The sequence below is a fragment of the Nocardia sp. NPDC051030 genome (assembly GCF_040683015.1).
Classification (GTDB): domain Bacteria; phylum Actinomycetota; class Actinomycetes; order Mycobacteriales; family Mycobacteriaceae; genus Nocardia.
This window is the reverse complement of the sequence record NZ_JBFBCD010000011.1, coordinates 331,120-371,716: the sequence shown is the minus strand read 5'-3', so window position 1 is coordinate 371,716 and position 40,597 is coordinate 331,120. Positions and strand designations below refer to the sequence as shown.

At 66.9% G+C, this 40,597-nt stretch carries 43 protein-coding genes (1 of these 43 cut by a window edge); 20 read left to right on the top strand and 23 right to left on the bottom strand.

All coding sequences use genetic code 11. The features are described 5' to 3' along the window. Positions 1–127: 127 nt before the first annotated feature. From AB0N05_RS34105 to AB0N05_RS34065, 9 genes are all read right to left on the bottom strand, one after another. Entirely contained in the window at positions 128–1,354 is a 1,227-nt protein-coding gene (locus AB0N05_RS34105; protein WP_364701662.1) for a Dyp-type peroxidase, read from the bottom strand. Then, positions 1,347–1,895 carry a copper chaperone PCu(A)C gene (locus AB0N05_RS34100; RefSeq protein ID WP_364701658.1) on the bottom strand — a complete coding sequence of 183 codons (549 nt, stop codon included), beginning with the start codon at positions 1,893–1,895 and terminating at the stop codon, positions 1,347–1,349. Before AB0N05_RS34100 ends, AB0N05_RS34105 begins: the two co-directional genes overlap by 8 nt. 231 nt (positions 1,896–2,126) lie before the next feature. Next, positions 2,127–2,678, bottom strand: coding sequence for a hypothetical protein (locus AB0N05_RS34095; RefSeq protein ID WP_364701655.1), 552 nt, complete (start codon positions 2,676–2,678; stop codon positions 2,127–2,129). Positions 2,679–2,742: 64 nt separating this feature from the next. Beyond that, the gene (gene xylA, locus AB0N05_RS34090; RefSeq protein WP_364701652.1) at positions 2,743–3,924 is read right to left on the bottom strand and encodes a xylose isomerase; all 1,182 of its coding nucleotides are present in this window, start codon (positions 3,922–3,924) and stop codon (positions 2,743–2,745) included. 59 nt (positions 3,925–3,983) lie between these two features. Continuing rightward, positions 3,984–4,679 carry an ABC transporter ATP-binding protein gene (locus AB0N05_RS34085; RefSeq protein ID WP_364701716.1) on the bottom strand — a complete coding sequence of 232 codons (696 nt, stop codon included), beginning with the start codon at positions 4,677–4,679 and terminating at the stop codon, positions 3,984–3,986. A 5-nt stretch (positions 4,680–4,684) separates the two neighbouring features. Then, positions 4,685–5,461: an ABC transporter ATP-binding protein gene (locus AB0N05_RS34080; RefSeq protein ID WP_364701649.1), complete on the bottom strand. Its 777-nt coding sequence runs from the start codon at positions 5,459–5,461 to the stop codon at positions 4,685–4,687. Next, complete coding sequence (locus AB0N05_RS34075) at positions 5,458–6,441, bottom strand: branched-chain amino acid ABC transporter permease (RefSeq protein WP_364701646.1); 984 nt, start codon at positions 6,439–6,441, stop codon at positions 5,458–5,460. Before AB0N05_RS34075 ends, AB0N05_RS34080 begins: the two co-directional genes overlap by 4 nt. A 26-nt stretch (positions 6,442–6,467) precedes the next feature. Further along, positions 6,468–7,352: a branched-chain amino acid ABC transporter permease gene (locus AB0N05_RS34070; protein ID WP_364701643.1), complete on the bottom strand. Its 885-nt coding sequence runs from the start codon at positions 7,350–7,352 to the stop codon at positions 6,468–6,470. A 2-nt stretch (positions 7,353–7,354) separates the two neighbouring features. Then, positions 7,355–8,617, bottom strand: coding sequence for an amino acid ABC transporter substrate-binding protein (locus tag AB0N05_RS34065; RefSeq protein ID WP_364701640.1), 1,263 nt, complete (start codon positions 8,615–8,617; stop codon positions 7,355–7,357). 259 nt (positions 8,618–8,876) lie between these two features. On the opposite strand from AB0N05_RS34065, the gene AB0N05_RS34060 reads away from it, so the two are divergent. Both AB0N05_RS34060 and AB0N05_RS34055 read left to right on the top strand, forming a co-directional pair. Next, positions 8,877–9,881: a saccharopine dehydrogenase NADP-binding domain-containing protein gene (locus AB0N05_RS34060; RefSeq protein ID WP_364701637.1), complete on the top strand. Its 1,005-nt coding sequence runs from the start codon at positions 8,877–8,879 to the stop codon at positions 9,879–9,881. A gap of 11 nt (positions 9,882–9,892) precedes the next feature. After that, positions 9,893–10,744: an NAD(P)H-binding protein gene (locus tag AB0N05_RS34055; protein WP_364701634.1), complete on the top strand. Its 852-nt coding sequence runs from the start codon at positions 9,893–9,895 to the stop codon at positions 10,742–10,744. Between the two features lie 16 nt (positions 10,745–10,760). Here AB0N05_RS34055 and AB0N05_RS34050 read toward each other — a convergent pair whose 3' ends face one another. The 5 genes from AB0N05_RS34050 to AB0N05_RS34030 all read right to left on the bottom strand — a co-directional run bounded on the left by AB0N05_RS34050 (position 10,761) and on the right by AB0N05_RS34030 (position 15,139). After that, positions 10,761–11,228, bottom strand: a complete 468-nt coding sequence (locus tag AB0N05_RS34050) for an RDD family protein (RefSeq protein ID WP_364701631.1) — start codon at positions 11,226–11,228, stop codon at positions 10,761–10,763. A gap of 113 nt (positions 11,229–11,341) precedes the next feature. Further along, positions 11,342–11,974: a nicotinamide riboside transporter PnuC gene (gene pnuC, locus AB0N05_RS34045; protein ID WP_364701628.1), complete on the bottom strand. Its 633-nt coding sequence runs from the start codon at positions 11,972–11,974 to the stop codon at positions 11,342–11,344. 43 nt (positions 11,975–12,017) lie between these two features. Beyond that, positions 12,018–13,241, bottom strand: coding sequence for an acyl-CoA dehydrogenase family protein (locus tag AB0N05_RS34040; RefSeq protein WP_364701625.1), 1,224 nt, complete (start codon positions 13,239–13,241; stop codon positions 12,018–12,020). Positions 13,242–13,243: 2 nt separating this feature from the next. Beyond that, the gene (locus AB0N05_RS34035; RefSeq protein WP_364701622.1) at positions 13,244–14,290 is read right to left on the bottom strand and encodes a phosphotransferase family protein; all 1,047 of its coding nucleotides are present in this window, start codon (positions 14,288–14,290) and stop codon (positions 13,244–13,246) included. 24 nt (positions 14,291–14,314) lie between these two features. After that, positions 14,315–15,139, bottom strand: coding sequence for an SDR family oxidoreductase (locus AB0N05_RS34030; protein ID WP_364701713.1), 825 nt, complete (start codon positions 15,137–15,139; stop codon positions 14,315–14,317). A gap of 143 nt (positions 15,140–15,282) precedes the next feature. Here AB0N05_RS34030 and AB0N05_RS34025 point away from each other — a divergent pair, with 143 nt between their 5' ends. Then, the gene (locus tag AB0N05_RS34025) at positions 15,283–15,474 is read left to right on the top strand and encodes a hypothetical protein (RefSeq protein WP_364701619.1); all 192 of its coding nucleotides are present in this window, start codon (positions 15,283–15,285) and stop codon (positions 15,472–15,474) included. On the opposite strand, the gene AB0N05_RS34020 is transcribed toward AB0N05_RS34025, so the two are convergent. Both AB0N05_RS34020 and AB0N05_RS34015 read right to left on the bottom strand, forming a co-directional pair. Continuing rightward, positions 15,446–16,066 carry an ElyC/SanA/YdcF family protein gene (locus AB0N05_RS34020; protein WP_364701616.1) on the bottom strand — a complete coding sequence of 207 codons (621 nt, stop codon included), beginning with the start codon at positions 16,064–16,066 and terminating at the stop codon, positions 15,446–15,448. The two genes, AB0N05_RS34025 and AB0N05_RS34020, sit on opposite strands and share 29 nt — an antisense overlap. A 72-nt stretch (positions 16,067–16,138) precedes the next feature. Continuing rightward, positions 16,139–17,437, bottom strand: a complete 1,299-nt coding sequence (locus AB0N05_RS34015; protein WP_364701613.1) for a family 1 glycosylhydrolase — start codon at positions 17,435–17,437, stop codon at positions 16,139–16,141. Positions 17,438–17,670: 233 nt separating this feature from the next. Between AB0N05_RS34015 and AB0N05_RS34010 the strand changes: the two genes are divergently transcribed. From AB0N05_RS34010 to AB0N05_RS34000, 3 genes are all read left to right on the top strand, one after another. Beyond that, positions 17,671–18,360 (top strand): response regulator transcription factor, encoded by a 690-nt coding sequence (locus AB0N05_RS34010; RefSeq protein WP_364701610.1) that lies wholly within the window; start codon positions 17,671–17,673, stop codon positions 18,358–18,360. A gap of 143 nt (positions 18,361–18,503) precedes the next feature. Then, positions 18,504–19,523, top strand: coding sequence for a HAMP domain-containing sensor histidine kinase (locus AB0N05_RS34005; protein WP_364701710.1), 1,020 nt, complete (start codon positions 18,504–18,506; stop codon positions 19,521–19,523). 72 nt (positions 19,524–19,595) lie between these two features. Continuing rightward, positions 19,596–21,839: a DUF4153 domain-containing protein gene (locus tag AB0N05_RS34000; RefSeq protein WP_364701607.1), complete on the top strand. Its 2,244-nt coding sequence runs from the start codon at positions 19,596–19,598 to the stop codon at positions 21,837–21,839. A gap of 10 nt (positions 21,840–21,849) precedes the next feature. On the opposite strand, the gene AB0N05_RS33995 is transcribed toward AB0N05_RS34000, so the two are convergent. Then, positions 21,850–22,203 (bottom strand): DUF1801 domain-containing protein, encoded by a 354-nt coding sequence (locus AB0N05_RS33995; protein WP_364701604.1) that lies wholly within the window; start codon positions 22,201–22,203, stop codon positions 21,850–21,852. A 61-nt stretch (positions 22,204–22,264) separates the two neighbouring features. Beyond that, positions 22,265–23,158, bottom strand: coding sequence for a TIGR03619 family F420-dependent LLM class oxidoreductase (locus tag AB0N05_RS33990; RefSeq protein WP_364701601.1), 894 nt, complete (start codon positions 23,156–23,158; stop codon positions 22,265–22,267). Positions 23,159–23,268: 110 nt separating this feature from the next. Between AB0N05_RS33990 and AB0N05_RS33985 the strand changes: the two genes are divergently transcribed. The 3 genes from AB0N05_RS33985 to AB0N05_RS33975 all read left to right on the top strand — a co-directional run bounded on the left by AB0N05_RS33985 (position 23,269) and on the right by AB0N05_RS33975 (position 27,129). Then, positions 23,269–23,826 (top strand): sugar O-acetyltransferase, encoded by a 558-nt coding sequence (locus AB0N05_RS33985; protein WP_364701598.1) that lies wholly within the window; start codon positions 23,269–23,271, stop codon positions 23,824–23,826. A gap of 316 nt (positions 23,827–24,142) precedes the next feature. After that, a complete protein-coding gene (locus AB0N05_RS33980) occupies positions 24,143–25,855 on the top strand; it encodes a protein kinase (RefSeq protein ID WP_364701595.1) in 1,713 nt (570 codons plus the stop codon). 32 nt (positions 25,856–25,887) lie between these two features. Next, a complete protein-coding gene (locus AB0N05_RS33975) occupies positions 25,888–27,129 on the top strand; it encodes a hypothetical protein (protein WP_364701592.1) in 1,242 nt (413 codons plus the stop codon). A gap of 94 nt (positions 27,130–27,223) precedes the next feature. Here AB0N05_RS33975 and AB0N05_RS33970 read toward each other — a convergent pair whose 3' ends face one another. Beyond that, positions 27,224–28,060, bottom strand: a complete 837-nt coding sequence (locus tag AB0N05_RS33970; RefSeq protein ID WP_364701589.1) for an SDR family NAD(P)-dependent oxidoreductase — start codon at positions 28,058–28,060, stop codon at positions 27,224–27,226. A 234-nt stretch (positions 28,061–28,294) separates the two neighbouring features. Between AB0N05_RS33970 and AB0N05_RS33965 the strand changes: the two genes are divergently transcribed. The 6 genes from AB0N05_RS33965 (at position 28,295) to AB0N05_RS33940 (ending at position 32,775) form a co-directional block, all read left to right on the top strand. Next, positions 28,295–28,510 (top strand): hypothetical protein, encoded by a 216-nt coding sequence (locus AB0N05_RS33965; RefSeq protein ID WP_364701587.1) that lies wholly within the window; start codon positions 28,295–28,297, stop codon positions 28,508–28,510. Positions 28,511–28,661: 151 nt separating this feature from the next. Beyond that, the gene (locus tag AB0N05_RS33960; protein WP_364701585.1) at positions 28,662–29,528 is read left to right on the top strand and encodes an NAD(P)H-binding protein; all 867 of its coding nucleotides are present in this window, start codon (positions 28,662–28,664) and stop codon (positions 29,526–29,528) included. A gap of 65 nt (positions 29,529–29,593) precedes the next feature. After that, a complete protein-coding gene (locus tag AB0N05_RS33955) occupies positions 29,594–30,385 on the top strand; it encodes a helix-turn-helix transcriptional regulator (protein WP_364701582.1) in 792 nt (263 codons plus the stop codon). Positions 30,386–30,455: 70 nt separating this feature from the next. After that, entirely contained in the window at positions 30,456–31,199 is a 744-nt protein-coding gene (locus AB0N05_RS33950) for an AAA family ATPase (RefSeq protein WP_364701579.1), read from the top strand. Positions 31,200–31,235: 36 nt separating this feature from the next. Continuing rightward, on the top strand, positions 31,236–32,093 hold the full coding sequence (locus tag AB0N05_RS33945) for a fructosamine kinase family protein (RefSeq protein WP_364701577.1): 858 nt from the start codon (positions 31,236–31,238) through the stop codon (positions 32,091–32,093). Between the two features lie 295 nt (positions 32,094–32,388). Further along, positions 32,389–32,775 (top strand): VOC family protein, encoded by a 387-nt coding sequence (locus tag AB0N05_RS33940; RefSeq protein WP_364701575.1) that lies wholly within the window; start codon positions 32,389–32,391, stop codon positions 32,773–32,775. 170 nt (positions 32,776–32,945) lie between these two features. Here the strand turns inward: AB0N05_RS33940 and AB0N05_RS33935 are convergent, their stop codons facing one another. Next, positions 32,946–34,223 carry a cytochrome P450 gene (locus AB0N05_RS33935; RefSeq protein ID WP_364701573.1) on the bottom strand — a complete coding sequence of 426 codons (1,278 nt, stop codon included), beginning with the start codon at positions 34,221–34,223 and terminating at the stop codon, positions 32,946–32,948. 162 nt (positions 34,224–34,385) lie between these two features. Between AB0N05_RS33935 and AB0N05_RS33930 the strand changes: the two genes are divergently transcribed. Further along, complete coding sequence (locus AB0N05_RS33930) at positions 34,386–34,877, top strand: peptidylprolyl isomerase (protein ID WP_364701571.1); 492 nt, start codon at positions 34,386–34,388, stop codon at positions 34,875–34,877. 70 nt (positions 34,878–34,947) lie between these two features. Here the strand turns inward: AB0N05_RS33930 and AB0N05_RS33925 are convergent, their stop codons facing one another. Then, positions 34,948–35,442, bottom strand: coding sequence for a phosphoribosyltransferase (locus AB0N05_RS33925; RefSeq protein ID WP_364701569.1), 495 nt, complete (start codon positions 35,440–35,442; stop codon positions 34,948–34,950). Between the two features lie 66 nt (positions 35,443–35,508). Next, positions 35,509–36,219, bottom strand: coding sequence for a metal-dependent hydrolase (locus tag AB0N05_RS33920; RefSeq protein ID WP_364701567.1), 711 nt, complete (start codon positions 36,217–36,219; stop codon positions 35,509–35,511). A 237-nt stretch (positions 36,220–36,456) separates the two neighbouring features. Between AB0N05_RS33920 and AB0N05_RS33915 the strand changes: the two genes are divergently transcribed. Both AB0N05_RS33915 and AB0N05_RS33910 read left to right on the top strand, forming a co-directional pair. Continuing rightward, positions 36,457–37,203, top strand: coding sequence for a hypothetical protein (locus tag AB0N05_RS33915; RefSeq protein WP_364701565.1), 747 nt, complete (start codon positions 36,457–36,459; stop codon positions 37,201–37,203). Between the two features lie 79 nt (positions 37,204–37,282). After that, positions 37,283–37,912, top strand: coding sequence for a hypothetical protein (locus AB0N05_RS33910; protein WP_364701563.1), 630 nt, complete (start codon positions 37,283–37,285; stop codon positions 37,910–37,912). Positions 37,913–37,928: 16 nt separating this feature from the next. Here the strand turns inward: AB0N05_RS33910 and AB0N05_RS33905 are convergent, their stop codons facing one another. After that, positions 37,929–38,780 (bottom strand): alpha/beta hydrolase, encoded by an 852-nt coding sequence (locus AB0N05_RS33905; RefSeq protein WP_364701561.1) that lies wholly within the window; start codon positions 38,778–38,780, stop codon positions 37,929–37,931. A gap of 128 nt (positions 38,781–38,908) precedes the next feature. Here AB0N05_RS33905 and AB0N05_RS33900 point away from each other — a divergent pair, with 128 nt between their 5' ends. Together AB0N05_RS33900 and AB0N05_RS33895 are read left to right on the top strand one after the other, a co-directional pair. Next, positions 38,909–40,561: a hypothetical protein gene (locus tag AB0N05_RS33900; protein WP_364701559.1), complete on the top strand. Its 1,653-nt coding sequence runs from the start codon at positions 38,909–38,911 to the stop codon at positions 40,559–40,561. A gap of 23 nt (positions 40,562–40,584) precedes the next feature. Continuing rightward, positions 40,585–40,597 carry the start of an endonuclease/exonuclease/phosphatase family protein gene (locus AB0N05_RS33895; RefSeq protein WP_364701557.1) on the top strand. It continues 866 nt past the right edge of the window, so the window shows 13 of its 879 coding nt (coding positions 1–13); it begins with the start codon at positions 40,585–40,587; the stop codon falls past the right edge of the window.

Genomic DNA, 40,597 nt, shown 5'->3' with positions numbered 1-40,597 from the left:
GTGTGACGGCCACCCGCGCCGCCGTCCGGGCGACGATCCGCGCCGCCCGCGCGGCCCCGAGATGATCACCGACCCCGTCCGCGACACGGCCGGGCCGCCCCTCATTTGCGGTCCGGCCGAACTGGTTTCAGCCCTCGGTGTTCTTGCCGCCCTCGAAGAGGGATTGGCCGAGGTAGCCGCCGGGGGTGGGGACGCCGGGCGGGATGGCGAAGACGGCTGAACCGACCGGTGTGGTCCATTGGTTCAGGGCGTCGAATTCGGCCAATCTCTGTTGTACGGGCAGGAATTGGGCGTCGATATCGCGTTGGTAGGACGCGAACAGGAGGCCGGAGTTCGAGACGTAGCCGGGGGCGGGGGCGTCGTCGTAGTTGTAGCCGCGGCGTAGGAAGCGTTCGCCGTCGTGCTGGTGGTGGGCGCGGGCTATGTGGGAGGACGGGGGGATCAGGGTGATGCCGTACTGGTCCACGGCCTTGAAGTCCGGCTCGTCGAATTCCGAGGTGCCGGTCAGGGGTGCGCCGGTGGAATCGTGGCGGCCCAGGGTGATCGCGCGGCCGTCGGCGTCGAGTTCGTCCCAGGTGTCGAGCTTCATGGCAATGCGGCGCAGCACCATGGAGGTGCCGCCCGCCAGCCAGCCCTGCGCCGACCCGTCGTCCCAGATGAGCCGATCGAAATCGACTGTGCCCGGGGCGATATTGACCGTCCCGTCCACCTGCCCCATGAGATTGCGCATGGTCTGGCCCTTGGACGCATTGCGGAATCCGCGCTGCACCCATCGCACCCGCACCAGCGATTTCACATGCTTGGACAGCACGCGCACCGCATGCGACACCGTGGTCGCCTCCTCCGCGCACACCTGCAACAGCAGATCTGCGCCGGTGTAGGCGGGATCCAGCCTGTCGATGTCGAACGCGGGCAAGGGTTTCAGCCAGGACGGCCGCAGCTCGGTGAGCCCGGCCGCGGTGAACAGCTCCGGGCCGAATCCGACCGTGACCGTCAGGCGGGACGGCCGCGCCGCCAGTTCCGGCTCGGTGTCGGCCAGCGCGGGCTTGCCCTGGGTGATGCGCGCGGCATCATCGGTCCAGATCTTGAGCAGCCCGATAATGTCGTCGCGATCCGCACCCGGCAGCAGGTCGAAGCCGACGAACGCCACCTGCCCCTGCGGGTCGGTGTCGATGCCCGCCTGATGCCGTCCATGGAAGGGCACCGTGTCGAACGCCGGATCCCGGTCATGTTCGCGATGCGTGAGAGTGGCCGCACCCCAGCCGATTCCGGCGGCACCCGCCGCGCCCGCCACGGCGGCACCGCCGCCGAGTAGTCGCCGCCGGTTGAGCCGGGGTTGCGCGCGATCAGCCACCGTGGGCGGGGTTCTCGGTCGCGGGGCCGTAGTTCTCCTTGCCGCCCGCGAAATCGCGCACCTGCGCGGTGATCGTGGTGGTGGAGCCGTCGGCGAAGGTCAGCGTGATGGGTGTTTCCGCGCCGGTGCGCAAGGGCTGCTTCAACCCCATGAACATGAGGTGCTCGGCGCCCGGCTTGAGCGTGGCCTTGCCGTGCGCGGGAATGGTGAGGCCACCCGCCTTGGGACGCATGGTCTTGTCACCGGAGGCATCGGCGACCACCTCGTGAATCTCGACGGTGTTCGAGGCCGGGCTGGTGGCGGCGACCAGCTGCACCGGCTCGTCACCGGAATTCTCCAGGGTGCCGAAGGCGGCGGACATGCCGCTGTCGGCGGCCTTGATCCACTGATCGGTCATGGTGACCGTGTCCGCGCCCTTCTTCGCGGCGGAGGCCGCGCTGGAATCGGTGGAACACGCGACCGGGAAGACGGTGAGAGCGGCAATGGCGGCGGCCGCGCCGAAACGGCGCACAGCACAACGGCCGAGGACAGAAGTAGACACGAAGACTCCGAATCATCGGGGAGGTAGAGGGAAACCCCGGACCGGTGCAGCTGTCGGACATGGCGGATTGCGTACACGGTCAGGCGAATTCCAGCGACAACAGTGCTGTCGCGGGGCGCACGACAGCGCTATGCGCGTCGAATGCTGTGCCTGGCCGGATTCCGTATCGGCCGAATGCCGTGCTCGTCGAATGCTGTGTCAGTTGAACAAGATGACAGCCGAATGATCGAGCTACGCCGGAGCGAGGTGAAGAAGCGGACGCGCTTGCCGAGGTGGCCCGCGGCGGCCGATGCCGGGACTCACCAGCAGTCGCCGCGCCCTCGCTCGATCATCGGCGGAGACGGTGGCTGCGGGAGCGTGCGGCGGAACCGGTGCGAGGCCCAGCGCCAGGATGAACCGCCGCACGCTGGTGACGGCCCGCCGCATTCCGGCCTCGGCGGCCCGGATGAGCATCGCGCCCACCGGTATGGCCACCAGGTGCGCGAGCAGCATGACCGAGGTCGTGGCCGGGTGATGATGCCCCGGCGACATGGACAGCGCGATGTGCCCGATGCTCTGCCCGGCGGCCAGCATGCCCATGGTCCAGAAAAGGCCCGAGCGCGACCGCGCGGAAGCGACCAGCACGCCGGTCAATCCGCAGGCCGCGAACAGCAGCGCCAAGGCGGTCCCATCGGGAAATGCGGTCCCGCCCCCGAGCGCATGCGCGAACACCGCGACCGCGCCCGAGGCCGTGCCGACGGCAGCACCGCGCAGGGACGCGGTGTGATCCGTCGGTGAGCGCACCGAAACATGCTACGACGCTGCGTCGCAGGTCCAGCGCCCAGGTGGTATGACCGGCGTCTCTCGCTCAGCGCGCGCCCAGCAGATGCTCGACCGCGAGCTGATGCAGGCGAACGAACCCGTATCCGCGCTCACCGGCCTTGTCGGCGTCGAACGCGGCCAGGTCCGGATCGGCCAGCAGCTGCTCGTAGCCCTCACCGTGCTCGAGCGTCGGCCTGCGCAGGTCGTCCACACCCGATGCCGAGAGCGCCTGCTGGACTTCGGGATCGGCGCGGAAGGCGCGGGCGCGTTCCTTCAAGAGCAGGTAGGTGCGCATATTGGCGGCGGCCGCCGCCCAGACGCCCTCGATATCCTCGGTGCGGGAGGGTTTGAAGTCGAAGTGCCGCGGCCCGTCGTAGGCGGGTCCACCGTCCGGTCCGCCGCTTTCCAGCAGATCCACCAGGCTGAAGGCATTGAGCAGATCGCCGTGCCCGAAGACGAGGTCCTGGTCGAATTTGATGCCGCGCTGGCCATTGAGGTCGATGTGGAACAGCTTGCCGTGCCACAGCGCCTGCGCGATGCCGTGCGTGACGTTCAACCCCGCCATCTGCTCATGCCCCACCTCCGGATTCACGCCTACGAGGTCCGGATGCGCGAGGGTTCCGATGAAAGCCAGCGCGTGGCCCACGGTCGGGAGCAGGATGTCCCCGCGCGGCTCATTGGGCTTGGGCTCGAGGGCGAATCGCAGATCGTAGCCGCGGTCGCGCACGAATTCGGTGAGCAGATCCAGACTTTCGCGGTAGCGGTCCAGGGCCGCCCGCACATCCTTGGCGCTGTCGTATTCCGAACCCTCGCGCCCGCCCCACAGCACGAAGGTGCGGGCGCCGAGCTCGGCCGCCAATTCCACATTGCGCAGCACCTTGCGCAGCGCGAAGCGGCGGACCGTGCGGTCGTTGCTGGTGAAGCCGCCGTCCTTGAATACGGGATGGGTGAACAGGTTGGTGGTCACCATGGGCACCACCAGCCCGGTGTCGGCGAGTGCTTGCCGCAGCCGATCGATGCGTCGCTGCCGCTCGGCGGCGGACGCGTCGAAGGGAATCAGGTCGTCGTCATGAAAAGTCATGCCGTACGCACCGATTGCGGCCAGCTGGTGCACCGCCTCGACCGCGTCGAGCTCGGGCCGCGTGGCGTCGCCGAAGGGATCGCGGCCCCGCCAGCCGACCGTCCACAAGCCGAAGGAGAACTTGTCCGCAGGAGTCGGAGTGAGCATGGCGACCTCCATGTGGTTCGAAAAGTGAACTCACCATTGCAACATGGCCGCGAGGTCGCTCATGCGCCTTTTCGGAAGTACGCGTCCTGGACCCGCCGATCGGCGCGCAGATGGTCGGCGGTGCCCGAGAGCACCATTGCCCCGGTCTCCAGCACGTAGCCGCGATGCGAGATCGACAGTGCCGCATCGACATCCTGCTCGACCAGCAGCACCGCCGTTCCGGTGGCGGCGATTTCGGGGAGGCGGGCCAGGATTTCATCCACGACCAGTGGCGCGAGCCCGAGGGACAGTTCGTCGATCATGATCAGGCGGGGGCGGCTCATCAATCCTCGTGCGATGGCGCACATTTGCTGTTCGCCGCCGGAGAGGGTGCCCGCGGTCTGCGGAAGTCGTTCCGCCAGACGCGGGAACAGGGTCAGGACCTGGTCCAGGTCGGTGTGCCGGGTCGACCAGCCGCCCACCCGCAGATTGTCGCGGACCGAGAGACCGGCGAAGAGGCGGCGGCCCTCAGGGACATGGACCAGTCCGCGGCGGACCAGTTTCTCGGCGGCGACACCCGCGATCTCGCGGTCCGCGAAGCGAATTCGGCCCGAGGACGGGCGCAGCAGACCGGATATCGCGCGCAGCAGGGTGGTCTTGCCCGCACCGTTCGGTCCGAGGAGGGTGACGATCTCACCCTCGGCGACGGTCAGTGTCACGTCGTGCAGGACCGGTGTGCGGCCGTAACCACACGACAGCGCATCCACCTCCAGCAGTGTGTTCATGATTGCTCCGAGGCTTGAATGGCATTGGGGGCCTGCGCTCGCCGGGCATAGCGGGCTCCCAGATACGCCTCGATCACGCGGTCGTCGCCGAGAACCGTGTGCGGGTCACCGCGGGTGAGCAGTTCACCGTGGTGCAGGACGGCCAGTTCATCGCTGACGGCGGTGATCGCCGCGATCACATGCTCCACGGCGACGACGGTGACGCCCTCGGCGGGCAATTCCCGGATCAGCGCGATCATCTGGTCGATTTCTCCGGCCCGCAGGCCCGCCATCACCTCGTCCAGCAAGAGCAGCCGCGGCTCCGCCACGAGGGCGCGGGCCAGCTCCAGGCGGCGCGCGTCACCGACCGACAATGAGCCGGGGTCGGAGGTCGTGAAGCGGGTCAGTCCGATCCGTTCCAGCATCCGATCGGCGGCCTCGAACGCGGCCCGTCGTCCCCGCCGATTCCGGGAGTACATGGCCGAGATCGCGATGTTCTCCCGGACGGTCATGCCGCGAAAGGGCTTGACGATCTGGAAGGTTCGCCCGACTCCGGCATGCGCGATCCGCCACGGCTTGGCTCCGGTGACGTCCACGCCGTCCACCAGCACCCGGCCCGCCGTCGGGCGCAGATGCCCGGTGACCAGATTGATCAGCGTGCTCTTCCCCGCGCCGTTCGGCCCGATCACGCCGAGCACACTGCCCTCGGCCACACTCAACGACACCTTGTCCAGCGCCGCCAGGGCACCGAAACGCCGTGTCAGGGCGCGTACTTCGAGTACCGGTGCGCTCATAGCCGATACGCCCTGATCGTGTCGAGCAAGGGTATTCGCCGCTGCGCGATCGCATCCCGCGCGAATGTCACCACACCCATCGGGAACAGCAGCACCGCGACCACGATCACCGACCCCAGCACGAAGATGTGCACCGACGGATAGTGATCGCGCAGGTACTCGGACACGAATTGCAGACCGACCGCGCCCAGGACCGGCCCGATCACCGTGCCCGCACCGCCCAGCACCACCATGATGATCATGAGCACGGTGATGTCCACATCGAACAGCCGCTGCGGGAAGATCGTCACCTGCTGGAAGGCGTACGCCGAGCCGACCAGCCCGGTGATCGCTGCCGAAATGACCAGTGCGATCACCTTGCTGACGGTGGTGTTGATCCCGGCTGCGGCGGCCGCGTCCTCGTCCTGGTTGATCGCCCGCAACCCGTAGCCGAACCGGCTGTGCGACACCAGCGCACCGCTCAGCACCGAAACCGCCGCCAAGCCCAGGAACAACAGATAGAACCCGTCATTGCCGAGCCAGGGCGTCCCCCGCCCGGCGATCGTCGGCACGGTGATGCCGCTGCCGCCGCCGGTGAGGCCGCCGAGATTGGTGACGACCTCCCGCATTCCCTCCGCGGTGCCGAGCGTCGCGATGGCGAAGTAGTGCCCGCGCAGGCGCAGCAGCGGGAAGCCGATGAGCGCCGCGAACACCGCACAGCCGAGCGCGGAGACCGGTAGCGCGGCCCAGAAACTCCAGTGCGCCTTGGCCATCAGCACCGCGGTCGTATAGCCGCCGATGCCGAAGAATCCGACCTGCCCGAAACAGGCGTAGCCGGTCAATCCGCCGATAATGTTCCACGCCTGCGCGAGCGCCACGAACATGAGCGCCGAGGTGACCACGCGTTCCTGCCCGGTATAGAGCTGCGACTGCAACCCGAGCATGGCGATCACCGCGACCACACCGACCAGTGTCCAGACCGCCACACGCCGATCGATCACGCGCCCAACCGTTTCGGCGACGGAGGTCATGCCTGGACCCGCGCTTCGTAATACGCCTTGCCCACCAGCCCCGTCGGCCGCACCACCAGCACCAGCACCAGCGCGCCGAAGGCGAACACATTGACCCATGTGCCGCCGACGAAATGCCCGGCCCAGGCCTGCACCACGCCCAGCAGCAGCCCGCCCAGCAGTGCCCCGTACATATTGCCCAGCCCGCCCAGCACGGCGACCACGAAGCTGAGCAGCGTGTAGGTGGGCGCGGCGGGCGGGCTGAAGAATCCGATCATCCCCACCAATGCGCCTGCGGCACCGGCCAATCCGGCCGCCAATCCGGCGGTGAGCGCATAGGTGTGGCGCGCGTTGATGCCCATGAGCCGTGCCGCGGTCCGGTCCATTCCGGTGGCCAGGATCGCGACGCCGGTGCGGGTGTGGCGGGTGAACAGCACCAGGCCCGCGGTGGCCAGCAGCGCCACCCCGAAGGCGATGAGCCGCCCGTACGGCACCTGCACCTCACCCAGGACCAGCGACCGCCCGGCGTACGCGGTGGGGATGGCGCGATAGTCCGCGCTGAACAAAAGCACCATCCCCTGCACGAACACCAGCTGCAACCCGAACGTCAACAGCAGTGTGAGAAAGATCGGGGCATTCACGATCTGATTCACCAGGATCCGTTGCACCGCATAGCCGATGACGAACAGCAGCGCACCCGCGACCGGTGCGCCGAGCAGCGGGTCCAGTCCGAAGGCCGTGTTCAATTCCCAGGCCGTGTAGGCGCCCATGACCACGTAGGACCCGTGGGTGAGGTTGACGACATTCATCACACCCCACACCAGCGAGAATCCGACCGCGATCATGGCGAGCAGCCCGCCCTGTAACAAACCCCAGATCGTCGCCTGGAGGAACCCGCTCACCGCTACCGCCGCGCGGGCCAGGCGAGGGTGCCCTCGGCCTGATCCTTGGGCCAGACCGGGACCACCTTGCCGCCCTGGATCTGGATCACCGACATCGGCTTGACGACGTTCTCGCCGACCTCGTTGAACTTGATCGCGCCGAAGAACGACTGAGTGTCCAAGGCCGCCAGCGCATCCCGGACCTTGTCCGGTGCCGCGGATCCGGCCTTCTGCACTGCCAGCACCATGGCCAGGCAGGCCGCCGACGCCTCGGCATTGTGATACTGCGGGGTCCGGTCGGCGCCGAACTTGGCGCGGAAGGCGGTCACATAGTCCTTGGCCGAACCGAAGATCGGATCACTGCCGCCGATGGCCGAGCTCCATTGGCTCGAGGAGAGCACGTTCTCGGCCTTGTCGCCCAGGGTCTTCACGAAATCCGGGGTCGGGGGAGCGACGGTCTCGCCGAATCCGGAGGCGGGCGTGATGCCGAGTTCGGCGCTCTGCTGAATGATCGCGATGCCCTCTGCCAGATGCACCGAACCGATGATCAGATCCGGCTGCTGTCCCTTGATCGCGGTGAGCGCGGAACTGACATCGGTGGTGCCATTGGGGAATTCCTGGCGCGTGAGCACTTGCCAGCCCAGTTTCCGGGCGGCATCCTCACCGCCGGAGGCGACGGTCTTGGAGAATCCGTCGTCGGCGGAGAGGAATACCACCGACTTCGGTTTCGGATTGGCCAGCTCGTCGATGGCCTGCACGATGGCCGCCGCGTACTTGCTGGCGGGCGAGAGCACCGCGAAGGTTCGCCGGTAGCCGTGGGTGAACAGCGTGTCGTCCGCGCCCGCGGAGTCCACCATCACCTGGGAATTGCGTTCCACCACCGGCATGGACGCGCCGGTCGGTGCCGTGCCATAGGGACCGAGCAGCAGTTTCACGCCGCTGTCATTGAATCGGTCGACGATCTGCCCGGCCGTATCGGGATTGGACGTATCGTCCTGATAGTCGATCTCGAGCTTCAGCTTCCGGTCGCCGACCTGGATGCCGCCCTGCTTGGTGACCTGATCGACGCAGAGGTCGTAGCCCTCCTTGGTGAGCTGTCCCTCGCGCGCGGTCTTGCCCGAAAGTGAGAGCGAAGCACCGAATTTCAGGGTGTCGCCGCTCGTATCGGCAGTGTTCTCCGCGCCTTTGGAGCCGCACCCGGCGGCCACCAGGACGATGACCGCTGAGATCCCGACGGCGCGGGACAGGCCTCGCACACCGCCTCGGAAGCCGTTGATTGTTCCCACTATTGCTATCCCACTTCCGATCCGTGCCGCTGTCGCGACCGGGCACGCCTCCCCGACGTACCCGAGAACGATAGGTTGCCGTCGGCGATCCGTCCCGGTTATCGCGAGGACGGCTCGCACAGCCTTCACTCCGCGGATAACCAGCAGATTGGCAGCGAATAATTTCAGTCGGCCGGACAGCGGTTCCTGTCGGTGGCCGTGCTTACGCTGAATCGACAGACGTTCCAATTGTCCGTCGAGTCAAAAGAGTTGATTTTTCATGACCGTATTCGCTGTTTATGGGGCCACCGGTCACACCGGCCGTCTCGTCACCGCCGATCTGCTCGCCCGCGGGAAGGACGTCCTGGTGTCGGGGCGCGATCCCGATGCCCTCGCGGCGCTGGGAACCGGGCGGATCATGCCCGCCGCGCTGGACGATCCGCATGCCTTGCGTGCCGTGGCCGAGGCCGCCGACGTGCTCATTCACTGTGCCGGGCCGTTCGCCGTCACCGGGTTACCGGTGGCCACGGCGGCGGTCGAGGGCGGGTGTCACTATGTCGATCACGCCGTCGAGGTGCACCATGTGAAGCTGCTCTTCGACACTTTTCAGGAGCGGGCGCAGCACGCCGGAATCGCCATGCTGCCGAGCGTCAGTTTTTATGGCGGGCTCGGTGACCTGCTCGCCGGTGCCGTCGGGCGGGGTTTTCCCGAAATCGACCGGGTGACAGTGGCTTATCACGTCCACAACTGGATGATGACCCACGGCGCGGTCGAGACCGCCCGCCTACTGTTCGCCGATACCGACCGCATCAGTTACGTGGATGGGGAATTGAATTACGGGTTCGTGGAACCGCGGCAGGCGATTTTCGCGTTCCCGCCGCCGGTCGGCCCGCGCCCCATGATCGCGCCGGTGCCGTTCCCGGAAGCGGTCACCGTGCCTCGCCATACCCGCACCAAGGCGGTGGAGGCGCAGCTCACCGCGGCCACGTTCGCGGAGGAGCAGGCCTTCGCCAGCGAGAATGTGGATCCCGCCGAGCGCGCGGCGAGCGAATTCACCATCGCGGCAATGGTGCTCGCCGGTCGCGCCTCGGCGGCCGGTTACCTGACCGGGCGTGACCTATGGTCAGCGGCGGCGCTGGCCTCGGTGGAGGCGGCCGTGCGGCTCGCCGGGGGCGCGGCCAAGGCCGGAGTGGCCAGTCCCGGTGAGGCTTTCGATGCGGTGGAGTTCCTGACCACCCTCGCCGATCGCGGCGCATTCACTCTCGAACTACCGGATCAGGCATGAGGAGCAACACCATGGCACCGATTCTTGTCACCGGCGCGGCCGGGGGGAGTCAGGGCGGCACCGGCCGCCGAGTCGCCGAAACCCTGCTGCGCGCGAGTCTGCCGGTGCGCGCGTTCGTGCACAGTGAGGATGCGCGCGCCGCCGAACTGAAGGATCTCGGGGCGGAGATCGCGCTCGGTGATCTGCGCGAGATCCAGGCCGTGACGCCCGCCCTGCAGGGTGTGCGCCGCGCCTACTTCACCTACCCCGTCAGCGCCGGAATGCTGGACGCCGCAGCGGTTTTCGCCGCGGTCGGCCACCAGGTCGGCCTGGAGCGGGTGGTCGCGGTGTCCCAGCTCGGATCCGACCCGCAGGCGGGCACCCCGCATATGCGCCGCCACTGGGTGGCCGAGCAGGCGCTGGACCGCGCGAATATCGGTGCGGTGCATCTGCGCGCGGCCGTCTTCTTCGAGAACCTACGGGTCGCCATCCGCGACACCGGGGAACTGCGGCTACCGCTCGGTTCTCCCGACACCGTCCTGCCGCTGATCGCCGGGGAAGATGTGGCCGGAGTCGGTGCGGGCGTGCTGCGCACCGAAGGTCCGGTCGATCCCGTGCTCTGGCTCGCGGGAGAGGTCATGACCGTCGCGGAGGCGGCCGAGGTACTCGGCGTTCCCTACATGAACGTCGACCCCGACGAGTGGGCGAGCACGGCGATATCCAAGTACGGCAACGAGGTCGCCGTCGAACATCTCACCCACCTATGGACGATGTTCGCGGCCATCGGATCCGGTCATGAACTGTTCCGGGTCACCGAATCCATCGAGCAGTTCACCGGCCGCCCGCCGATCACCCTGCGTGAGTTCGCCGGTTCCACCGAGTGAGGATCGGGCGGCACTCTCAGCCCTTGACGACCCGGGTGCCGCCCGCGAAGGTGTCGTGCCAGCCTTGTTTGGTCGAGCTGGCACTCACCGTCACGGCAATGCCGATGGCCGCGAAGAACCAGAGTATGCCGCCGATCCACGGGATCAGAGTGAGCAGCATGTAGGCATTGCGCTTGGCCGATTCCACAATGCTGGGCTTGCCCGCCCCGGCGGACCCGACGACATGCAGGCCGAGGAACTTCTTGCCCGGCGTGGACCCGGTGATCACCTCGAAGAACACGAAATACAGGAAGCCGAACGCGGCCCCGGGCAGGACCGAGACCCATCCCGGCACGCCTGCTATGTCCAGTACCCAGAACAGGATTGCGCCGACAATCGCGGCGATGATCCAGTCGATGAACCGCGCCACGGCGCGAGGGCCGATACCCGCGGCCGTCACCCCGATACTCGTTCCCGCAAACTGCCCGTACCCACCCGTGGTCATGGTGCCTCCTTGAATCGAACACGCTCTCACTCCATGGTGCGGTCGACGCGGGCTCGCGCGCATCAGGGGATTCCCTGGCACCGACCCTGAACTGTGCGACCGGCGGCGGGCGACTATCCGACGGGCTGGGCGGCGAAACCGGCCTGCCGCGAACGGTATTCGCGACGCCAGCGGGTGAATCCGAGCAGCACCAGCACGAAGAAGACGCCATAGACCGCGGCCGAGGCGTACAGGCCGGACTTCACGGCCAGCGGAACGCCCACCAGATCCACGAGCATCCAGATGATCCAGAAATCCACCAGCGCCCGGCTCTGCGCGAAGGTCGCGATGGCGCTGCCGACGAAGACATAGGCATTCGCCCACGGCGACCACGCGATATGCAGCCACGACAGGTGCGTGAACAGTTCCGCGACGGCGGCGGTCCCGACGGCGAGCACCACCAGCAGCGTCACCCGTTCGCGAACGGTGGCGGGCCGCACCAGCAGATCCCGATGATCCCGGGTGCCGCGACTCCACGCCAGCCACCCAAAACCTGCCAAGGCAATGAACAGCAGTTGCTTGAGCGCATTACCCGGCACGTCTGCGTGCACCGAAGCCGCCAGCAGCAAGGCCGCACCCGCCAATTGCACCGGCCAGGTCCACAGCGTTTTACGCATGGCCAGCCAGACCACCGCCAGCGACAGCACATTGCCGATCGCATCGGTCCAGAGGATCCGTTCCCCGAGCAGTTCGAACGCCGCGTTCACACCGCAACGCAACCACACCACCGCGACCAGGTATTCCCGGGGCTCAGGGCGTGCGGCCCCAGGACGGGTCGCGGCGGCGCAATTCGCGGTGCGCGATGGTCCGCTTGTGTACCTCGTCGGGGCCATCGGCCAGTCGGAGCGTGCGCACGTGCGCGTACATGCTCGCCAGTGGGAAGTCGTCGGACACTCCGCCACCGCCGTGCACCTGGATGGCCCGGTCGATCACCTTCAGCGCGACCTGCGGTGCCGCGACCTTGATGGCGGCGATCTCGGTGCGCGCGTTCTTGTTTCCGACGGTATCCATGAGATAGGCGGTCTTGAGGGTGAGCAGCCTTGCCATTTCGATCTCGATGCGCGACTCGGCGATCCAGTCCTGGATATTCGCCCGATCGGCCACCGGCGCACCGAAGGTCGTGCGGGATTGCGCGCGGTCGATCATCAGATCCAGGGCGCGCTCGGCCATGCCGATGGCGCGCATGCAGTGATGGATGCGGCCGGGGCCCAACCGGGCCTGGCTGATCATGAACCCGTCACCCTCACCGGCCAGCAGCGCGGTGCGCGGCACCCGGACATTGTCGAATACGACCTCGGCGTGGCCTTCGCGGTCCTGATAGCCGAATACCGGCAGGCCGCGCACCACGGTGACGCCGGGGGTGTCGATCGGGACCACCATCATGCTCTGCTGGCGGTGTACCGGCGCGTCGAGGTCGGTCTTGCCCATGACGATGAGCACGCGGCAATTCTTGTGCAGCGCATTGGATGTCCACCATTTGTGCCCATTGAGCACGTAGTCGTCGCCGTCGCGGTCCATGCGCAGCTGGATATTGGTGGCGTCGGAACTGGCGACCTCGGGCTCGGTCATGGCGAAGGCCGAGCGGATCTCCCCGGCGAGCAATGGCTGCAACCACTCCCGCTGGTGTTCCTCGGTGCCGAACAGTGTCAGCACCTCCATATTGCCGGTGTCGGGGGCACTGCAATTGGTGGCTTCCGGTGCCAGATGTGGACTGCGGCCCATGATTTCGGCCAGCGGTGCGTACTCCGAATTGGTCAGGCCCGCACCGTATTCCGGATGCGGATGGAACAGATTCCACAGGCCGCGCTTTCTGGCCTCGGTCTTGAGCTCCTCCAGGATCGGCGGATGGCAATGCGGGTCACCGGATTCGGTCATCTGCGCCGCGAAGATCGGCTCGGCGGGATAGACGTGCTCCTCCATGAAGGCGAGCAGGGTGTCGCGGTGGCGGCGAGCCTGGTCCGAGAGCTCGAACATGTCTACTCCTGATCCTGGTCGGTGTCCTGCTCGCGCAGGGCGGCGATTCCATTGCGCAGTAGTGGGTCGACCATGTCGCCGATTTTCGCGAAGCCCGCCCCCACGGTCTGCCCGTGCAGGTAGCGGTAATGGATGCCCTCGGCGATCACGGCCAGCTTGAACGAGGCGAGCGCGATATAGAAACCGATGTGGGACAGGTCGATATCGGCGCGCTCGGCATACCTGGCGAGCATCTCGGACTCGGTGAGGAAGCCGGGCGCGGTGGATACATCGGTCACGCCCGGGATCTTGCGCGCGCCCATGCGCTGATAGACCAGCAGCAGGCCGATATCGGTGAGCGGGTCGCCGAGTGTGGCCATCTCCCAATCGAGTACGGCCGCGACCCGGTCCTGGGCGTCGATCAGAATATTGTCGAGGCGGTAGTCGCCGTGCACGATCCGGGCCGCGGACTGTGCGGGCTGACGGTCGGCGAGCAGGCCGTGTAGTTCGGTGGCGGCGGGCAGATCCCGCGAATACGAGGCGTCGAGTTGCTTCTTCCAGCGGCGCACCTGGCGTTCGAGGAATCCGTCCGGGCGTCCGAAGTCCGCCAGGCCGACCGCCGCCGGATCGACGCGATGCAGGGCGGCGAGCGTATCGATCATTCCGGTAGACACGATGGCCGTGCGCTGCGGGCCCAGCGGTTCGAGCTCGGCCGCGGTGCGGTACGGCGTCCCGGCCACGTACTCCATCACGTAGAACGGCGCGTCGAGGATGTCGGTGTCCTCGCACAGCGCGTAGGTGGCGGGGACGGGGACGTCGGTACCGTTCAGAGCGCTGATCACGCGATGTTCGCGGACCATATCGTGCGCGGTGGCCAGCACATGCCCAAGCGGCGGGCGGCGCAGCACGAATGTGGTTGTGCCATCGGTGAGTTCATAGGTGAGGTTGGATCTGCCGCCCGCGATGAGATGACCGTGCAGGGGACCCTTCACCAGATCCGGGCGAGTGGCGGCCAGCCAGGGGGTGAGGCGCTCGAGGTCCAGTCCCGGCAGGTTGTTCACGGAGTTCATCCTTTCACCGGCGAGTCGAGAACATCAGTGCTCGGCGGAATCGAGCAGCTTGCGCTGATATCGGCGCATGCCCAAGAGCCAGCGGTCGTAGTCGGACCCCTTGTGCCGGTACATGTCGAGCACCTCCGGATGCGGCAGCACGAGAAAGCGCTCATCCGCGAGGGCGGCCATGACCGCCTCGGCGACGGCCTCCGGCGTGAGCACCGCGCCCGCCTCGGTGACGGCCCTGGTTCCCGCCGCGCCGACGACATCCCCGGACTCCTCGAACGCGTGCAGGAGTTTGGTCTCCACACCCATCGGGCACAGACAGCTGACCCGAATTCCACGATCGCCGTAGGTCACCGACAGCCACTCCGCGAATCCGACGGCGGCATGTTTGGTGACGGAGTAGGCGGCCGAACCGATCTGGGTGAGCAGGCCCGCCGCGGACGCGGTGCTGACGAAGTAGCCCTCACCACGTTCGAGCCAGCCCGGGATCAGCAGGCGCGCGGCGCGGATGTGCGCTTGCAGATTGACATCGATCGTGCTCGCCCAGTCCTTGTCGTCCGCACCGATGCCCAGCGGCCCGGCGACGCCCGCATTGGCGAAATAGAAATCGACCGGCCCGAATTCTGCCTCCGCACAGGCGATCAATGCCTCGATGTACGCGGGGTCCGCCGCATCGCCCGCCAGCGCGACCGCCGTGCCGGGATGGTCGGCGGTAATGGTCGCGGCGACCTCGTCGGCGGCCTCGGCATCCAGATCGGCGACCACCACCCGAGCCCCGTCACGCACCAGCCGCGCCGCGATCGCACCGCCGATTCCCCCGCCGCCACCGGTGACCACCGCAACCTTGCCTGAGACCTGCACGAGCACCCCTTCCGGACCGTCACCGCGAACCACCGGGGGATTCGAATCGATGATCACGCCTGTCTACCCGCCGGTGCGGCCGCTTTCAAGGCTGCTGTGCGGGATACGGTGGGTCACACCCGATACAACACGAGGTGAACGACGTGGCCACGCGAGACCTGCTCGCGGACTGGCAAAGCCTGGGCAGCCGCCAAATTCCCGCCAATGGCATGCCCGCCGCACTGACCGACCTGCGCGGCTCCCTCATTCTCGAGGGCGCGGGACACTGGATTCAGCAGCAGCGCCCGGCGGAGGTCAATGCGGCGCTCATCGATTTCGCCCGCGAGATCGGCTGATCAACGCCGCGACGGCTTTGGGGGCGGCGAGCCATTCCCGAATGCTGTTGCGTACCAGAGTCGTTCGCCTGCACTCGAGGTAGGCGTCCACACCGTAGGCGTCGATGCCCGCCCCGCGGCACAAGGCGACGGCCCGTGGTGCGTGCAGGCGCTGAGTGACGATGATCGCGCGGTCGATGCCGAACTGGCGGTGGGCGCGCTCGCACGTCGCCTGGGTCGTCAGTCCAGCGCCGTCGGCCCGTATCAAGGTCGGGTCGACCCCACGATCGTGCAGGTATCGCCGCATCGAGGCGATCTCGTCCCCCGACGTGCCCGCCGCATCGCCGGAGATCAGGACCTCACCGACCTTCCCCGCCCGTAGCAGTTCGATCGCGATATCGAGCCTCCCGCGCAGATACGCCATCGGCTGACCGTCCGGGCCGACCTTTGCACCCGGCACGATCACGACCGGGGCCGCGGGCACGGTCGCCACCGCGAACCGATGTCCCGACGACAGCATCCGCAGCCGGATATTGGCTCCGATCACGATCAACGCCGACCCGATAACCAACCCGCACGCGCCTCGCAGCAAGGACCACAACCGCTCGCCCATCACCCGGCCCACTATTCCAGCGCAACACCTTCCGCTGACCACCCACTCGGTCTCACGCGTCGTATGCGCGGGTCAGCGGACCGTGACCGGGTTGTTGCAGCTGGAAGGCAAGTCCTGGATGGAGCACAGGGCGGGGGATCGGGTGGGGACATAGCCGGAGGGGACACCGCCGGTGGCGATGATGTCCCGGTAGGCGGGGACGGCATCGGTGGGGAAGCGGCCGAGGCTGGGATCCGTGGTCACATTGACGGTGTAGAGGCCGAAACGTGGTGAGTAGCTGCCCCATTCGTAGTTGTCGGTGATGCTCCAGTAGTTGTAGCCGATGACGTTCATGCCGTCGGCCTTGGCGCGCTGTATCCAGTAGGCGGTGTCGCGGAGGTCGTCCACGCGGGTCATGCCGTCGGTGGTGGGTGAACCGTTGTCGGAGGGCATGCCGTTCTCGACCACATACAGGGGGCGGCCGGGGAATTTCTGGGCGTATCGGCGCAGGGCGTAGTAGATGCCCTCGGGTTCGAGAATCAGGTTCGACGACTGGTTGGTCAGCAGGGCGGCCAAATTGGGCGGGTTGCTCAGCGATCCGCCGTAGTAATAGTCGATTCCGACGTAGTCGAGCTTGTCCGCGATGCGATCGACGAATTCCGCGTCGGACTGCGCCTGGCCGATACCCGAGAAGGCGATATTGCTGGTGACCTGCGCATCCGGCTGGCGGGCGTGGATGTAGTCGTAGATGCCGCGATGGGCGGCGACCATCCGGTCGAGCATGGGCATGACCTCGAGCGCACCGAGATCGCCGATTCGCTGCTCCTGTGTCGCATAGGCCAGCGGCTCATTGAAGGTGACCCACATCGGGTCGAGGTGCGCGTAGCGATCCACCACGGCCCGGGCCTCGGTCAGCCAATCCTCGACCATGCCCGGATTGCGCCAGCCGCCGCGATCGACCGCCCAGCCGGGGAAGACCCAGTGGTCCAGGGTGATCATCGGCCGGATGCCCGCCGCGCGAATGCGCGCGATCATTGCGTCGTAGAACGAGAAATCCCATTCGCCCGGATTCGGCTGCACGCGGGCCCATTCGACGCTGATCCGGTAGACGCCGACACCGAGGTCGGCGGCGTGCTGGATGTCTTCGCCGTATCGATGGAGAAAATCGACCGAATTGCGGTAGTCGTCGGCGCGGCCGGATCCGGCGTAACGGCGCCAATTGCTGTCCGGTGCGAAGCCCTCGCTCTGAAATCCGGAGCTGGACACACCCCAGAGGAAATTGCCGCCCACCGGCGGTAACCCCGGATCCGCGACTGCGATACCGGGCGTGGTGATCGCGCACCACGCGGCCAGAACGACACTTGCCACGGTGTACAGCGCACGACGCCCCATCGCATCGAGGTTACGTGCTGGCATCGGATCCTGTTGCGGGCTTTGGTAATTCGGCCCAGTCCTTGCAGGTCCGCGGTGAGAATGGATTTCAGGTTGGCTCGCGTCATGCCCGGCACGTCGGCCGTCGCGTCGAACGGGATGTGGTCAGCAGAATCCTTCGGTGTATCGGAAGCTCCACAAGATCTCCACAGGCGGCGCGAACCATCTCCATGCCGACCTCATAGGGTCAGTTCATGGAATCGAGCCAGCAGCGCACCGGGCGGCGCATTCTCGTGGTCGAGGATGAGCCGACGATCGCCGAATCCATTGCCGCGCGCCTGCGTGCCGAGGGGTTCACCGTGGATCTGGCGCACGATGGGCCCGCAGCCGTGGAGGTCGCCGAGACCGGTGATCCGGATCTGGTGGTCCTGGATGTGATGCTGCCGGGATTCGACGGGCTCGAGGTGTGCCGTCGGATTCAGGCGCGGCGGCCGGTGCCGGTGCTCATGCTCACCGCGCGCATCGATGAGACCGACATGCTGATCGGCTTGGGGGTCGGGGCCGACGACTATCTGACCAAGCCGTTCTCCATGCGGGTGCTGACCGCGCGCGTGCATGCCCTGCTGCGACGGGTCGAGCGCAGTGCCGCGCCCGACGCCACCCTCATCGTGGGCGACTTGCGCATTGACACCGATCAACGGCGGGTGTGGCGGGCCGATGCCGAAACCCAGCTCACGCCACTCGAATTCGAGCTGCTGGTGCATCTGGCCCGGCGTCCGCGCACCGTGCTGGCCCGCGAACGACTATTGAGCGAGGTGTGGGGCTGGGCCGACGCGTCCGGCACTCGGGCCGTGGACAGCCACATCAAGGCCCTGCGCCGCAAGCTCGGTGCCGATCTGATCCGCACGGTTCATGGCGTCGGCTACGCCTTGGAATCACGATGAGCGCGCGGGATGGCACCGGACCCACGATGGGTGCGCAGGATTCCACCGGACCTGCCATAGGCGCGCAGGACGGCACCGGGCATGTCATTGGTGCACAGAATGTCGGCGAGAGCGCGGCGGGCGAAGCAGCCATCGGGTGGACGATGCGCCTGTATGCCGTCGTCCGACGGGTGGCGGACGTGCTGCCGCGTCCGCTGGACCGGGTGCCGTCCATCAAGGCGAAGCTGGCGATTCTCATGCTGGGTTCGGGTGCGATGGCGTTCGGGTTCTTCGCGCTCAAGATCGGCTGGCTGCCGCCGCGCACCACTCTCGCGGCCATGTTCGTCGCGCTGGTGACCTCGCAGTTCCTGGCGCACGGCATGACGCTGCCGCTGCGCGAGATGACCGCCGCCGCCAAACGCATGGCGCAGGGCGACTATTCGCGCCGGGTGCGCGCCACCTCCCGCGACGAGGTGGGGCAGCTGGCGGAGGCGTTCAATCAGATGGCCGCCGACCTGGCCGCCGCCGATCAGCAGCGCCGCGAGTTCATCGCCAATGTGTCGCACGAATTGCGCACTCCCATCACGGCTTTGGGTGCGGTGCTGGAAAACCTGGTCGACGGCGTCTCCGAACCCGATCCGGCCACCCTGCGCACCGCCCTCGCCCAGACCGAACGCCTCAGCCTGCTGGTCTCCGAACTCCTGGCGCTGTCCAGCATCGAAGCGGGCGCGGTCCGCCTGGACCTGGAAACCATTCCCCTGGAACCCCTCCTGAAGGAGGTCGTCGCCGAGGCCGAGGTCATGGCCGCCGCCGTCGACCGCCCCGTCCGCTTCACCATCACCACCCCCGACCTGACCATTCGCGCCGATCGCGCCCGCCTGCACCAGGTCCTGCTCAACCTCCTCGACAATGCGACCCGCCACGGCCCCGCCCACGGCGAAGTCCGCATCCAAGCCCACGCGGTCCGCACCCACACCATCATCGAAGTCCAGGACGACGGCCCCGGCATCCCCGTCGCCGACCGCGCCCACATCTTCGAACGCTTCACCCGCGGCGGCCGCGCCACCACCGGCGGCACCGGCCTAGGCCTGGCCATAGCCCGCTGGATGGTCGAACTACACGGCGGCACCATCGCGGTCGCCGACCCGGGTTCCCGAATCCGCGTAACCCTCCCCAACCCCTAACCCATTCTCCCCCTTCCCATCCCGCCGCGCCCCGCGCCCCGGGCCGATCCCACATACCCCTCGGAGGTTCCCATGCCCGAACACCCCACCCCCGACCCCACAATCCCGCTCTGGCCCGACCAATCCACACCACCCCCGGACCTCGCGCCACCCACGCCCCACCAGGGCACCCGATCCGGCATCGCCGCCCTCTCGAACTTGCCTCCCATGCGGAATCCCACCCAACCCGAACGCATCCCACCCCGCTCCGCCCGAGTCCCCCTCCCGCCCCTCGCCCTCCCCGCAGTGGCCGTCTCCGGCCTCGCCGCCGTCCTCCTCATCCCGATCGACCGCCCCGGCCTCGGCTGGCTCCTCGCGGGCCTCACCACCACCGCCGCCATCTACACCGTCGACCGCACCGCCCGCCGAACCCCGTCGCTCTCGCCCGACAAGCCCGCCGCCCCTACCGAATCCAGCAGTGGCAGCACGGAGCTCGACCAACCTGAGCGAGCTGCGGAGTCGAGCGCTGCCGGAGTGTCCGCCCTTGTTGCCGAGCGTGTCCCGGCCGATGAATCCAGCAGTGGCGCAACAGACCTCAATGGGTCGCAGCACACTCCTGAGCCAGACCGTCCCGAAGTGGCTGAACGGCTGATGGACACCGAACCGGCCGAGGGTACCGGCGCGGCGGTGCCAGTCGAAGAAGACTCGGCCGAGCCCGAGGCTTCGGACGGTTCACCCGCGAAGCCCACTGCTGGGCCGGGAGATTCGTCCACCTCGGCAGCTTCAGCCACGGCCGACACTGCCCACGCGGCGGGGGATGCCGCGTCATTCGAACGGCCCGCACTCACCGGTGCGGTCGGTGGCGCAGGTGTGGCGCTGCCGGTTGCGGAAGACTCGGCGGAGTACGAGGCATCGGGTGCGTCACCCGCGAAGGCCACTGTGGGGGTGGGCGATTCGTCCACCTTGGTCTATTCATCGACCGCCGAAACTGTTCGCGCGACGGAGGCAGCGGCGGTGAGTGGGCCGGAAAATGCGGGGGCGCAGCGCGTGGGTGAGGGGTCGGCCGTTGATACGGATCGGCCGGGAATCGTCGGGCGGGGTGGGTTGACTCGGGTCGGGGCCGTCGATTGGGGGCGGGTGTTCTGGGTTGGGGTGGCGCTCGGGTTGTTGGGGGTGGGGGTGGTTCGGGCTGCGCCTTGGCTTTTCGTGTGTTGCTTGGTGGGGGCGGGGGTGGCCGGGTCGGTGGCTGTTGTGGGGCGGCGGTCGGTGCATGGGGTGCTGTTCGATTCGATCGCGGTGCCGTTGGCGGCGATGATGTCGGCGCCTTGGCTGTATCGGGGATTGGAGCGGGTTCGGGTGACGCGGGGTGGGGCTCGGCAGCGGGTGTGGATGTCGTTGATCGTGACGGTGGGGTTGTTGCTGGTGATGGTGCCATTGCTGGCGGGGGCCGATGCGGTGTTCGCGCGGTTGGTGGACGGGTTGATTCCGGAGCTGGATGCGGCTGCCTGGTGGCGCTGGGGGTTCGTGTTCACGGTGGCGGGAATGGGGACCGCGGGGGCGTTGTATCTGCTGGCGGGGCCACCGCCGAGCAGCGGATCGACCGAATCGGTTGGGGGGCGGCGGTTCTCGCGCGTGGAGTGGGCACTGCCCATGGGGGCGCTGACCGTGGTGTTCGCGGTGTTCGTGGCGACGCAGTTGGCGGTCATGTTCGGCGGCGACGGGTATGTGCAGCGGACCGCGGGGCTGACCTACGCGGAGTATGCGCGCAGTGGGTTCTGGGAGCTGTCGGCGGTGAGCATGCTGACGCTGGCGGTGATCGCGGTCGTGCAGCGGTGGGCGGGGCAGCAGTCGGCGGGGGATCGGCTCTGGCTGCGGATCGCGGTGGGGGTGGTGAGCGTGCTGACGCTCATCATCGTGGCGTCGGCGCTGCACCGGATGTGGACGTATCAGCAGGCGTACGGGTTCACCGTGCTGCGACTGCTGGTGGAGGTGTTCGAGGTGTGGATCGGGTTCGTGTATGTGATGGTGCTGGCCAGTCTGGTGCGATTGCGGCGGGCCTGGGTGCCGCGCGCGGCGGTCGGAGCGGCGGCGGTCACCTTGCTGGCACTGGCCGTGCTGAATCCGGAACGGATTGTGGCCGACCGGAATATCGACCGGTGGCAGGCGGGTGCGAACCTGGACGCCAGGTATCTGAGCGAGTTGTCGGCGGACATCCTTCCGGCCACCGATCGGCTGCCGGAGGCGCAGCGGGCGAAGATCCTCGCGGCCATCCGCGCCCGACTGGACGAGGACGGCTGGCAGAGCTGGAATCTCTCGCGATCGGCCGCGCGGCCATAACCTCGGGAATTCACCGGTGGCCGCGTTGCTCCGCGAGCAGCGCGGCCACTCGGCCGATGAGGTCATAGGGAATCGGCTTGTCCAGCGGGAACTTCAGCGTTCCCTTGCCCGCTCGATAGGGTTCGATGGCTCGCAGGAAGGCCTCGTCCCCGGCCGGTATCGGGTAGACGCTCACGTGCTTGCGCCACCCGGCGTACCCGACCACCGGTTTGCCGCTCACCTGCACGGTCGGCATGTCATAGCTGATGGTCTCGGTGCTGTCCGGCACCGCGTCGTGGATCGCGGCACGCATTTTCCTGAGTACCTCGCGCACCTCCGGCGATAACCCCGCGAGGTACTCGTCGACCGTCGACACCTTCGCCATGACTGTCACCTTCCACATTGGGCCGGGTTCACACAGCAATGCTCGGATTCGACCGTACCGGTCAGTCGCGCAGCCGCCCCAGCAGCCCGGTCGCCGTGTCCAGCGCGGCATCCACCGAGTCCGCCACATACAGGAGGTCGATGAAGAAATGCTCGAATCCGGTATCGGCCGCGACCTGTTCGATGGTCGAGGCCACGAGCGCCGGATCGGTCCCGGCCGCGACATTCACGCGGACGATGGTGTCGATGGCCTGCGGGTCGCGCCCGGCATCTCGAGCCGCCTGATCGACCACCGAGCGCAATGTCAGCAACTGCTTGCCCCATCCCGGCGGCCCGGGCACCGGAACCACCGGCAGCCATCCGTCGCCGCGCCGTCCGACCCGTGCGAGCCCCGCCGGGTTGAATGCCCCGAGGTAGATGGGTGGCCGCTGCGCCCGCGTCAGCTCATTGCGATGCTCGGGCACGCGGACGAACCGTCCCTCATACCCCGCCGGATCGCTGGTCCAGATGGCTTCCAGCGCATCGAGAGTCTCGTCCAGTCGCGCACCCCGATGCGTGAACGGCACCCCCGCCGCCTCGTACTCTTCCGGTGACCATCCGATCCCGAATCCCGGCAGCAGCCGTCCCTGACTCACCACATCGAGGGTGGTCAGCGACCGTGCCAGCAGTGCGGGCCGATGCAGCGGCGCGATCAGCACATTGGTGCCCAGCAGCACCCGCTCGGTGACCGCGGCCGCAATGCCCAGCACCAGGAACGGATCCAGGATCGAATTGAATTCCTCGGGAATGGTGTCCTTGCCGCCGTACCCGACCTTCGGATTCGTCGCCGCGATGAGCCGTTCCCCGACCCAGAGACTATCGGCCCCCGCCCTTTCCATCTCGGTGGCGAACCGCGCGACCTGCGCGCCTTGCCGAGCCTGTGACCCGTACTGGGGAAGCGAGAATCCGATCTTCACCCTTCGGTGATACCAGATCGCCGCAACCTCGCAGCCCACCGCCCGCCCCGCCCGATGCCTCTGACCAGCCTGGTATGCGCGACCCGGCGTCGCCACGCAGGATGGTCGGCGTGGGTGAACACAAGAACGCCATGCTGCGCGGTGACCTCTACCGCGACAATGATCCCGAACTCGTCGCCGAGCGCCTGCGCTGTCAGCAGCTCCTGGACAAGTTCAATGCCACCACCGCCGGTGAGGACGCCCAGCGCCGCGGCATCCTCGAGGACCTGCTCGGCGAGATCGGCGAAGGCTCCTGGATCATGCCCCGCTTCCAATGCGACTACGGCCACCTGATCCGCCTGGGCCACAACAGCTTCCTCAACTACGACGCCATCATCCTCGACTGCGCCCCCGTGACCATCGGCAATGACGTCTCCATCGGCCCCCGGGCCCAACTCCTCACCGCCCTGCACCCGATGCAAGACCACGAACTCCGCCGCCAACGCTGGGAAACCGCCGCCCCCATCACAATCGGCGACAATGTCTGGCTCGGCGGCGGCGTCATCGTCTGCCCCGGAGTCACCATCGGCCCGAACACCGTCGTCGGCGCGGGCAGCGTAGTCACCCGAGATCTCCCCGAAAAGGTCTTCGCCGCAGGCAACCCCGCCCGAGTAATCCGCCCCCTCTAGCCGCGCCCAGTGCGCCGACCAAGATCAGGGAGCGCTGGTGGCGTCCAGCGGACCGATTTTCCACCACCAGTGCTCCCTGATCTTGCTGAGCGGTGGGGGCTGGGCGTGGGGAGGTCGTGCCGCGATCGGAGGAAGTCGGGTCGCGTGAGGTTCCCGGAGGTGGAGAACCGGACTGCCGTCGGCGTGTCGCCTTGATACGCTCGGGCGACGGATGCCCGTGCGGTCCGGTCGATCGGTGGAATCGTCTGCTTCGCAGGGCACCGACGGCCGAGGTCGCGACATTGCGGGCGTCCGAGCATATTTCGAGGGGGCTAGGTTGGACGCGCTGGAGGGGTCCGTTTTCGCGGGCTACCGCATCGAGCGCAGACTCGGTTCCGGCGGAATGGCTTTCGTGTATCGGGCCCAGCATCCGCGGCTGCCGCGCAAGGAGGCGCTGAAGATTCTGGGGCCGAACCAATCGGAGGATCCGGAGTTCAATGCCAGGTTCCTGCGTGAGGCGGAAATGGCCGCGCAGCTGGATCATCCGAATCTGGTGGCCGTGCATGACCGGGGGATTCATGACGGGCGCCTGTGGATCGCCATGCAGTATGTGGACGGTATCGACGCCGCCCAGTTGATCCGTGAGGGCGCGTCGGTGCTGCCGCCGGAGCGGACGCTGTTCATTATCGGTCAGGCGGCGCGCGGGCTCGATGAGATCCATGGCGCGGGCCTGGTGCACCGGGATGTGAAACCGGCCAACATCATGGTCACCCGCGGCCGGGACGGCAGCGACCGAGTCCTGGTCACCGACTTCGGCATTGCGCGCTCGGCCGATGACACCGGCCGATTGACCGGCTCGGGTTCGATGGTGGGCACGCTCGCCTATGTCGCGCCCGAGCAGTTGCAGGACCAACCGGTGGATCATCGCACCGACGTCTATGCCCTGGGCTGCACGCTGTATCAAATGCTGACCGGCGCACTGCCGTTCCCGCGCAAGGATCCCGGTTCGGTGGTCTGGGCGCATCTGTATGAGCAGCCGCCGCGGCCCTCGCAGGCGGGGCGCGGTCTGCCCATCGAGTTGGATGCCGTGATCGCCCGCGCCATGGCGAAAGATCCCGCCTGGCGCTACCCGAGCTGTGGTGCGCTGGCCGCCGATGCCCTGGCGGCCTTTCACCGTTCGGCCGCGGAACCGCCGACGGTCCGGCAATCGATGCCGCCGATCGCGCAGCCGCCGGACTCATCCATGCCGCGACACCCGCTCTCGTCGATGCCGCATCAATCGCAGCCGTCGATGCCACACCAATCGCAGCCGTCGTCGCCCGGAGTATCGCAGTGGTCGAATCCGCGGCCACCGGAACCGTCGATGCCGCGACTGTCGCAGCCGTCGATGCTGGCACCGCTGCAGTCCCTCGGCACCCGCCCACCCCGTAGACTCGGCCTGCGCCTCGGAATCGGAATCGGTGCAGTCGTTCTCATTCTTCTGGTCACCGTCGGTGTTGTTGCATTGCGCGGCAAAAATGGCCCTGATACGCCGCCCGTCGCCTCGGGCCCGGCGACGGCCACCACCTCCGTGTCCGCCGACAGCTATCCGGCGTGGAAGTCCTACGGCTTCATCGTCGCCGCCTTCCCGGCGCTGCTGCCGGATCGGCCGTCGACGGTCAATATCGGCGGTTCCGGCAGCTGCTATCCCACGGATGAGAACGACAACGAGGTCTCCGCCGATGTGGCCCCGAAGACCACCGCCTCGATCTTCTGCGCCGGTGTGGCTCCGCCCGCCGATGCCATGACTTTCATGTGCCTGACCGACCGCACACCGATGCCTGCGACTGCGGACAGCGCCCTCACCGTCGAGGGTCGCCAGGATTGGACCCGATCCTCGGGTTCGGGCCATCTGGTCTGGGGGAAGAGCGAACTCACGCCGGGCCGGGTGCGCGGCGTGCTGCAGGTGTTCTTCGACAATCCCGCCCGATACTTCTGCTCGCTGACGGTGGTCGGCGGAACCACCGGAACCGACCTTCTGCAGCGCTGGTGGCCGAGCGCGCCGCTCTGATTCGTTCCCTCCCGGCGAAAGATATGAGAACCATGATCGTGGCACGAACCCGGACGCTGATCTCGACAGTCGCGCTCGCGGTCGTCTGCGTGCTCGCCTCGGGCTGTACGACGGCGGGCCATCCGAGCGAGACCCATGTGGACCTGAGCAAGCTGGACGTCGGTGACTACAGCACCGAGCCCATGAATGCGCCCTCCGCGCCGGATGGCAAGTACGGCAAGCTCATCGAATCGGTGCGCATGGGCGAGGCGATGATCGATCCGGTGCTGGCCGATCCGGCGGCCAAGTACAGCCTGAGTGTCGGTGTCGCCGCCCTGCCGACCTCGGATTACGTGACCCGCCGCCTGGGCGACGCCGTCAAATCGGTGCTCGATCAGCAGCGCATGGTCGCCGGGTTCTGGGTCGGGGGCACCGATACCGAGGGCCGCGCCGCACAGGTGGGCAAGATGCATCGACTGTCTGTGACGCTCTTGCGTTTTCCGGACGACGCGACCGCGAAGGCCGCCGCGGACGGGATCGATGCCGCGGACTTCGCGGTCAGCCCGGACAATGTCGCGGTCACCGTGCCCGGATACGCTGCGGCGCGCGGTCATTGGCGTCCCACCGTGCCGACCATGGCGGCCACCCTCGCGCACGGCTCGTTCGTGGTGAGCGTCCTGACCGAACTGCCGAGCACCGACCTCCCGGCGCTGAGCGATATCGCGGCCAAGACGTTTGCCGCACAATTACCGGCACTCGATAAATTTCAGCCCACCCCCGTCGACGGCCTGGCCGGATTGGCACTCGACCGCGACGGCATGCTGCGCCGCGCCCTCCCCGCCAAACGCGGCGAATGGCCCTTCCCGACCCAGAGCACGGTCCCGGTGAACAGCATCGCCAACTGGGACGACCCCATCGTGGATTCGGGAATCGTCTACGGCCCCCAGGTCATTCACCTCAAATACGCCCGGCCCGAGAGCGCCAAACTGGCCCCGGCCGAGGCTTTTGCGAAGGTGTCGTTCTTCGGCGTCATGCGCTTCCCCGACGCCAAATCGGCGCGCAAGTACTACGGCCCGCCGAAGGTGCTCGCGGAAAACTATCGCGAGGCCGACGGGCCCGCCGGAGTGCCCGACATCCGCTGCGATGAGGACACCACCAGCAAGGTCTCCCAGCAGCGCTTCTTCTGCTTCGTCTTGTACCACCGCTACGTGGGTTACGTCGCGAGCGATGAACTCAAAGACGCACAACGCAAGGCCGCCGCCCAATACGCGCTTCTCGTCAAAACCGACGACTAGCCGACCGCCCAGGGTTCGCAGTCCAAGATCAGGGAGCTCTGGTGGCGCGGAATGACTCGAAATCACGCCACCAGAGCTCCCTGATCTTGTTGGATCAGGCTGGGAGGCCGGTCAGTTCGGCGCAGGCCAGGTGGAGGCGGCGGGCGGCGGCGTCGTCTTGGGCGGTGGCGGTGGGGGCCTTGACTCGATTGCGCTGGAAGTAGCAGCCGGAGACCGCGGCTACGTCGGGGTCGGTGGCCAGGTAGGTGAGGGCTTTCGCGCCTTCCTCCGGAGTGATCATGAACAGGCGTTTGGTCAGGGCGAGGGCGGGTTTGGTGAACTTGGGGGCCGCGTCCCAGATATTGGTGGCGACCGCGCCCGGGTGGAAGGCGTTGGCGGTCACGCCGGTTCCCTGCAGGCGATGGGCCAGGTCGCGGGCGTACAGGATATTGGCGAGCTTGGAGCGGCCGTAGGCGGCATTGGGGGTGTAGCCGTGGCGGAAGCTCAGGTCATCGAAATCGAGGGTCGAACCATAGTGCAAGACCGAGGAGGTGAACAGAATGCGGGCGGGGGCGGAGGCGATCAGCAGGTCCAGCAGGAGTTCGGTGAGCAGGAAGCCGCCGAGGTGGTTGACGGCGAAGGTGGCCTCGACGCCGTCGTCGGTTTCGGTGCGGCGCATATGGAATCCGCCCGCGTTATTGGCGAGTACGTCGAGATGGTCGTGGTCGGCGCGCACGGCTTCGGCGAGTTGCCGCACGGATGCCTGAGATCCGATATCGCACAGATAGGTATCCACCACGGGTGCGCCCGCGGCCCGGACTTGGTCGGCGGCTGCGGTGAGTTTGCCCTGATCGCGTCCGACCAGGGCGAGTCGATGTCCTTCGGCGGCGAGCTGTCGCGCTGCGGCCAAACCGATTCCGGATGTGGCCCCCGTGATCAGCATGGTTTTCATGCACGGCGAGCCTGCCATACCGGCGGCGTGCTGTCATGCCGTACGTCATGGAATCCGTGATCTGGATATCGCGAAAGTCTCTGTCACGCAACGTGAATGGCCGCTTGGTCGATTGCATAATCCGGGTGCGTGAAATCCGGCTCGCTGCCGTATCGACAGGACGTCCGCCACCCGCTACCGTCTGAGACAATACGTTCGCGGTGGTGGCGGACGGTCTCGGCGAAGGAGCCGACAATGGCGCATCCCCAAGACTTTTCCGGCTCGTCCGCGCTGCCCGCCCGGAGCAATCCGCTGCCACCCCATGCCAGGTTCAAGCTCGGGCCCGCCATCCACCCCAGGATTCACGTGGACCGCGGCGTCGCAATCCGATTGAGCGACGGGACGATTCTGTCCGCCGACACACCCGCCCCGCCGACCGGCACGGGAACGCGGTCACCGCACCGGGGCTGACTTCACCGAGGTTCCCCGCACACCCAATCACCGGGGCCGAACGTGGGTGAGGAGCGCCGGTAGTGAAGTCGCTCATGTCGGCAAACCATGATCTGGTGCCGAGAGTGTGAAAGTTGCTGTGGCGCTTGGGCGGGGGCCGTACCGTTGGGGGATGGAGCCGGTACTTGTCACCGGTGCTGCCGGGGGACGACAAGGGTCGACCGGGCGGCATCTGACGGCGCAGTTGTTGGGGCGGGGTATTCCGGTGCGCGCCTTGGTGCATACCGATGATGGGCGCGCCACGGTGCTGCGGGCGCTCGGGGCACAAGTCGTGGTGGGGGATCTGCGCGATATCGCGGTGACCCGGGCGGCGGTGGCGGGGGTGCGGGGGATCTATTTCACCTATCCCGTGATCGATGGGCTGGTCGATGCGGCCGGGGCTTTGGCGGTGGCCGCTCGGGAGGCGGGGGTGCGGCGTGTCGTGTCGGTGTCGCAGTTGGCGGCGGGGGCGGAGGCATTGACGCCTCGGATGCGGCAGCACTATGTGGCGGAACAGATACTGGATTGGGCCGATGTGGGGGCTGTTCATCTGCGGGCGGCGGTGTTTCATGAGAACCTCGCGCTGATTGCCGACACCGGGGGAGGGGCCGCGCTGAGCTTGCCCATGGGGCCCGCGCAAACCGAATTGCCGCTGGTCGCCGCGACGGATGTGGCTCGGGTGGCTGCGGCATTGCTCGCCGATCCGGAGCTCGCGGCGGAACCGGTGCTCCTGTTGACCGGGGATGTGATGACCATCGGGGATGCGGCCCGCACCTTGGGGCGCACGTATCGCGATGCCGATCCCCATGCCTGGCATCAGTGGGCGCTCGAGTTCTACGGCAGCGCGCATGCGGCGGATCACCTCACCAAGTTGTGGGAGATCTTCCGGCTGCTGGGGGAGGGGACGGGGCTGTACCAGGTGACGCCGAGCATCGAGAAGTACGGTGGTCATCCGCCGATCACGCTGGGCGAATTCGCGATTCACCGGCCCGCGCACTGACGTTCGGGCGGGCATTACCTCGCGAGTAATCGTTTGTGTGGCCGGGGATTCGTACGATCGGTGGCATGCGTACACAAACGGCAGGCGACCTGCTGCGGCACTGGCGAGTGACACGGCGACTGAGCCAACTCGAACTCGCCGGGCGCGCGGAGACCTCCACCCGGCACCTCAGCTTCATCGAGACCGGGCGCGCCACACCCAGTCGCCAGATGCTGCTGCACCTGTCCGAGGAACTGGATATTCCACTACGCGAACGCAATCGCATGCTGCTCGCCGCCGGATACGCGCCGGTCTACACCGAACCCGCGCTCGACACCCCAGGGATGGAACCGGTGCGCACCGCGGTACGGCAAATCCTCACCGGACATGAACCCCACCCCGCACTCGCCGTGGACGCCAGCTGGAACATGGTCGACGCCAATGCGGGCATCGCGCTGTTCCTCGAGGGCGTCGACCCGCGCCTGCTCGCACCGCCGGTCAATGCGCTGCGCCTGAGCCTGCACCCCGACGGCCTGGCCGGGCGCATCATCAACCTGCCCGAATGGCGCGGCCACCTCTTCGAGCGCCTGCAACGCCAGATCGATGTCAGCGGCGCACCCGAATTGATCGCCCTGCTGAAGGAACTGCGCGAATACCCGGGCGGCGAGGAACTACCCGGCCTGCCCGAACCCGACCAGGCCGTGGTCCCGCTGCGCATCCGCATCGACGGCGACGATCTCGCGTTCCTCAGCATCACCACGGTCTTCGGCACCCCGATGAACGTGACCGTCGCCGAACTCGCCATCGAAGCCTTCTTCCCCGCCGACGCGAAAACCGCCACCTTGCTCCGCGAACGAATCGCCATCCCCGCCGACTGACCGACCCCATGCGCGGACATTCCGTCGTTTGTCGGACAATTCCGACCATGGATGCCGTGGATGCCCGCCGATGAACGCCCCCTACGTCCGGCGGGCCGTCCTGGACCGGCCCGGAGTGCCGTCCTTCGACGACTATCCGTTCTCCTTGCCGGTGGTACGAGAGCTGTCGGAGCTGGAGCTGCATCCCCGCGTGACCTTCCTCGTAGGCGAGAACGGCAGCGGAAAGTCGACGCTCTTGGAGGCCATCGCCACGACCTGGGGCTTCAACCCGGAAGGCGGCACCAAGAACTTCAACTTCTCGACCCGCAGCTCCCATTCGGTCCTCAACGAGCATCTACGGCTGGTGAAGTCCATACACAAGCCCCGGGACGGGTTCTTCCTGCGCGCGGAAAGCTTCTTCAACGTCGCCACCAATATCGAGGACATGGATAGCGACTCCATCCTTGGAGCACCCGTGATCGGTTCTTATGGTGGCGTCTCCCTCCACGAACAGTCACACGGCGAATCCTTCTTCGCCCTCCTCATGCACCGCTTCGGCGGCCACGGCTTCTACGTCCTCGACGAGCCCGAAGCCGCACTATCGCCGAGCCGACAACTCGCAATGATCGCCCGCATGCACGAACTCGTACGCGCCCGATCCCAATTCCTGATAGCCACCCACTCCCCAATCCTGATGTCCTACCCAGACTCCTGGATCTACCAAATCGGCGAAACTGGTGTCGAACGCGTCGAATACGAGGACACCGACCACTACCGAATCACCCGCACCTTCCTCGACAACCCCGCCAAATACCTCGACGAACTACTGGATTGACCCGAACACCACCCGCGGCCCTCAGAATGTGACGCTATGGACGTGACATCGCACCTCGCCTCGCTGCTGGGCGAAGGGGTCGACCGGCTGGAGCGAATCGGCGACCATCACGCGTGGACGCTGTATCGAGCCGAATTGGCATCCGGGCGTGCGGTATTCGTGAAGGCGCGGCTCGATCCGAATGCTCCGGGCGTGGGCGTCTTTCCCGCGGAGGCGGCGGGCCTGTGCTGGCTCGCGGACGGTGACGCGACCCTCGTCCCGCCGGTCCTGGCCGCCGATGAACGAATGCTCGTACTGCCTTGGCTATCAGCCGAACCCGCGACACCGGCCGTCGCGGAACGATTCGGGCGCGAGCTGGCCACACTGCATGCCATCACCCCGGACAGCTACGGCGCCCCCTGGCCCGGCTACATAGCCGAACTCCCACTGGACAATTCGCCGAGCACAGGGGAGTGGGGAAGCTGGTACGCCGAGCGACGCCTCGCCCCCTTCCTCCCCGCCTCCGCACCCGTACTAGGCCACGACGGCGTCAAGCTGATCGAGCGAATCATCGCCCACATCAATGACCTCGCCGGTCCACCGGAACCACCCAGCCGCATCCACGGCGACCTATGGTCAGGCAACATCCTCTGGACCAACGGCCGCGCCCTGCTCATCGACCCGGCCGCACACGGCGGCCACCGCGAAACCGACCTGGCCATGCTCGCCCTCTTCGGTGCCCCGCACCTGAACCGAATCCTGGCCGCGTACCAGGAGGTCACACCCCTGAGTCCAGGCTGGCAGCAAAGGATTTCACTACACCAACTACACCCGCTACTGGTCCACGCCGTGCTCTTCGGTAGCTCGTACCGCGGCAAGCTGCTAGCCGCCGCAGCCTCCGCCCTGGCGGGGTAATCGCCTAGGGGATCGTGTGCTGCCGCGGGGGTTTCCCAGCACTCCCGATGAGTTCGCCCAGGGGCGTGCTGACCGGCGGCGTGGTCACCCGGAGGTCAGCTGAGTCAATCACAATAATACCTAAACGTAGATATGCGCATCTATGCATGTATAGCGAGAGGGTTGGGGACTGGCGACATACGGACGTGGTCAAGGTCAAAAACAGCTTGGGGGAGGGGAGTGGTTGTCTGGGCTCGACGGGCCGGTGGCGGCGGGTGCCGCGGGATCGGGAGGGGGGTGGGATAGCGTCGGGCGGGTGGAGTTGCGGCGGATTCATCATGCGGCGATCATCGCGACGGATTATCAGAGGTCGAAGGCGTTTTATACGCAGGTCCTGGGGTTGCGGGTGGTGGCGGAGAACTATCGGGCGGAAAGGTGTTCGTACAAGCTGGATTTGGCGTTGCCGGATGGTGGGCAGGTGGAGTTGTTCTCGTTTCCGGAACCCCCGGCTCGGCCCTCGCGGCCGGAGGCTGCGGGGCTGCGGCATCTGGCTTTTGTGGTGCCGGATGTGGGGGAGGCGGTGGCCGAGCTGGCCGCGCAGGGGGTTTATGTGGAGGAGGTGCGGGTGGACGAGTACACGGGGAAGCGGTTCGCGTTCTTCGCCGATCCTGACGATCTGCCGCTCGAGCTGTATGAAGGCTGAAATGGCTGCCTCCGCATGGAGGTTGTCGTCTTAGATTAGGTAATAACACTATGCGCATCTGCGCATGTAGTTACAACACACTATCTACCTGGACTCGCCACCCAGCACACGTCACGTCCCAGCCCCTCATCTCCTCACATTGATGAGGAAGGGGCGGCCTTTCGCGCTGGTCAGGGTGTGATGGCGTCGAATTCGATTGGCAGGGAGGCGGGTCCGCGCAGGTTGACTTGCGGCCGGTACGGCGGCGGGTCCACGAGCAGGCGCGGGTTGCGGACTCGCTGGGCGAAACGCGATATCGCGATGCGGGATTCGAGCCGGGCGAGCGGTGCGCCGAGGCAGAAGTGGGTGCCGAGTCCGAAGGACAGGTGACGGTTCTCGCGGTGCAGGTCGAAGGCTGCGGGGTCCGGGAAGACTTCGGGGTCGCGATTGGCGGCCGCGAGAATGCCGATGATGACTTCGCCCTTGGTGAGATCGGTGTCGCCGATACGCATGTCGGTGCTTGCCACCCGAGGGATGAGCTGCACGGGCGGGTCGTACCGCAGGGATTCCTCGAGAGCGATCGGCTCGAGCTCCGGGTCTTCGCGCACGGCGGCCAGCAGTTCGGGTCGGCGCAGCAGCGCGAGCAGGGTGTTGGAGATGAGGTTGACCGTGGTTTCGTGCCGTGCCATGAGGAGCAACCCGCAGGTGGAGATGAGTTCCTCGTGGGTGAGTTGGTCCCCGGCGTCCTCGGCGGTGATGAGGTGCGTGAGCAGGTCGGGGCCGGGATGGTTGCGGCGGTCGGCGGCCAGGTGGGCGAAGTAGGCGTCGAGTTCGGCGCGGGCGGTGACCATTTGGGCGAGGTCGGCGCCGAAGCCGGGGTGATTGGGTGCGGCCGGGTCGAGCAGGCTTGCCAGTCCGGAGGACAGGCGGCGCAGGTCGGGTATGTCGCGCACGGGGATGTCCAGGAGCCAGCAGATGACGGTGATGGGCAGCGGGTAGCCGAGGTCCTCGACGGCGTCGAAGGCGCCGAGGGCGGCGGAGCGGTCCAGAACGCCGTCCACGAATTCGGTGATGCGCGGGGCGAGTTCGGCAATCACATGGGGTGTGAAGGCCTTCTGCACGAGGCGGCGCAGCCGGGTGTGGTCGGGTGGGTCGAGGAACAGGAATGACGGATTGGTCCGGGGCGGGGGTTTGAGTGCGGGTTGTTCGGCCGGGCTTACCGGGGCGGTCGCGCCGGAGGGCAGGAATCCGAATCGGAGCTTGGGTGCGGCGTGTTCGACGCTGGCGCGCGGATCACGCAGCAGGGCGGCGCAGTCGGCGTGCCGGGTGAGCAGGACGAAGGGCGTGCCGGGCAGCCGGACGGGCCCTCGGGCGCGGAGCTGCTCGTACAGCGGATAGGGGTCGGGCCGGACCTCCGGGTCGAAGAGCTGGGAGTACAGGGTCGCGCCGGATGGTTCGGCGATGGTCATGTCAGCCTCCTTGTCCGGCTGGCCCCGTCCGGCGTGCCGGTGATCGTCCATATGTCTGTTGGGTGCCCAGTGTGCTTGAGCCGCAACCCTTTGCGCAGGGGTTCGGGCCCGCATTCGATGCCGCGCGGTCTCTCGTTTCGGGGCTCCCATACGATGGGTTGCATGACCAAAGTGCTCCTGAAGACCTCCGCTGGGGATATCACCCTGGAACTCGATGAGGCCAAGGCGCCGAAGACCGTCGCGAATTTCGTCGACTACGTCAAGGCGGGCCACTACTCCGATACCGTGTTTCACCGGGTGATCCCGAGCTTCATGATCCAGGGCGGCGGCATGACCGCGGATATGGGTCAGAAGCCCGCGCCGAACCGGGTGGAGAACGAGGCCTCCAATGGCCTGAAGAACGATAAGTACACCGTCGCCATGGCGCGCACCTCGGATCCGCATTCGGCGAGTGCGCAGTTCTTCATCAATACCGCCAACAATGGCTTCCTGAACTACCCGGGCCAGGACGGCTTCGGTTACGCCGTGTTCGGCAAGGTCGTGGACGGCACCGCCGTGGTGGATGCCATCGAGGGCGTGCGCACGGGTTCGAAGGCCGGTCACGGTGACGTGCCGGTCGAGGCCATCACCATCCTGTCGGCCGAGCTGGTCTGACGCTTCTCGCTGTACGACAAACGCGCCGGGTTCGAGGAATCGAACCCGGCGCGTTGCTGTCTGTGGAAGGTCAGGCGTCGAGGACGCGCGGCTTGCGGTCGACGACGGGCGGCAGCACCGACCACGGGAAGTTGATCCAGCGGTCGGTGTGCTTCCACACGTATTCGCAGTTCACTTCCGAGCGCGGCTTTTCGTAGATGACCGCGCAGCGCACTTCGGCGACGTGATGGGAGCAGAAGTCGCGCACCAGTTTCAGGGTCGCGCCGGTGTCGGCGACGTCGTCGGCGACCAGGACGGTCGCGCCGGTGAGGTCGACGGCGTTCGGGACGGGCGGGAGCATGACGGGCATGTCCAGGCGCTGGTCCACGCCGGTGTAGAACTCGACGTTCATGACGTGGAGGTTCTTCACATCGAGTGCGTACCCGAGGGCTCCGGCGACGAAGAGTCCGCCGCGGGCGATGGACAGGATCAGGTCGGGTTCGAAGCCGTCATCGGCGATCTGCCGGGATAACTCCCGGCTGGCGGTCCCGAACAGGTCCCAGTCCAGTTCCTCGCGATCGCTCATTCCATCTCCCGTTCTCGGTGCGTGTCCCTGCGTATTCGACCCTATGGATCTTACGATCCGCCCGGTTCACGGCTGGTGGGTGATGGTGTACCAGAGCAGGGCGAGGGTGCCGAGCGCGAAGATCGGTACCAGCACAAGGGTTTCCATCTTGTTCCCGGTGCGGTCGATGATGGGGATGCGGGTGCGCAGCTTCAGTGGCCAGAGCAGGCGGCAGCCGCGGTCGGTGAGGCAGTCGCCGATGAGGTGGGCGAGTGCGCCGAGTCCGACGGAGAAGGGCAGCCAGGTGGGTTTGTCGCTGATCCAGTGATCGATGGCGAAGGTGCCGCAGGTGGCGAGAATGACGTCGGTGCCCCAGGCCTTGATGCCGTCACCGGAGGGGCCGAGGTTGAGCGCGCGCACGGCCAGGGCTAGTAGGAAGAACACGAGGGCGAGGGTGAAGTAGCGCCCGATCCAGTGTTCGCCTGCCCAGGTGCCGTAGGTGACGAGGGCGACGAACGCGAACGAGTGTGTGCCGTGACGGTGCCCGCCGGAGATCTTGGAGATGAACTTGCAGGCGTAATGCGAAACCGGGCCGAGCACATGGGAAATGGTGCCGCTGGGGTGGTCGGCGTCGGGCAGCAGCGCGGCCCCCGCGGTGAGGAAAGTTCCCATGATGAGGTCGACGGCGCGGATCTCTCCGGATTGCATTGCCGGATAGGTCAATACGGTGAGCGGTAGCGATGCTGCTGCCGCCGACCAGGCGAGCGCGCCGCTGGTTGCGTGTGAATGTCCTAGCACCGCTTGGAGGTTAGCTCATGGAACTGGTCTTTCGTTCATGTGTTCGTGTGAGCTGAGGAACGTTGAGCGCCAGGGGATTACGGCGCACATTCGGTGAAGTGTTGAAAACGCCTGGGGGCGGCATGGTTTCGTGTTCATGATTGCGTCCGCAGGCGGTAGCCCGGTCCCCTGGACGGTGTACGAACCGGGTGCAATAGTCTCGGATCGAACACGCTTTCCGCTCAGAGAGGAACGGACATGTCGGTAGCGTCCGCGGTGAAGGACCAGATCCAGCAGATCGGCGGGGGGTTCATGTTCTCCCGCGAGGCGAAGGTATTCGCCGACACGACCGGCGTCGCGGGCTTCATGCCCGCCTACACCCGCGGCCGCGGTGGCGTGCTCGGTGATGTGGACGCCGATGTGGTCGCCGCCGCGTTCGGATTCTTCCCACCCGCCGGTATCCGCGCCGCCTGGGAAGCGACCGCCGCCATGCCCGCCGCCAAGGGCGCACAAGGCTATCTGCAGGCCTGCCAGGACTTCGGCCGCCGTAAGCTCGCGGGCTTCGAACAGGCCGAGCGCCTGGCCGAACTGCTGGAAATCGTGGTCGACACCGCGAGCCCAGCCGGTGTCCCGCTCTTCGCCGGATGGCGTGCCCTCCCGCGCGCCGAGGATGCGCCCGCCCGCGTCCTGCACCACATCCAGACCCTGCGCGAATTGCGTGGCGGCCTGCACTTCATCGCGATCATGGCCGGTGGCGTCTCACCCTTACAGGCGGTCCTCATCGCGGGCTCCCCTCTCTCGACCGGCCCCGAACAGGCCCGCAGCTACGGCTGGCCCGAGCCGTTCGAGGAGATCACTCCCGAACTCAAGGGCCGCTGGATGGAAGCCGAATCGGTCACCGACACCCTCATCGCCCCCGCCTTCGCCACCCTCACCCCCGAGCAGGCCGAGGAACTCCCGATCCTGCTGACCGCCTGCCACGCCACGATTTTCGGCGGCCGCTGAAACATGCGGCGATAGAATCGCAAGTCGGCACAGCGGGGGAGGCTGAATGCGATCAACGGGTGAGATTCCGGCATTTCCAGTGAGAGCACCGACCAATCCCGAAGAGGTCGAATTCCAGAACCTGTGGGGCCCTTGGGCCGTGCTGACGCCCGCTGATGCGGCGGGGCTTCTCGACGGCCTCGGACTCACATGGTGGGTTGCCGGTGGCCGGGCGATCGACGCCTTCACCGGCACGGCGCGCGAACACGGCGACATCGATGTGGGGATGTTCCGCGAGGACATCGCAGACCTACGACATGCCCTGAAGGGGCGCCTGCACATCTGGTCGGCGGGAGCGGATGGCCTGCGACCGGTCGATGACCGGTTCCCCGAAGTGGCCACGAGTGCGGATCAGGTGTGGCTACGCGAAAACGCCCACGGCCCTTGGCTCCTGGATGTCCTGCTCAATCCACGCCGCGACGGTATGTGGGTGAACCGCCGCGAGCCCTCGATCGCCGTACCTCTGGACGAGGTGACCTGGGTCGACGCCGACGGGATCCGCTACCTGAATCCCGAACGCGTACTGGGCTTCAAGGCCAAGATGATGCGCCCGAAGGATCGCCACGACATGGACCGCACCTTGCACCTGCTGGACGAGACCCGGCGTGGTGTCCTCCGCGCGTATCTGGAGGACTACCACCCCGGTCACGAATGGCTGAACCTGCTGTAGGGCTCAGCTATTGGACTCACCGTTGAAGGAATTCGAGACTGACCCGCTCGAACGCTTCCTTCGCCTCGTACATGACCCAGTGCCCGCAGCGCGGGAAGACGTGCAGTTCGGCTTCGGGGATCAGCCGTAGCGGGATCATCGCCATATCGGGCGGGCATTGCCGGTCATCGGCTCCCCAGGTGATGAGTGTGGGGCAGGTGATCTTGTGCATCATCGACCAGTACGGCGGGGTGTTCGACGCCGCGAGGTACTGCTGTTGCAGGGCAAGGGCTTGCGAGCCGTACATGGCTTTGAGACTGGCCTGCGCCTCGGGCTCGGCCGCCGACTCCCAGCGCTCCTGGACGAGTTCATCGGTGATCTGCTTCGGGTCGTAGATCATGCAGTTGAGCCAGCGCAACAGCCCTTCGCGGCTGGGGTTGTCGGCGAATTCCTGGAGCAGCCGGGTGCCTTCGCTCGGGTTGGGGCTGAAGACGCTGGCCCCGATGCCGCCGATCGAGATGAGCTTGTCCACGCGCGCCGGATGCTGCATCGCGACATTGACCGCGACCACGCCGCCCATGGAATTGCCGATCATGGCGGCGGATTCGATGTTCAGGGCGTCCATGAACCGGATGACCGAGTCGATGGCGTTCAATACCGGGTTGCCCTTGACGGGGTCGCTGACGCCGAAGCCGGGGAATTCCAGCACGTAGCAGTGGAAGTGCTCGGCGAAGCGGCCCAGATTGGCGCGGAAGTTGCGCCAGCCGCTGACGCCGATTCCGGAGCCGTGCAACAGGATCAGCGGCGGTCCGTCGCCCGCTTCGTGATAGCGCAGCACGCCTTGGTCGGTGCTGATTTCGCGCTTGGTGCTCTCGTATGTGACATCCACCCCCGCCACAGTAGAACAGGTTTCAGTTATTGGGTCGGGTCCGGACTACGGCCGCGCGGGGTTGTGGGGGCCGCGTATGGTCGGGCTGCCAGGCTCAGCCTTGCGAAGACATCGAATGGAGGCTGGGAATGCGGTATTGGGCTCGCTACGCGGACCGGATCAGTTGGGAGGCGGGGGAACCTGCGACCACCGTGGTGCGGCAGCATGACGAGACCGGGCATGCGGAATCCTTTCGGAGTTGGGGTGGGTGGGCTCCGACGCAGGTGCTCGACGATCTTGCCGATGCACGGCCCTCGAGCCCGGCGCATCTGGTCGAGATCGACGCCGAGGAAGCCGATCGGCTGCTTGCCGCTGCCTTCGGGGTGCGTGCGGCGACCGGGTTGAGCGAACCGGTGCTGCGCATGCCCGAACTGCTCGGCTATGAGGCGGAGTCGGTGCGCGGGCATTGGGTCGAGGCCGGTCTCGCCGCGAGCGAGGCCGCCGGATTCCTCGATGACGTCGTTGCCTCGCTGGCTGATTCGCATGGTGCGCGGCGCGTGGAGGGGAATGGGCTGAAATCGGCTGAGGCATTGTTGCGGCAGGTCGCCGTTGCACGCTCGGAGGGGGTGCCGCTGCCCGTGGCGTTGCGCGCGATCACCGATGTCGTGCGCTTCACGCTGGTGTTCGACACTCGCAGTTACACCGACGGTATGGAGCGCACCACCGCGCTGCTGCAGAACCGCGGCTACACCATGATCCCGGGCTCGGCGGTCAGCTCCTGGGAGAACCCGACATATAAGGACTGCCGCTCGGCCTGGCATCCACCGCAGTCCGGCGTGGGCATGGAGATCCAATTCCACACCCCGGAGAGTCTGCGCGCGAAAACGGTCAATCAGCATCTGCACGAATTCGATCGGCAGAACGCGCTGTGGCCCACCGGCGTTGAGGCGAGCCAGGCTGCCGCCTTCGTGCGGCAGAGCTCCTGGTGGACGACCGGCACCGCGGAGAACGGACCGGCGATCGCGGCGCTGCTGGGATTCGGCTCGATCGAGGAGGCCCTGCGCGGTCTGGTCACGGCGGCCGAACGCCTGGGCTACCTGATCGATGTGCCGATCAGTGATCTGCGGGCACTGGTGCTGCTGCGCCGCGTACTCGTGACCATCGCGCAGGGACTGCGGATTCCGCAGGCCTCGGAGTTCGACGAGGTCGAGGATGCGATCGTCGCCCTCGCACGCGGCATGGTCGACGGTGATGTGTTGGCCGAGGCCGCCGGATTCGGTGTCCCCGAGGCCGCCGATGCCACCCGTGCGGTATTCGAAATCTGCTGCCGTGCGGCGCAATTGCTGTTCGGCGCGGTGATCATCGCGCGCGGGGACCTGGACGGGAACACCGCTACGGCGCGGCCCGTGCACGACAAGCCCACCAATGGGAGCGTCGCCGCGGCGGTGCTCGGCCTGAATGTGGAGGCGATGAAGGCCGATCCGGACCTTGCCGCCAATCGACTGGCGTATCTGCTCGGTCTGCCGGTGCGCGATGAATTCGGGCTGCGCGTGGTGGGCACGGTGCTCGAGACCTTCGTCGAAGAGGCCCACGTGCCACCGGCCGGGCGGACCGAGGAACTGGTCGAGGAAACCGACCGGGTGGCCGCCCGCGCGACCCCGCTCGATCCGGAGCTGTATCGCAAGGCCGCCGACGCCTTCGGGGTACCGGATCTGCCGCAAGACGGGGCCGGGGTCTACAAAATCTGTTCCCGCACTGCCGTTTTCCTGTTCAAGGCGGTCCTGATCACCCGCTTCGACTGATCTTCACGCTTATAGTCGAGGGCATGTCCGAGCCGG

Excerpts from the sequence above, each read along its gene's own strand:
- xylA (WP_364701652.1), bottom strand. The coding sequence starts at position 3,924 with ATGCTCACTCCGACTCCTGCGGACAAGTTCTCCTTCGGCTTGTGGACG.
- AB0N05_RS34080 (WP_364701649.1), bottom strand. The coding sequence starts at position 5,461 with ATGAGCGCACCGGTACTCGAAGTACGCGCCCTGACACGGCGTTTCGGT.
- AB0N05_RS34060 (WP_364701637.1), top strand. The coding sequence starts at position 8,877 with ATGACCGTATTCGCTGTTTATGGGGCCACCGGTCACACCGGCCGTCTC.
- AB0N05_RS34055 (WP_364701634.1), top strand. The coding sequence starts at position 9,893 with ATGGCACCGATTCTTGTCACCGGCGCGGCCGGGGGGAGTCAGGGCGGC.
- AB0N05_RS34050 (WP_364701631.1), bottom strand. The coding sequence starts at position 11,228 with ATGACCACGGGTGGGTACGGGCAGTTTGCGGGAACGAGTATCGGGGTG.
- AB0N05_RS34040 (WP_364701625.1), bottom strand. The coding sequence starts at position 13,241 with ATGTTCGAGCTCTCGGACCAGGCTCGCCGCCACCGCGACACCCTGCTC.
- AB0N05_RS34035 (WP_364701622.1), bottom strand. The coding sequence starts at position 14,290 with ATGAACTCCGTGAACAACCTGCCGGGACTGGACCTCGAGCGCCTCACC.
- AB0N05_RS34020 (WP_364701616.1), bottom strand. The coding sequence starts at position 16,066 with ATGGGCGAGCGGTTGTGGTCCTTGCTGCGAGGCGCGTGCGGGTTGGTT.
- AB0N05_RS34015 (WP_364701613.1), bottom strand. The coding sequence starts at position 17,437 with ATGGGGCGTCGTGCGCTGTACACCGTGGCAAGTGTCGTTCTGGCCGCG.
- AB0N05_RS34010 (WP_364701610.1), top strand. The coding sequence starts at position 17,671 with ATGGAATCGAGCCAGCAGCGCACCGGGCGGCGCATTCTCGTGGTCGAG.
- AB0N05_RS34005 (WP_364701710.1), top strand. The coding sequence starts at position 18,504 with ATGCGCCTGTATGCCGTCGTCCGACGGGTGGCGGACGTGCTGCCGCGT.
- AB0N05_RS34000 (WP_364701607.1), top strand. The coding sequence starts at position 19,596 with ATGCCCGAACACCCCACCCCCGACCCCACAATCCCGCTCTGGCCCGAC.
- AB0N05_RS33995 (WP_364701604.1), bottom strand. The coding sequence starts at position 22,203 with ATGGCGAAGGTGTCGACGGTCGACGAGTACCTCGCGGGGTTATCGCCG.
- AB0N05_RS33975 (WP_364701592.1), top strand. The coding sequence starts at position 25,888 with ATGATCGTGGCACGAACCCGGACGCTGATCTCGACAGTCGCGCTCGCG.
- AB0N05_RS33970 (WP_364701589.1), bottom strand. The coding sequence starts at position 28,060 with ATGAAAACCATGCTGATCACGGGGGCCACATCCGGAATCGGTTTGGCC.
- AB0N05_RS33965 (WP_364701587.1), top strand. The coding sequence starts at position 28,295 with ATGGCGCATCCCCAAGACTTTTCCGGCTCGTCCGCGCTGCCCGCCCGG.
- AB0N05_RS33960 (WP_364701585.1), top strand. The coding sequence starts at position 28,662 with ATGGAGCCGGTACTTGTCACCGGTGCTGCCGGGGGACGACAAGGGTCG.
- AB0N05_RS33955 (WP_364701582.1), top strand. The coding sequence starts at position 29,594 with ATGCGTACACAAACGGCAGGCGACCTGCTGCGGCACTGGCGAGTGACA.
- AB0N05_RS33950 (WP_364701579.1), top strand. The coding sequence starts at position 30,456 with ATGAACGCCCCCTACGTCCGGCGGGCCGTCCTGGACCGGCCCGGAGTG.
- AB0N05_RS33945 (WP_364701577.1), top strand. The coding sequence starts at position 31,236 with ATGGACGTGACATCGCACCTCGCCTCGCTGCTGGGCGAAGGGGTCGAC.
- AB0N05_RS33935 (WP_364701573.1), bottom strand. The coding sequence starts at position 34,223 with ATGACCATCGCCGAACCATCCGGCGCGACCCTGTACTCCCAGCTCTTC.
- AB0N05_RS33930 (WP_364701571.1), top strand. The coding sequence starts at position 34,386 with ATGACCAAAGTGCTCCTGAAGACCTCCGCTGGGGATATCACCCTGGAA.
- AB0N05_RS33925 (WP_364701569.1), bottom strand. The coding sequence starts at position 35,442 with ATGAGCGATCGCGAGGAACTGGACTGGGACCTGTTCGGGACCGCCAGC.
- AB0N05_RS33915 (WP_364701565.1), top strand. The coding sequence starts at position 36,457 with ATGTCGGTAGCGTCCGCGGTGAAGGACCAGATCCAGCAGATCGGCGGG.
- AB0N05_RS33900 (WP_364701559.1), top strand. The coding sequence starts at position 38,909 with ATGCGGTATTGGGCTCGCTACGCGGACCGGATCAGTTGGGAGGCGGGG.